This window comes from Edaphocola flava (assembly GCF_004118155.1).
GTDB classification, from domain to species: Bacteria; Bacteroidota; Bacteroidia; order Chitinophagales; family Chitinophagaceae; genus Edaphocola; species Edaphocola flava.
This window is the reverse complement of the sequence record NZ_SAIQ01000005.1, coordinates 57672-115342: the sequence shown is the minus strand read 5'-3', so window position 1 is coordinate 115342 and position 57671 is coordinate 57672. Positions and strand designations below refer to the sequence as shown.

The window sequence follows — 57671 nt, the reverse complement described above, 5'->3', positions numbered from 1 at the left end:
TACCTGGTGTGTTAGTAAATTGCTTATGCGTTGTTTCTTTTGCCTTAACGATAGCTTTTCATCTTTTGTAATATCACTGCACATTCGTAAAAGAAAAGCTTCCATCCGTTGTTTCAGATACTGCATTCTTTCCTCTTCAGCCATATCAGTTTTGCGCAGCAATGCATCCAGTTTTCCATTAACCATCACATATGAGTCTATATAGGACTCTTCTATTTTAGCTGATAAACTTTGTTCATTTAACCGGTTATAATGGTATAAATATTTAGGGATAATAGCTGCTTTCCTAACGTATTGTGCATATTCAAGGTTAAATATAAGGTCTTCTGACATTTTAATATCTGAATGAAACCTGATATTATGTTCCCTGATAATCGACAGTCTAAACAATTTGGCCCAAGGTACACCAGCCGTGCCTTTTAAGAGGGTTTGGGTGAGTACAGAACGATCCTGCAAAGTACCAGCGTGCAGAAAATCATTGACAGGGACATACGTACCGTGTATTGAATGGTCGAAATAACCGCAACAGATCAGATCAGCATCATCTACAAATCCAGCAGAGAGCCCCTGAAAATAACCAGGTTCTAACCAGTCATCAGCATCAACAAATCCGATATAATCTCCGGTTGCATGAAGCAATCCCTGATTTCTGGCAGCCGAGGCCCCTTGATTTTCCTGATCAATTACCGTAAATCGGTCGTCCTGTTCTGCATAAGAAATGGCTATGGCTAAAGAATCATCCGTAGAGCCGTCATTAACCAATAGTATCTCTAAATGGTCATAGGTTTGCTGTAATATACTATCCAGACAAATCTTCAGATATTTGGCCGCATTGTAAACGGGTATGATAACGGATATTTTCTTCATAGATCACTCTGTGTCAATTGTTCAAACAGCGCTTCCCATTTTGGCATGATTTGTTCAGGGAGGTATTGCTTACTTTTCTCCACTGCAGTCCTGCCCATTTGAGCTCTTTTTTCTTCTGATGCTATTAATTGCATAACGTATTCTGTCATCTGATTGATATCACCCGGCGGTACAAGCCAGCCATCCTTTCCATTATCAATGATTTCAGATGGTCCGCATGGGGTATTATAACTGATGCAGGGAACCCCGGCAGACATAGCTTCTATAAGCACCATACCAAAACCCTCTGCCAAAGAAGTAAACAGCATTAAGGACGCATTGCTATATACTGAAGCGATGTCAGTGCTGACCCCTTCAAGAAATACATGTTTTGCGAGTCCATTATCAACAATGTACTGCTCTAATAGCGCACGTTCCGGCCCTTCTCCATAAATGTGCAGTGTCCAGTCGGAATATGTCTTTATGACCTCTCTCCAGACTTTCAATTGATCTATATGATTTTTCAACCTGTCCAGCCGGCCTACAGTTATCACTTTTTTGGAGTGCAGTTGGCTTTTCACATCATTTGGCTGTAATAAAGTATTGGGAATGACCGCTACCTGGGTGCGATAATGAGCTTGCTTACGGTCCTGCTCCGTCAATAAAACGATACAATCGAAATTATTGAACTGGCGATAGCTGTTGTTATTCACAGCACGCGTTTGTAAGCGTGCTTTCCAGTCTTTCTTTTCCGAGATCATCATCTCTACTGCTTTATGAGACGAATGAAACTCCCGTATTATTTTCGCAGAGGTCTGCAATTTCGGGATCACTTCATCATCATATCCCAGTTCGTTCACTATAATGATATCAGGCTTGACCTGGTCTATAATTGCCTGATAGTGTAGTACAATTTTAGGGAGGACCTGTTTTCTTGTCCATAACGGTATAATCCTTTTAGGCAGCAGCTGATGAATGGCTGCATCTATAAAATGAATTTTAGGATTTAAGGGAAAACAGAATGGCTGATCACATTGATCGGCAGTGATGATCCACACTTCATTACCAGGACGATCGGCCAGGTAATTCGCTTTACTGATCAAAACTCTTTCTGCGCCTCCCATCTTATATAATGCGCCCGTGCAATACACTATTTTCATAGTAAAATCTTTCTATTAAAATAAACCAACCACTGATTTCGCAAAGCTAAGATTTTAATGATGATAAAAGTAATCAGATCTCCTTAATGCTACAGTGTCAATTTTATCAGCAGATTAGCCTTATAGACTAATGCAAGATCATTATATTTATTTTTTTCAACTTCATCAGGTAATTTCTTTAATATTGCAGCCAGAATACAACAATCTATGCTGTTCAATTCATGGAATTTTTTCATATTCCTTATTATTATCTATATCATCTATTGGTCCATTTCCAATAAACGCCTAAAAGCCCAAAACAGTCTTCTATTAATTGCCAGCTATTTTTTCTATGCCTGCTGGGATTGGCGATTCCTGTTTTTGTTAGTTTTTTCTACTTTCCTGGATTATATAACCGGATTAAAAATCGAGCAGAGTACTCAAAAAAGCAGTAAAAAAATCTGGTTTTGGCTAAGTATAGGGATCAATCTCGGCTTTCTTGGTATTTTTAAGTACTATAATTTCTTTGCAGAAAATTTCGCTCAGTTACTTACCTCAGTTGGGTTAAAAGTAAATGTACATTTGCTCAACATTGTTTTACCAGTAGGTATTTCGTTCTATACCTTTCATGGATTATCATATGTAATAGATATATATAAAGAAAAGATTAAAGCGGAAAAGAATGTCGTTAACTATGCTTTATTCGTCAGCTTTTTCCCTCTCCTTGTTGCCGGTCCTATTGAAAGGGCTACGCATCTGTTGCCACAAATTAAGGCGCCACGCCAATTTGATTATGCAAAAATGGTTGATGGTCTGAGACAGATTCTATGGGGCTTGTTTAAGAAAATCGTAATTGCAGATAATTGTGCAGAAGTCGCGAATCAAATATTTACAAATCCGGGGCAATATAATGGAAGTACACTCTTGCTCGGTGCAATCTTTTTTACATTCCAGATATATGGCGATTTTTCCGGGTATTCAGATATTGCTTTGGGAACGGCCCGTTTGTTTGGTATTGAATTATTAAAAAACTTCAACTTCCCTTATTTTTCAAGAGATATCGCTGAATTCTGGCGCAGATGGCACATATCTCTTTCCAGTTGGTTTAAAGATTACCTCTACATACCTTTGGGAGGCTCTTCTGGTGGTACGTGGATGAGAATACGCAATACTTTTATCATTTTTCTGGTCAGTGGCTTCTGGCATGGCGCCAACTGGACATTCATTATTTGGGGTGGCCTCAACGCACTGTTCATCATACCATCTGTTATCACTAAAAGTAACAGAAAAAATATGGGCATAGTGGCAGAGCACCGCTTATTCCCTAATATAAAAGAGACAATACAGTTAATATCTACATTTTTGCTCACCGTGTTTTGCTGGATATTTTTCAGGGCAGAAAGCTTGTCTCATGCTATAATGTACATCAAAAACATGCTGAACAGGTCGTTATTCTCATCCCCTAGTATATTACCCATTCCCCTGATTATGCTATTATGCATTTTTGTAGGTATTGAGTGGCTGGGACGTCGCGGAAATTACGCAATCGAAAGAATAGATATCATCCGCCCACGATTTGCACGCTGGAGCTTTTACTATTTTATACTACTGATCGTGTTCCTTTTTGTTTCCAAAGGAGAGACCTTTATATATTTTCAATTTTAATTATGAAAAAGCTTTTTAAACAGCTTGCCCTGTTTATTGTACCTATATTAATCTTTCTTTGGGGTTTAGATTATCTGGTATACAGGTATTTAAAAAATACAGGAGACATTTTTGGCAATGTTGCTCCTCAATATGACCTTTATGAAGGACGTATACATGAACCTATTGTAATTTTAGGTTCGTCAAGGGCCGAAGTACATATAGATCCTAATGTTATAAAAAAGGGAACCGGATTGGATTGCTATAACCTTGGATGGAGTGGTGCTGAATCAGACCTTCTGATGTACCGCTTTAGGGAATATTGTAAATATAACCCTCTGCCGCGGCTACTTGTCATTAATCTTGATATGACAACATTTAGTGCCCATCAGGTTGCAAGGATTATAAGGGATGAGCAGCTACCATTCAATTTATACAATTTCGAAGCGTATCATTTCTATGATAAAAATATCCTCTATTACCTGATTCCTGGTATAAGATATTCAGAAAAGAGATACCTTATATACCAAACATTGCTCGTATATATGAAGCACCAACAACTGGAAAGTAAAAGATATCATGGCTTTATCAGCTCAAATTCTCCTTGGGACGATACTGAATTGAGAAAAGTGTTGCAATCAGGGCCTAACAATGTAATTATAGATAGCAGTGCGGTAAAAAGTTTTTATAATAATTTGAAGTCTTTACAAGAAAAGAATGTGCAAGTTATGTTGTATTATGCTCCTGAACATAAATCTGGCTTTCCGGTTTATAAAAACAGGGAAGAAGTTTTAGCCCTTTATCAGCAAATTGCGGGACAATTGCAGATACCTTTCATTAATTATGCTCAGGGAGACATTACTTTACATGAAAAATATTATTATAATGTCAATCACCTGAACAAAACCGGTGCAGATATATTCAGCCACATGATACTGACTGACATATTGCGCTTATTCAAAGACAAACTGCCGTTCCGGAAATAGACCAATTGAAGCTATTGCCAGAATGGAGGTACTTTCTCGGAAGACTGTTGCACCTGCTCTTCCTGTAGCGCAACTTCAAAATGGCTGCGTAGCGCGGTATCGGTAATAATACGGGTCATTTTTTCCAATTTATCCGCATCCTCAAAGGAGGTAATCAGACCGGTTTTCATATCCTGCAGTTCTTCCCGCGCTCCGGAAAAGTCGGTGCACACGATTGCCTTGTGCAAATATTTTGCCTCCAGTATAGTTACACAATGTCCTTCATATCTTGATGGCTGCAAATAAATATCTGCCTGTTTCATATACGGATAAGGATTCATCTGTTTTCCTAAAAGGAATACATGAGACTCCAGCTCCAGCTCTTGTATTTTAGCTTCCAGCCCCTGTCTGCAGTTCCCATCTCCTACTATATACCATACAAAATCCAGACCGGCATCTTTGAGCTTACGAAACGTAGACAGAAAGCCCATATGGCCTTTTTCTTCAGTCAACCGGCCAACGGTAACAATCTTATTATTTCTGCTCAGGTCCATTTCAGCGGCCGATTCATTAGATAGTGCATCTATAGTTTGATACGGAATGACATTATATCGGACTGCTGTTTTTGCAGCCAGCTCCGGTATTTTCTTTAGCAGGTGCTCTTGAACATCTTCTGAAACACAAACTATTTTATCAAACTGGTGAAACAGGTTACGGTTTATGGATACATCAAAGTAGATCTTATTAACATCAAAATGTACCCATTGGATTTTTTGTTTTGCACTTACCTTATCTAATACATAATTAGAGATAAATGTATTGGGTCCGGCATAGGCAACAGCAACATCGTATACCTCCTGCTGTTGAGGCAATGAATGCTTCATAAACTTGTAATAAAGATCAGTTCCTTTCTGCATCTTACTGCGCATATAGTATAGCATAGCCCTGAATGCGCTCAGCAAGCGGCCTTTACCCAATTGCTCCTTAGCCAGCGTCACGAAGTTAGATTCAACAGCATGACATACATCTTCAGAATGATCAATTACCTGTATACGAACATGTGCCGGGATAGCGGACAACAGTTCTCCATGCTCCCGCATCATCATTATCGTAATATCTGTGCTTTCTGGCAAGGTATCAATTAAATTGAGCAGAGACTTCTCTGTACCTCCCAGGTTCATATCGATAAGGAAGAAAAATATACGGTATAATCTCTCTGGCATGCTGTATTATTGTAAGGTTTATGGTTTATAGATTAGGTTTTTATCTTACTTTTACAGGCCGAAGTTACGTATATTGCTACAAATATGCATTCATATTGCAATGCAAACAACTAGTTACACATGCACCTGCTACTAATAACCAATACACCTCTACATCCCAATACCGGCGGTTTGGAAAGAACGACGCTCAATCTTTTTGATTACCTAATGAGTCATTCCGACATCAAGTGCTTTGTCTCTTGTCCGGAGTCTACACTTACTGATAATCGTATCACAATCATCAAAAAAATAATCACAAATGCTGAGGACATCAGGTCAGTAATAGATAACTATAAAATAGACTGCATTTTACTGCCCTATGGTCCTTGGTATACAATACTAGCACATGAAGCGGTACAGGGTAGAAACTGCAGGATTATTTCAGCACTGCACGCACGTCCGGGCAGTGGGGATAAGGCTAAGCTTTCTGATACATTTTTTGAATATAAAATCAGTAAAGGAAAGCATAAGCTATTACGTTTAAAGGAATTGACAAAACAGTTGTTGCTCAACAAAAAATACATCAATTCCAGTAAAAAGTTCTACAATCTTGCGTATGCATATTCGGATTATTATGTGTTGTTATCAGAAAGTTACATCTCTGAATTCCGCGATTATGCAGGCCTTTCTGAGATAAGCAAGCTGAAGGCGATTCCAAACGCACTTTCATTTTCCTCATTTGCAGATCAATTACTTATTCAGAAAAAAGAAAAAAGTATCCTGGTCGTTGCACGTTTATTTGAACCTAATAAGAGAGTCAGTTATGCATTACGTATCTGGCAAAAAATACAGAATCAATACCCAGATTGGCGTCTGGACATTATCGGTGCTGGACCTCATAGAGAATATTATGAATCAATGATCCTGGAATTGTCCCTGGAGCGCGCAAACTTGTTAGGTCAACAGGACTCAGAGCCATTTTACGAGCGTTCTTCAATACTGCTTATGGCCTCTACTTATGAAGGGTTTCCTATGACATTGATAGAAGCTACGCAAAAAGGTACTGTCCCTATTGCTATGGATACTTTTGGAGCGATTCATGACATTATTAAGAATGGAATCAATGGGTATATTGTTGATGACAATAACTTGGATGCGATGCAGGAACGTTTGGAGCTATTGATCAAAGACGAAGCATTGAGGCTCCGTCTGGCGGCAAATGCAGTTAAGGATAGCCACAGGTTTTCTATGGATATTATTGGCAAAGAATGGCTTAAATTATTTTATACAATAATATAGCTCCTTAATTTCTACCGCCTCTACTAATCCATATTTTCAGTATTTGTCGCAACACCTGGTACTTGCTTGCTGCTAGTATTAAATGATCTTTTACCGACAATTGATCTATGTCTTGAATACGTTTAGATATTTGCAAAGCTGTATCTCTCTGTTTATTTATGGCTGCATAAAATAAAGAGGCCCTCAATGAATTGATCAATTGGGGCATAATTGCCTCATATCCATTTCTTTTAGCAAACAATATTTTCACTTCTATTGTCGCCCAATGAAAACGGACTTGCCTAGATATACTTTTGGTGTTAGATATACTTTCTTCCATTTTGCGCCATACTGCAGTATTATCTGACAAAAAGCCCACTTTGCTTCGCTCAGAAATATAAAGCCAAACAGGATAATCTTCCATTGGAAAATCAGAAGATAAAATATCCTCATTTATTGCCTCTTGAACATAAATGGTGCGATACATTGCTGTTAGTGCAGCTACAAAGTTGCCCGATAATAATTGTCCTAAAACAATGCCCTCCGGCACCTTTTTTGAGACAATTTCTGTTTTCCCTGTTTCATCGAACAGAATGGTATAATTAGTATGAACCATCCCATAATCCGGATGCTTATCGAGAAAATCAGCTTGTTTTTGAAGCTTAAGAGGATCGATCCAGTAATCATCTCCAGCACAACATGATATATAATTACCTTTAGCCAATAATACCAGTCGCTTATAATTTTCCAAGAGTCCTACGTTTGGCGCTACCGGATGCAGGCACACTAGATCAGGATAGGCTTCTACATAGGACAAACAGATTGCTCTTGTTTGATCGGAAGAACTATCATCGCCAATAAGAATCTCTATATTAAAATCCGTTTTCTGACCAATCAGAGACTCTAATGTCTGTCTAATGGTTTCTTCCTGATTGTAACAAAGAACTAAAACACTGACCTTAGGTATATTAGGCGTCATTCCAATTATTTATTATATCTATAACGGTACTCACTTCTACATCTGTCATTACCGGACTTATTGGCAAACTTAATACTTCTTTATGTATCTGTTCAGAAATTACAAAAGATAAGTCATTCATATTCTTATAAGCTTGCTGTTTATGAGGTGGTATTGGATAATGTATTAATGTATGTATACCATTTTCGGAAAGGTATTGCTGTAATGTATTACGCGCAGCAGTTCTGATAACAAATAGATGCCACACATGTTCCAGCTCATTCCCTGGTATTTTTGGTAATACAATTGCAGGATTTGTTATTTCTTCAGTGTACCTCTTTGCAATTTCTCTACGCCGAGTATTCTCCTGATCGATATAACCCAATTTTACATCCAATACAGCTGCTTGTATTTCATCCAGCCGTGAATTGAGTCCCTGGTAGATATTAACATATTTTTGATTAGATCCATAATTAGCAATTGCTCTGATCGTATTAGCTAATACTTCATCATTACAAGTAATCGCACCAGCATCTCCTAAAGCACCCAAATTCTTGCCAGGATAAAAACTAAATCCGGCTGCATCACCAAGATTACCAGCTTTGACACCTCGATATTCCGCTCCAATGGCCTGTGCGTTATCCTCAATTACTTTTAAGTTATATTTTTGAGCTAACAGCTGCAAATCATTATTAAAAACTAGTCGACCATATAAATGTACAATAAGAATACCTTTTGTTTTAGCAGTTATTGCGGCTTCTATCTTGGAAGTATCTATGTTATAAGTATTAATATCTGGTTCAACAAGAACTGGAACTAGTCCATTATCAGAAATAGCCAATATAGAGGCTATATAAGTATTGGAAGGAACAATAATCTCGTCTCCTTTTTCCATCACACCCAATTCTATATAAGCACGTAAGATCAGGCGCAAAGCATCTAATCCATTAGCCACACCGATAGCATGTCTGCTTCCAATATATTTCTGTAAATTTTGCTCAAATATCTTCACTTCGTTTCCTAACAGATACCATCCCGAACGGAATACGTTCAAAAGTCTTGCTTCAATAGCTTCCTGATGGAGCATATTAACTTTCTGTAAATCTAGAAATTTAATCATGTGTGATTTTATTAATTTATATATTGTGAACTTGCCCACTTTTATCTTTGTAATCCATATCCAGAAGGATACCATCATTTGTAATATATCCTCGATGCACAGCTGGATTACCAAAAAAAACGAAATTATCAGGAACATCTTTAGTAACAACACTACCTGCCCCTATAAACGCATAAGCTCCGATAGTATTACCTGCAATGATAGTTGCATTTGCTCCAATTGAGGCACCTTTTCTTAAAAACGTACGTGAAAATATTTCAGGATATTGCTTAGATCTTGGTATTAAGTCATTGGTGAAGGTAACATTCGGCCCAACAAACACGTTATCTTCAATCGTAACACCATCCCAAATTTGTACCCCTGGCTTTATTGTCACATTATCTCCGATCACAACATCATTTTCTATAAAAACATTACAATTAACATTACAATTTTTACCGATTACAGCTTCTGATAATACAACACAGAATTGCCAAATCATCGTTCCGGCTCCAATATGTGTCGACTGTACGTCTGCTAATGAATGAATTTTATAATTTTCGCTCATAATATTATATTAAGCAGGTTTATATAATTATATATTCTAAATGTAGTATAAAACCTCAAAAGCAAACTAAACTAGTTATTCCGCAATTACTTCATTTAAAATAATAGTATTTCCTGCTAATCTCAGTTTTTTAACGGATCGAAGAATTTAAAAAAATATCATAATCTCTTATATAATCTGCCTCATTATAAGTATGAGAAGCCAATACCAAACAAACTGACCCTGATGAAAAATTAACTTCTGAAGCCCAAATCCCAGGTGGAATATGCAATCCGATATCTGGTCTGTTCAATAAGACCTGTCGTTTAACCTTACCATCATCTAATAAAACTTCATAAGAACCACTTGCCGCAATAAGGAATTGATGGCATTCTTTATGAGCATGTGCCCCTCTGCTTTCTCCGCCAGGAATGTCATATAAATAAAACACCCGCTTAACATCAAACGGTATATCATCTCCATTTTCTACAGCCGTAATATTACCCGAACGGTTTTTTATCTTCCGTAACTGGATCAGGTCGCAATTGTATACTGACTTCTTCATTATTGGTTGGTTTGTAAATGCAAAAATTCCTCAAAATCTCTTACATAATCATTTTCATCGTACTTCATATCTGAAGCAATAAATGCTAATGCATTAGTAGAAAAGTTCTCAATTTTCCGCCATACTTTATTGGGAACATACAATCCGTAATAAGATCGGTTCAGGGAGAAGCACATTTCTCTTGTCCCGTCATGCAGTATTACATCAAAAGATCCGGATAGTGCGATAATAAATTCCTGCTGAATTTTGAATGCATGACTTCCCCGCATCTCACCACCAGGCACGTCATAAATCCAGTACGTGCGTTTAATTTCAAATGGAATTTGCTTAAGATTTTCGAAGAAAGAGAGGTTTCCCCTAGGATCTACAATTTTAGGCAATTCTATTAACATTGGCTCATTCATAAGCTATGGTTTTAATAATCTTTGCAGGATTACCTGCAATAATCACGTTTTCAGGGAATGATTTTGTAACAACAGACGCACTGGCTACGACCGAGTTTTTGCCTATATGTACCCCTTTAAGAATAGTTACATTATTCCCGATAAAAACATTGTCGTCAATATTTACAGGAGCACAGGCATGATTTCCGCCCTGTCTCGAATCCGGATGAATTTCATGAAAATCAGAGTCTATGATGCTTACCCCAATTCCAATCAGCACATTTCTCCCAATATTTATTTCCGTACGGTCACATATAATGGAAGCAGCGTTATTAATAATAACATTATCTCCAATATTGATCCTAGCATCAGCATTTCGCACTTCTATATATGCAATGGTATCGTAAAATTTAGGAGAAGGATTGTATCCGATGATTACATTGTTACCGAAATATATTTCCCCAGCACCATTCATAATCAGTGGTTGATTTTGTGTAACAATTCCATTGATTTTGGTTGCAGTACTAAGTCTTTTAAATATAAAAATCCTTAGACTTTGGTAATATCGTCTTAATATCTTACTCAACAACATAGGAAATATTTGGTCTTACAATACCAGGCATCCTGCGTAAAAATTTTCCAGTACCAATATAATTCTCTTCAACATTGAACCTGATCACCCGATCAAGATCCATAACTACCATCGTCTGATCCTCTCCAAATAAAATACTTCCAAAATATTCTCCAGAATTAAGCATATACCCAGGTATACTAATTTTTACAGTATAACTCTTTACTTCACTATTACTTTCATTTGCAAACGGTACAAAAGCTTCAAACATATGAATATCTTCATCATTGAATATATTTATACTCAATGCTAGTGATTTATTAGCAATTTTACAATCGAAGGTTAAAGAAATAACGAAGTCATCATCTATATCAATTTCATATTTATCATCCTTCGGTGTAATGTCAATCTGACGTATCAAAAAATATCCATTTTCTAAAGGAGCATTTGCGGAAGAATGGATTAGACGCGTATCATTTTTATAACGCATCAATACGCTTTCTGTATCACCCTGCATCTGTAGCGTACCATTTTTTAAATAAACAGAACTCTTACATAGTTGTTTAATTGAAGGCAGATTATGGCTAACGAATAATACAGTTCTCCCTTCTCCACGTGCTACATCTCCCATCTTACCTAAGCACTTCTTTTGAAATTCTGCATCTCCTACAGCTAATACTTCATCAACGATTAATATCTCAGATTCTAAATGTGCTGCAACAGCAAATGCCAATCGAACATACATACCTGATGAGTAGCGCTTTACAGGAGTATCCACGTAACGTTCAACTCCTGAAAAATCTAGTATTTCATCAAATTTACGAGAGATTTCCTTTTTTGTCATTCCAAGAATCGCACCGTTCAAATAAATATTTTCACGGCCGGTCATTTCAGGATGGAAGCCTGTACCTACTTCAAGCAATGAAGCAATACGCCCATTTAGCTTGATGTTACCTGTCGTAGGTTTAGTCACTTTACTCAATATTTTCAAAAGTGTCGATTTCCCAGCACCGTTACGACCGATTATCCCAACAGTATCTCCCTGCCTGATATCTAAATTAATATCTTTTAATGCCCAAACATAGTCAGATCCTCCTTTCTTTGTCCGGTCATTGGCCTCTCCTACTTTCAGATAAGGATCATCCTTCCCTCTTACCTTATGCCACCACCTGTTCAAATCATGTGATATAGTACCGGTCCCAACTTGTCCTAAACGGTATTGTTTAGATAAGTTATCAATAGATAATGCGATATTATTGTTGCTTGACATTTTTCTTTTAATTAAACGGTATCCATAAAACCTTTCTCAACCTTATTAAAAACTAACGTTCCTATGATAAGGGTTATAACAATCACAACAGTGGAGTAAGCTAACATGCCCCAAGAAATATGACCAGCACCCAAATAACCATACTTAAAACATTCAAATATAGCAGTCAGGGGGTTTAATTCAACTAGGGGTCTTAAATTCTCAGGCATTACAGACACAGGAAAAATAACTGGGGTTGCATACATGTATAATGTTACACCAAAGGTAAGCAACATACTGAGGTCCTTATACTTAGTAGTAAGGCTGGAAAATATCATCCCTAAACCTAAAGAATAAGCAACCATTAATGCAATCAGGAATGGTGTCGCTAGTATCCACCAATTTGGCTCAATCGTACCTTTAAAAACATAATAGATTACTACCAAAATAAACAATCCAAATTGAATTGCAAACTGCATCAGATTTGAAACAACTATAGATAATGGCATGATTAAACGAGGAAAGTAAACCTTCCCAAGCATCGCTGCATTATTTTTAAAAACTGAAGAAGTGGCAGTTAAGGCGGATGAAAAATAGTTCCATAATGTCACACCACAAAGATAGAATGCAACCTGAGGTACCCCGTCAGTTGAAATTTTAGCAATATTCCCAAATACGAATGTGAAAATAATAGTAGTAAAGATCGGACTGACAAAAAACCATATTGGACCTAGTATTGTTTGTTTAAAAAAAGTAACAAAATCTCTATGTACCAACAAAAAAAGCAGGTCACGATAGCGCCAGACTTCTTTTAGATTTATATTTAGCAAACTCGTAGATGGTTCAATCACCTCCGTCCATTGTTTGTCACTATTTTGTTCATGATATGCCATCATTATATATATTAGAATTATTTTTACAGAGCCCCATCAACCGGAAAAGGTAAAAAGGACTTTACATCATAAATTACGCATTGATCATTCCTTAATTGCTTATAGTCAATAGTCAGAAAATCACTATGGGCTACTCCCAATACTATTGCATCGTATGTAGTTGTTGGTAAAGTGGTCATCAACTCCAGCCCATAGGCTTTGTGTACAAGGTTTGCATCTGCCCAGGGATCAAATATATCTACAATTATTCCGTAAGACTTCAGTTCCTGTATGACATCCACAATCTTGGTATTACGCACATCCGGACAATTCTCCTTAAATGTGATACCCATCATAAGCAAGCGGGCATTTTTAACAGCGATATCGTTCCGAATCATGCACTTTACTACTTCAGAAGCAATATACTCAGACATGCTTTCATTCATTCTCCGTGCTGCCAGGATCAAACCAGGATAGTATCCCGCTTCTTTTGCCTTTAAGGCAAGGTAATAAGGATCTACACCGATGCAGTGACCACCTGCCAGACCGGGTTTATAAGCATGGAAGTTCCATTTTGTACCCGCAGCTTCCAGTACCTCATGGGTAGGAATATTCAGTCTGTTACAAATTTTAGCCAGCTCATTCACAAAGGCTATATTAATATCCCTTTGTGCATTTTCAATGACCTTTGCAGCTTCTGCTACTTTAATCGAAGATGCCTTAAAGGTACCTGCTGTTATGATGGAACTATATAGATTATCAACAAACGTTGCGGCTTCCGGAGTGCTTCCTGAGGTCAACTTTAATATATCAGTTACTGTACGTGTTTTATCTCCGGGATTCATTCGCTCAGGAGAATAGCCTACATAAAAATCTGTATTAAAAGATTTCCCACTGCCCTCTTCCAGTAATGGTACACATACCTCTTCTGTTAAGCCAGGATAGACGGTCGATTCATAAATAACAACATCTCCATCCTTTAAATATCGCGCGACCGTCTGACTGGCCAGAATGACTGGCGACAAGTCAGGTTGATTATGATGATCTACTGGAGTAGGTACTGTTACGATATAGACGGTTGCATCCTTAATATCGGATTCCAATGCCGAAACATACAAGCCTTTTTCACCTTTGCTGGTTTGTAGAATACGCTTCAACTGATCTTTTTCTACCTCTAGCGTATCATCCGTTCCCAAACGCAATGCTTCTACCCGCTCCGTGTTGATATCGAAACCGATCACTGTATAATGCTGTGCCAATGCACAGGCCAATGGCAAGCCTACATAACCAAGTCCGATTACCGCAATTTTATGAGCTTCAATTGGAAGCATCAGGGAGTTTGTGTGTACTGTTGTCATTAAAAATTCTACGCTATACAAATACTAAAATCATCTGCTGTTATTCTTTACCCATTCTTCGCTTGAATCTGGCAAGCAGTGAATTTCTGTCCTGGTGACCGCTTTTGCGATCCTCTCCATAACCGTAACCATAACCATAACCATAACCATAACCTTGCGTATTCGCAACATTGGCATCATTCATCGCTACTACGAGATTATTTAATTTCTTATTGACACTGATATCCTTCAGGATATGCATTTGTTCTTTATAAGTATAATTATAGCGTACTACATATATAGTCGTATCTACAATATCATTCAGATTGAAGGCATCTGCTACCTGTCCGATAGGAGAAGAGTCTAATAGTACATAATCGAACTCTTGTTTCAGCATAGCCATCATCGAACGCAATTTCGGACTAAGCATCAGCTCTGAAGGGTTAGGAGGTATTGGCCCGGCCCCCATTACATACAGGTTCTTAAAATTAGGAACAGGATGAATGATCTCTCCCAGGGAGATACTATCATCAATCAGGTAATTGGTAATACCATATTGCGCTTTCATACCTATACCTAATAACATTTTCGGTCTTCTGATATCAAACTCAAGGAGGATTACTTTCTTTCCAGTCAATGCAAGACTTGCTCCAAGATTGGTTGTGAATGAGGTTTTACCTTCACCACTCATACTTGAAGTAACCAGAATAGCCTTATGATCCTGGCTTTTATGAAGAAATCGGAGGTTGGTTCGTACAAGACGGAATAACTCTGATACCGCATCACGGCTACCTTCTTTTACAACCAGCATTTGTTCATGCTCATGGTGACTGATTTCACCAATGATCGGTACATCTACAATGCTCTTCACATCATTAACGCTGGTAATCTTATTATTGAGCATTTCTTTCAGGAATACAACCCCAAGTGGTAAGAGTAATCCCAATAATATACCTCCTAAATAAATTATCTTATTTTTTGGTGATACCGGCTCCCAGTTAATCGAAGCAGGGTCTACTACTTTGGAATTCGGAGCAGTAGCTGCCGCAAGAATCAGAGTTTCCTCCTGCTTTTGTAACAGATAGCTGTATATCGCAGATTTAATACCTTGCTCCCGTTTAATACTCAGCAGCTGACGTTCGATATTAGGAGAAGCCTTTACTTTACTTTCAAAGCTAGTAGAGCTTTGGCTAAGATTACCTTTCGTGATCTCCAGGCCCCTTCTGACATTATTAATGTTCTCATTAATATTGCCTCTCATGGTACTGATTTCTGCATCAAGATTCTTCACTTGTATACTTGTCGGCTCTACTGTTGCCAGCAATTGCTTCCTTTGTGCTTGCAGTTCATTATATTTGGATGTAAGTCCTTGCAAGGTAGGATCATTGATACCTAATGTGCTCGGCACTAGAGAATAATTGTCTCTGGAGTTCATATAATTTTTCAGAGAAGCAAGGATACTTAACTGTATATTATATTGTTCTACCTGCTTTGCATAATCTGTCGCCTGATTCATGTACATTTCGGCATTATTATCCTCCACAAGTGAGTACTGGCTACGATAATTAGCTACATCACGCTCTACATCACCCAGCTCCGAAACCAGGCTACGCAACCTTCCTTCAATGAATGTGATAGTATTGTCATTTTCAATATTCTTGTCTTTTATTACCTCTACAGAATACACATCCATCAGCTTGTTCAGAACATCTACAGACTTCTGAGGTACGGCATCTACGAGATTTAACATCAGTACATTGGTATTATCCACTGAACTAACATTTAATTTACTGCTATAAACAGAAGCAATAACGGAAGGGTCATTGATTACTACTTCAAAAGTACCACTCCTGGTCTTGATCTTATTATTCAGCAAGAAGACACCACGTGCAGTTTTAAACTTTGTACCGAAAGTTGCAATGTATTTCTTCTCGTTTTCAATCCAGTAAAAGCTGTTGACATCTTTAACCTCTATCAAAGTGGCTAATCCATAAGCCGTTTTATTGTAATCAGAAACTTGTAATTCTAAAGGGAACTCATCTTTATAGAGTTCCATCTTTTTTACTTTACCTTCTACATAGTAAGTGATATTCATCTGCAGTTCCTCTATCACTTTCTGCATAATAGAGTGACTTTTCAGATACATTATTTCACTTTGTATATCCACGCCAGACATACCATTGCCACCGCCCATCATATCAGCGACCTTGGCTTGCTTATTTTCTTTCTTAACCATTAAGGTAGCAGAGGATACATACTGCTTGGTTGCATAACGTAAGTAAACAAAAGAAAGAGATGCCGCAATAATCATGCAAAGCAAAAACCATGGCCAGTGTCTAATTATCTTAAATAACCAATCTTTAATATTAAAACCTCCAGTAGATTGTATATTCTGGCTATTAGGAGTAGTTGCAGCATTACTAGGTATCAAAGGTTCCATTAATTATTTTCTTAAATTTAAGATTATACTATATACATTCAATAAAGTAGAGACAGAAGCTAACGAAAGCGTAGTGATTGCTAATCCATCTGGCTGCCCCTCTGCAGCCCGCTCCTGGCGTTTAGTAGGCTCTACAACAATCACATCATTTTGCTGCAGATAATAATATGGAGAAGATATTGCATCTGCACTATTCAAATTCAATCGTATCATCTCTCTTTGTGTACCACTTTCCCTGATTAATAATATATTGTCTTTTCGGCCTGATGATTTCACATCACCCACTTTCCCTAACGCTTCCAATATACTCGTTTTACGTTCAGAAATGTTTACAATGCCCGGAGTACCAACCTCTCCTAATACAGTTACCTGTGCATTAAGCAAACGTACATTCACAATCGGATCTTTCACCTGCCCACTGATCTTTTGCGCAACTAAGTCCCTGGCTTCTTCAAGGGTTTTGTCTGCAATATGTATCTTTCCCAGAACAGGAAAGTTTATATCTCCGTTTTTATCAACTTTATATCCTTCGCTAAGTGATGATGAAGTAATTCCAGATTTGGTAGAAGCACTTGCCAGTACCCCTTCATTAAATAATGTATTAGATTCTGCATTTAATGTGCTGACCTTAATAGAAACAACATCATCAACTTTAATCCTTTGTTCGGTTTTATTATCCAGTTTAATGGTTGTATAGGTTGAATCAGAAAGATCTTTGAAATAAGTCATGCGGTACTTGGGAGTACAGGAATGCAGGCCTAATAACAATAATGCAGAGATATATATTTTTCTTTTCATAACTGGATTTTGCGCGAAGTTAATGTTAAAATATGATTTTAGTTCCCGTTTAAGTGCAAATATAAAGCTGTTAACATATTACATGTAATTATTTCCCATCTGATACATCTGTTCAATTATTTCCACTACAGCCACCCCATCTTGCACCGGTGTGGTAATTGCAGCTTTGCCATGTAACACGTCTATTACATTCTGAATTACATATATATGATTCGCCGCAGAGCCTTTGTAATGGCCATAATCGTTTCCAGGCAAGGTATCCTGTAATGCAGGCATTGTATAATCCTGGATATGACAGTAACAAACCTTGTCCATATACTGTCCGCCCACCTGGATACTGCCTTTTTCTGCGATAATGGTCATAGAACTTTCTAAGTTCTTGTCCCAGACAGCAGTAGAAAAATTCAGATTTCCCATACCGCCCCGTTCCAGCTCAAACAACACATTACCACTATCTTCAAATGCAGTCAGCTCCTGATGGTTGAAATCATAAAACCGACTTTGCACATTCTTTATTCCTCCGAAAAGCCAATACAAGATATCTATAAAATGGGAGAATTGTGTAAACAGGGTTCCTCCATCCAGAGACTTGCTTCCGTGCCAGCTATCGGGTGTGTAATAGCGCTCATCCCGATTCCAGAAGCAATTCATCTGTACCATATGTATTTGTCCCAATACTCCGGAATCCACCACTTCTTTTAACCATACAGAAGGTGGCGAATAGCGGTTTTGCATGACTACAAATACCTTTTTGTCCACTTCTTCTGCTCTTAAAATGACTTTTTGTGCATCGATTTTAGACAATGCCAAAGGCTTTTCGATTACAACATGCTTTCTATCGTTAAGTACCTCCAGTGCTATCGGAACATGCAAGCCATTGGGTACGGCAATATTAGCAACATCAAAATCAAGTCCGGCTTTACGGAAGGCTTCATAGGAATCAAAGAACGGGATATCCGTATAAGCATCCAGCTTTAACAGAGATTTATTCTTGACATCTATCAACGCCACTAATTCTGCCTCCTCGTTGCTCCAGATCATTGCAGCATGTCGCTTACCGATATGACCGCAACCTATAACTATAAATTTTATCTTATTATTCAACTCTTATTACTTCGTTATTAATTAAAGAATAGCGCTCACCACTCTCAGTACACAAAGCTGTACCCTGCTCATCAAAAACCAGTCTTTGTCCGTAAGCACTCATCCAGCCAATTTGCTTCGCCGGATTTCCGACAACCAATGCATAAGCCGGCACATCATGCGCCACTACAGCACCTGCTCCGATAAAAGCATATGATCCAATATTATGACCGCAAATAATGGTTGCATTGGCTCCTATAGAGGCTCCTGTACCAATATGTGTTTTACGGTACTGATCTTTACGGTTTACTGCGCTTCTTGGGTTCAACACATTGGTAAATACGACTGATGGTCCTATGAATACATCATCGGCACAGTCGACACCCTCATAAATGGATACATTATTCTGCACCTTAACATTGCGCCCTAATGTAACGCCATTGGCAATAAAACAATTTTGTCCGATATTACACTCCGGCCCTAATACAGCTCCGGGCATGATATGACAAAAATGCCAGATGCGAGTGCCCGATCCTATCGAGGCTCCCGCATCTACAACTGCCGTTTCATGTACATAAAAATCTGTACCCATATATATAAATTACTTCACTAATCTTTCCAGGTATGCACCATAACCACTCTTTTTAAGCGGCGCTGCAATGTCCAGTAATTGCTCTTTTGTAATAAAACCCATTCGGTAAGCCACTTCTTCCGGACAACCCACTTTAAGCCCCTGGCGGTTTTCCAGAATTTGCACAAACTGGCTTGCCTCCATCATAGAATCAAATGTTCCTGTATCCAACCAGGCTGTACCACGGTTCAGCACGCTTACTTTCAATCGCCCATCTTTCAGATATATTTTATTAATATCTGTTATTTCGTATTCTCCTCGGGCAGAGGGTTGCAGATTTTTAGCTATTTCTACAACATCATTATCATAAAAATAAAGTCCGGGAACAGCGTAGTTTGATTTAGGGACAACTGGCTTTTCCTCTATAGAGAGGGCATTAAAGTCCTGGTCAAACTCTACTACTCCATAACGTTCCGGATCATGTACCTGGTATGCGTATACTACTCCGCCTTCTACCTCAATATTACTTTGCAGTAATGTACCCATCCCTGCACCATAGAAAATATTATCTCCCAGAACCAGTGCCACCTTCTCTTTGCCGATAAATGATTCTCCAAGTACGAATGCCTGTGCCAGACCATTAGGAACTTCCTGAATCACATATTCAAAAGTACATCCCCATTGACGGCCATCGCCCAGCAAACGCTTAAAACCAGCCTGATCTTCAGGTGTGGTAATAATAAGGATTTCCTTAATACCCGCCATCATTAATACAGAAAGCGGATAATAAATCATCGGTTTATCATAAATCGGCATCAGTTGTTTACTGATCCCTCTGGTAATCGGGTATAATCGGGTTCCGGAACCTCCGGCAAGTACAATTCCTTTCATATCAAGGGGTGTATTATAGTGCTTAGTGTTTTAAAAAAGGAAGATCGACATCCTTTTCTGAAAGCAACATCGCAGATGCTGGTATTTTCCAGTCAATATTTAAAATAGGATCATTATACCGGATACCAGCTTCGGCATCCTTATTATAAAACTGATCACATTTGTATACAAAAACAGCCGTCTCACTCAATACAGAGTATCCATGGGCAAATCCTTTAGGAATATATAATTGCTTATTATTCTCTCCACTCAGCTCTACCGCAATCCATTGCAGGTATGTCTCAGATCCAGGCCTAAGGTCTACAGCAATGTCAAGTACCGTACCTTCCATAACTCGTACCAGTTTGGCCTGAGCGGCATCTCCCTGCTGAAAATGCAATCCTCTTACGGTACCATAGGTCGAAAAAGACTGATTATCCTGTACAAAATCTCCGCTTGCGCCGGTCAATTGCTCAAACTTAGCGCGGTTAAAACTTTCAAAGAAGTACCCTCTCGAATCCCGGAATACCTGCGGACTCAGGATGAAGCAGCCTTTTAGTGTTGTTTCTTCTGCGATCATGAATTAACTGTATTGTTGCTCATAATATTTCTGATACGCACCGCTTGTAACCTGTTCCAACCATGCTTCATTTTCCAAATACCAGTCAACAGTTCTTTCCAGACCTTCTTCAAACTGAAGGCTAGGCTCCCAGCCTAACTCTTCTTTAAGCCTGGTTGCATCAATCGCATAACGCAGATCATGCCCGGCCCTGTCGGTAACAAAAGTAATGAGCTGTGCAGATGCACCCGGCTCACGGTTCAGTTTTCTATCCATTATGGCACATAACAAACGGATCAGATCAATATTTTTCCACTCATTATGGCCACCTATATTATAAGTGGTACCGGTTGCGGCCTTATGAAAAATGTCATCGATAGCACGGGCATGATCTTCTACCCATAGCCAGTCTCTTACATTTTCGCCTTTCCCGTAAATAGGGATCGGTTTATTATTTTTGATATTATTTATAGATAAAGGAATCAGCTTTTCCGGAAAGTGATGTGAACCATAGTTATTAGAACAATTAGAGATCACACAATCCATCCCGTAAGTGTCGTGATAGGCGCGCACGAAATGGTCAGAGCTTGCTTTTGATGCAGAATAAGGGCTGTGCGGATCATAAGCGGTTGTTTCGGTAAACATACCGTCTTCGCCCAAAGCACCATATACTTCATCAGTCGATACATGATAAAAACGATGACTGTCATAAGCACCTTCCCAGGCTTCGCGTGCAACATTTAATAAGGTAACTGTACCCACCACATTTGTCATTACAAAATCGAGCGGATTGGTAATGCTGCGATCTACATGGCTTTCTGCAGCCAGGTGTATTACAGCATCAGGATTATATTTTTGAAAAAGCGCTTTTACAAATGAAGTATCACAGATATCTCCTTTCTCAAATATATAATTCGGTTTTTTTTCTATATCGCTTAAGTTAGCCAGGTTACCGGCATAAGTCAGTTTATCCAGGTTCACAATAGTGTACTGCGGATATTTATTGACCAAGCGTCTAACAACATGGGAGCCGATAAAACCGGCTCCACCTGTAATGATAATCGTTTTTTGAGACATTAATTCAAGTATAGGAATCCCTAAAATAGCGGTTAACGATGAGCCGGCTCATGCAGGATGTCCAGCAGCTCATTTGCAGAAGTTTCAATTTTATTAACGCCTCTGTTGATGAGCGCATTCAGATAATTGTATCCTACAAAAGAAACCAGGCCAATGATCAGACCGGTTGCTGAAGTGACCAGTTTGGTATAAATACCTCCGGCAACGCTATTGATAGAAAAAGCCGGATCGTGCTGAATATTGTAGAACATGATAATCATACCTACAATTGTACCCAGGAAACCGAAAATTGGTGCAATACCTGCAATGGTAGATAAAATACCAACATTTTTTTCCATAGCATATACCTCCAGCTTACCGGAGTTCTCCATAGATTTTTCGATATGATCTATTGGCTTGCCAATACGGCTGATCCCTTTGGATACCACACGTGGCACAGAACCATCATAATTTTTACATAAAGACTGAGCACCATTAAGGTTACCCTCAACGATCTTCTCTTTTACCCGCTGCATAAAGTCTGTCGGGGCACTCATCGCTTTCCTTATGGCCAGGAAGCGTTCAAAAAACACATAAATAGCGATCAGACTACAGATCAGCAGTGGAATCATTAACACACCACCTTCTTTCAACAGGTACCATAAAGACAATTGCTCCTGTACTGCCGGTTTCGTAACCGGAGCAGCTGCAGCAGCCATCTGTGCAGTATCGGCAACTACCTGTAATAAAACGGGACTAAAGCTCATTTGCAAAATTTAAGGTCAAACACAAAAGTAAAAAAAATGGGCAAAAATGTAGAAACTTTCGCCCAAATCAAAATGCTGTTATAGCGTATCTTACAGAATTTCTACCAGTTCGATATCAAAAACTAAGTCTTTGCCTGCCAGAACGTGGTTAGCATCCAGTATTACTGATTCTTCTTTCACTTCAGCAACTACAACAGGGAATACATTACCCATATTGTCGCTCAGGTGCATTTGCATACCAATTTGTGGTTCTGCACCTTCAGGGAAATCGGATTTAGGAAATTCAACAAAATTTTCAGGACTTGCAGCACCATATGCCTCTTCAACAGGGATATTCACGGTTTTTTTATCACCTACCTGCATATCGATCAGCGCATTGTCAAATCCTTTAATAACCTGACCTTGACCTACAACAAATTGCAACGGCTCACGTCCTTCTGAACTATCAAAAGTTGTTCCGTCTGTTAATTTACCATGATAATGCACTTTTACGGTGTCTCCTGTTTTTACTTGTGCCATAATGCTTAATTAAAATATATGTTTTATGTAATTGAGTGCAATATATTCTTTAATTATATACCGGCAAATTTAATTTGCCTCAAATATTAGTTAATTTCTTGTTTGAAATATTAGTAAACAATCTTATAACTATGGTGAATATTCTTATTCCTGAAATCCTCAGGAATCGTCTTTGGGCTTATCTCTACAGCGTCGCTCACCTTCAGACGACTAAAGTCCGGAACAAAATTTCGGAAGTTATTGGAGAAGTAAATCACGCCCCCTTTTTTCACGTGTTTCAACAGTAAATGTAACATCGTTGTATGGTCGCGCTGGGTATCCCAGGTTCCCTTCATCCGCTTACTGTTACTGAAGCTTGGCGGGTCTACAATCACCAGATCATACAAGGTTGTTGGCTCCAGTTTTAGAAAGTCCATTACATCGCTTTGTATAAACCGCTTTTCTTCTACCGGAAAACCGTTAAGGACAAAGTTATCTTTAGCCCAATTCAGGTATGTATGCGATAGATCAACTGTAGTCACGGATGCCGCACCAGCAGCCTGCGCATATACCGAAAATGATCCGGTGTAGGCAAACAGATTCAGGACATGCTTGCCCTTCGCCTCTGTCAGGAAAATCTGGCGCAAAGGACGATGATCCAGGAATAAGCCTGTATCGAGGTAGTCCGTAAGATTCACCCAAAACTTAAGCCCGCTCTCCTGTACCACGATCTTTTTTTGCGCCATCGCCACTTTCTCATACTGCTCTGTACGACGGGAAAGTACCTTACGCTCTTTCAGAAAGATATGATCTTCCGGCACATTCAGTTGCTGAGCCACTGTAGCCACAGCATCTTTAAGCCATTCTTCATGTTCCTCTTCACTCATCTTATGCCGGTATACATATTCTGATATATGCATATAATCTTCATAAATATCTACACAAAAAGGAAACTCCGGTATATCATGGTCGTAAATGCGATAACAGGTAATACCCTGTCTTTTCGCCCATTTTGCAATATGCCGGGTATTTTTCTGCAGCCGGTTGGCAAATGCTTCCATTCGCCTTACTTATCTAAGAACATGGTGAATGAATCTCCTCTTAAACCGATACGCATTGCTTCCAGAGGAATCACTTCATTTGGAGCAATATTACCCAGGTTTACATTACAGCCCAGCAGTTGCAGGAAGTATACCTGTTGTGCTTTCTGTGGAGCTTCCCATAATATTCTCTCGGCAGGAATTTTGGTCAGGATCTCCTGTACCAGCCCTTCTCTTACCTCTCCCGAACCACGATAAATACCGATGTTACCGGCTTCACGGGCCTCTGCGATTACGCGGGAAGAACCTGCTTTCAGCTCAGCATCCATCTGCTCAATCCATTTGTATGGCGGCATTACATTAGATGCATCTTTACTGCCGACTTCAGAAAAAACAGTGAACCCTTCTCCGGCCAGGCGGGAGATATATGCACATTTTTCTTCATGTGGTATAGATACCGATCCGTCAGAAACCTCAACATATTGTACTCCGTAATCTTTCAGTGCTTTAATATAATCATCCACCTGGTTGCGCACCAGAAAGGCTTCAAATAAAGTACCTCCGAAGTAAACGGGAATATTATGCTGACTATATACTTGTAATTTCTCTTTCAGATTAGGAGTTACTACTGCCGTGCCAAATCCCAGTTTCACAACATCCACATGCGGTTTCGCAATAGAGAGGAAGTGCTCTACTTCCGGGATGCTCAGGCCTTTATCCATGACCATGGTAATACCGTTTTGTCTTGGGGCAACTGTACGCTCCGGAAGCTGGGTTAAATTAAAGTTGATCATTCGCTGTTGTTTATTCGTGCAAAAATACACATCTTTTACAAAAACAGTCACAAGCGCTTACCTTTCACGTTTTTATAACGCGAAGTGATTAATCCCCTATTTTTGCAATTATGCTAAACAGAACAATTCCCCCCGCTATACATGATGCCATCAGCTTTAATTTTGAATTAAAGCCTTGCCAGCTTACCCGCTGCCTTAACCAGATCCCGGTGTACTGGCTTCAGGGTGGTACGCAGGAAGTTGTTGAGGTGTCCTGGGTATTTAAAGCCGGTATCTGGCAGGAGCCACAAACCGCTGTGGCACAGGCTACAGCTGCATTATTAAAAAATGGCACTGCTCATAAGTCCGCATTCCGGTTAAACGAAGCTATTGAGTATTATGGTGCTTCTCTGAAGACCTCTGCCAATAATGATTTTGCTTCCGTAACCTTGCATGCACTCAGCAAACACCTGCCCATGCTCCTTCCGGTCGTAAGAGAGATCATTGCAGAAGCTATTTTCCCGGAAGAAGAAGTAAATATATATAAGCAGAATGCATTGCAGCGACTGGCCGTAAATCTGCGCCAATGTGATTTTGTAGCCAATCGTCATATAGATGCGTTTGTATTCGGCAGACAGCACCCTTACGGGCGCTTTACCGAACAGGAAAATGTTGAGGCCTTAAGTTCTGCAGTACTGAACGATTTTCACAAACGCTTTTACACTGCGGCAAACTGTACCATATTCATGTCCGGCAATTTCGATGAAAGTAACCTGGAGCTGCTAAAGGACAATTTCGGGAAAGACCAGTGGAATGTGCAAGCCGGTGCTGAAGTAAGCATTCCTTTATACACAAAAATGCCCGATCCGCAGCTGAAATACCGCATCAATAATGACCCTAACGGCGTACAGGGCGCAGTGCGCATTGCCCGTCCGTTTATCCATCGCACCGATCCTAAGTTTGCAGAAGCGCTGGTGATGAATACCGTATTCGGTGGTTATTTCGGTTCGCACCTGATGGCTAATATCCGCGAGGACAAAGGATTTACCTATGGTATTTACAGCAGCCTGATCAGCTATCAGCAGGAAGCAATGATGATGATTGCCACAGAAGCGGGCAAAGACGTATGTGAACAGACTGTTGCGGAAGTGTACAAAGAGATGAAGATAATGCAGGAGCAGCCGATCGATTCAGAAGAATTGCTGCTGATCAAGAATTACCTGCTGGGCGGCATTCTTGGCGATCTGGAAGGGCCATTCTCCATTATGCAGCGCTGGAAAAACCTGATCCTGAACGATCAGACAATAGACGATTTCCATAGAAACATCAGCATATATAAAGGTATTACAGTTGAACGCATACAGGAACTGGCTACAGAATACCTCAACCCGGAGCAATTTTACGAGCTGATTGTCGTATAACTTTATTTATAACCTATTACTAAAAGCCTCTACCACAGAGGCTTTTAGTATTTTAAAGAGGCGAAAACAAAAGTTTTTTCAGAAAAAATTAATCTTAACTTTTGGTAGATTAAAAAACTTATGTACCTTTGCAATCCAATCAAGGAGCCCAGGTGGCGAAATTGGTAGACGCACCGTCTTCAGGTGGCGGCGCCGTAAGGTGTGATGGTTCGAATCCATTCCTGGGCACAAAAGGCTGATCAATCGATCAGCCTTTTCCTTTTTTAATCCATTCCTGATTTCCAGGACCACATTATCTCTTCAGCCTCCAGATAGCCCCGTTCTTAATAGCAGATTTCTCTAAATGCCCTGAAGCAACAAGATCGTCCAGCACTTGCTCACTCTTATTTCTTGGCGTTCCAGACAATTCTGCAAACTCTTTTGCGGTAAGGCTATGGTATACTGAAAAAAGTGCTTGCCAGTTTTTATGATAATCACTTTTCATTACTTTCGGAAGTAGTTTGTGGATGGTCGTTTCATAAACAGCATAGGGCTTTGTGCCGTACACCATTTCTTTATTGCCCAGGCTATCCGCAAAAAATATAGTCGGAAAACCCCTTACACCATATTGTCTGGCCAACTGCAGGTCTTCTTCAAACAGCGTAACAGCTCCGTTTTCAAAATCAGTTTTTAGCTGTGTTACATTTAGACCCACCTTTTGGGCAGCAGCAGCAATATGTTCCCATTTCGCAATATTCTTTTTCTGCAGGAATACCATCTCTCTTATCTCACGTAAAAACAGAATGGCCTTTTGTTTGTCCTGCATCTGGGCCGCCTTGAATGCGATAGATGGAGGATAAGAAGAAGCCAAAGGATCTTCAATCCATACATCTCCATCTATAGGCATATCGTAGTATACGCTTACTTCATCCCAGTGTCCCGCCACGTCAGAAGGCTTGCTTATACCTCCGCTATTGTAGCTCCAGTCGGGCAATAAGCCTCCCATCCGGTATTCTATTTCCAGTTGCGCCCCATATTCCAGTTTTAATTTTCTCAACTGTGGCTCTATACCCCAGCAGGAAGAACAAATAGGATCGGTAAAATAGATCACCTTAAGCGGCTTGTCTTTTGACAGAAGATTATTCCCGGCTGAATCTACAGAACCGGAAAGGGGTATTTCACAAATCCCGGTTTGAGGATCGCATAAAAGTGGATTTACACTCTTTGTTTCGTTTATCATACGTTTATCGTTTTTTTGTCCTGCACAACTGGAGAAGCTCCCCAGCAGTACAATTGTGATGCTTAAAATCTGTCTACTGATCATGTAGCGTTCATTTTTAAATGATGCCACAAAATTAGATCCTTACCAATATACAAACACTATTCATTACCCTTAAGAAACTGGTTACCCATTGGTAACTATATACCTTAATAATGTAATTTTGCTCACTGATTGATTCCGTATAAACATGAAGAAGCAAGCGCAATGTAATATTACTACACAATGCCAGACCAGGATTCTCGCTATAAAAGATGCTATGGAGATTTTATCCGGCAAGTGGAAGTTCCATATTCTGGGCACATTATTGCTTAATGAAAAATTGCGGTTTATGGATCTTCTGAGAGAGGTTGAAGGCATTGCCCCTAAAATGCTGTCAAAAGAATTGCAGGACATGGAAATGAATCAATTGATTACCCGTACGATTGTCCATACAAAGCCTATTACAGTAGAATATGCGCTGACAGAAGCCGGCAAAACAGTGGGGCCACTGATTGATGAACTGGCCAGCTGGGGCACGGCGTACAGAAATGCACTTTTTCATCAATAGCCCTAAGTCCTGCTGCTGCACATACCCTAAACGCGAAAATAAGTATCATTAAACTCAGGCCGACCATTTAATACCACAACATGCATCGTTTACTACCCTTACTGTTTATTCTCTTTTCCGGCAACATCTTTGGTCAATCTGCACTCAAACAGTTTGATGGTATCTGGTACTGCAAAGCGGAAAGCCGCTACATGGAAATATTTCCCGATGCTACAGACAGCAGCCGGGTGACCATAAATGAATGGAGCGGCGTGCCGCAACGTAAAGTTGCCATGAATGTAGATGCCTATACTGCATTGCTCCGGGGCCAGAAACTCATTATCCCGGCAGATGACAAGGAACATCGCGCACCTTATTGTGAGCTCAGCATCAAAGACGGTCAGCTGATATATACCTGCAATGGAGGAATGAACGTTACAGACCAGTTCCTGAACGGAGACCAGTACAGCACAAGACTTATTTTCACCAAGAGAACCGGCAAGAAAAAGCAGGACTGATTCTTGTAACATTCCCCCCATTTCTTTTTTAACAATATTTTCGCCCATTACGCTGCTGCTCTTTTTCTAACTTTAGTGCCTGTCCATAACAGGTGTTGTGTACAGCATCCCAACCTTTTCATCGTTCTGCATTATTGTATCATTTTATGAAGCAACTACTCTTTCTTTGTTGTTATTGCTTAGGCTGCCTGTCCGGTTTCGGGCAGCAGGCAGGTGCATGGCAGAGCTTCTGGAATAATGATACGACCCTATTCGGTTTTAAAGATGCGCAAGGCAAGGTAATTATTCAACCCAGCTATAGCAGCATGTTCTTTGTTCGTAAGCTGGATCATATTGCAGCCTTAGCAGAACAGAAAGGCGAGCAATGGGATAGTTATTATGTAACGCGATCTGGCAAACAGGTGGCCAGGGACAGCCTGTATATATTTGACAATGCTTCCGATTGCGAAAGCGAAGGTTTTATCCGCTTCAGGGACCCGAAAACAGGCAAAGCAGGTATGCTTAACCGTGATGGCCAGGTAGTCATACCCGCTGTGTATAATGACCTGAGCCCGGTACATAATGGTATGGTTGTTGTCCTGCGCAACGCACATAAGCAGCACTGGGATACTGCACAGCATTCCGGTTGCGATCACTTTAGCTGGGTAGGTGGTCAAGAGCTATTGATCGATACGGCAAACCGTGTCCTTATAGACTCCTTTCCTTATAACCAGGAACTGGATTTTTCATCTGTACACATTACTTCTAAACCAGCGCAACAGCAAGGCAGGATTAGCTTTAAGGGTACTGATGGCCGATATTATTCCTTTATCGATATGGATAAGGAATTTGAGCACTGGTTGCAACAGAAATTATTGCATCAGCTTTCAGTGCAAACAATGATCAGACATGCATTCCCGACAGTGTGCACCTGGAGTGAAGAGGAAGGCTGGATTTTCCAAAAAGCCGCATCTGTTCTGTCCCGCAATGAAGCACTCCTCAAAGCAAAACTCAAATGTGTGCAGGATAAAACCTGTGACTATGCTATTGTTAGTGGCACCCTCAACCAGTTTATCTATACTTCCGATGATTTCAATATCTATTTTAATAATTGCGGCAATGCTGAAAGCTGGCGTTATCCGACCAAAAGCATCATAATAGATCATAGAAACGGAACAGATTTCAAACAGGATCATTTTGAATTTTTACGCACCCCGCAAGGCTATAAGCTAATCTGCATCAGCCTGGGCAAAGACACCCTTAAATAATCATGTTACACCTGGAGCATATACATCATATCGCCATTATCTGTAGTGATTATAACCGATCCCGGCATTTCTATACCGAAATTCTGGGGCTGAAAGTGATTCAGGAAGTGCACCGTGCAGACAGGGATTCCTACAAACTGGACCTTGCTCTGAACGGGCAATATGCAATTGAACTGTTTTCATTTCCCGATCCGCCCAAACGAACAAACAATCCGGAGGCAAGGGGTTTGCGCCACCTGGCATTTGCAGTTAAAGACATCCAAGCATCGGTACAACAACTGGTGCTTCGGGGCATACCATGCGAACCTATACGTACCGATCCTCACACACAAAAACAATTTACTTTTTTTCAAGACCCGGACCAGTTGCCGATAGAACTGTACGAAATATGATTAATATCCAGGATTACATCTCCCGTTTTAAAGAACAATATCCGCAGGCACCGGAGCCATTAAATCTATTGCCGCAATTGAGCGATTTTGTACAACACGAAATCACACAACTGGACGCCGTTTATGAGGTAAAGGATAATATAGCCATTCATCCTACAGCAGTCATAGAACACAATGTGACCATTAAGGCACCGGCTATTATAGGCCCCGGTTGCTTTATCGGTGCGAATGCTTATTTACGTCAGGGTGTAATCCTTACAGAGCAGGTCAGTATCGGCACCGGCTGCGAGATCAAGTCCAGCATTATTGGCAGCCGTACAGCCATTGCCCATTTCAATTTTATCGGAGACAGCCTCATTGGCGCGCAAGTTAATTTTGAAGCAGGATCGCATACAGCCAATCATTTTAATGAGCGCTCAGACAAGCGCATATTCATCAATATCAATGGCGATATAAATGATAGCGGTTTGCTGAAATTCGGCGCTATCGTGGGCGACCATTGCCGCATTGGTGCCAATGCAGTTTTATCACCAGGTACCATTCTGGCTCCGAGGACTATTGTAAAACGACTGGAACTGGTAGAGCAGGTGAGCGAAGATACCCTGATCAACAATAAGCATTACCATAAGAGCCGGGCACAGATGATCCGTAATTACGTAGAAGGATATAACCAGTATGACATAGACCAGATGATGACTGACTTCGATCCCAACATCGTATTTGAAAACATTCAGAACGGAGAGCGGAAAATGAGGCTGGTAGGCCTTCATACCTTCCGCGTACAGGCAGAGGAGGCGAAGCAATATTTTAAAGAGAGAAAGCAGACCATTGTTTCGTTCAAAGATTCGGGCAATGAAACCGAAATAGAAATAGACTACTACGCCATCATTGGTGCAGATCTGCCCAATGGTATGAAAAGTGGCCAGGAGCTGCGTCTTAAGGGCTGGTCTGTATTTACATTTGAAGGAGAGAAAATTACCCGTCTGGTAGATATCAGTTAGGCAGCTAAAAATATTCACAAAACCTTTACGCTGATTGCGACAATATTCATAAATGTTTTTGTAATATTAATTACCATTTTATCCACCTTTTAAACTCAGAGAGATGAAACGTAAAGCAACCGCCGTATGGAACGGAACCGGCAAAGAAGGCAGCGGACACCTGTCTACGCAAAGTACCGTTCTGAATAAAACACAATATTCCTTCAACAGCCGCTTTGCAGAAGGTGTTGGCACAAACCCTGAAGAGTTGCTGGCCGCAGCACATGCAGGATGTTTCACCATGAAGCTCAGCTTTGACCTGGCAGAAGCAGGGTTCATACCGGATACGCTGGAGACCGAATCTGCCATTACCTTTGAAGATGGTAAGATCACCCGGTCGGAACTGACACTGAAAGCAAAAGTTCCCGGCATAACAGACGAACAGTTCCAGCAGATTGCTAAAGGCGCAGAACAAAACTGCCCGGTAAGCAATGCCTTCAGTTTTGACATTACCCTGAAGGCTACTTTAGAGTAGTAACTTTTACCAAAAACGTATTTAAAAAGAGCCGTATTGATTACGGCTCTTTTTTCATGAGACCCTGTTTGCGTTATAAAAATGATAAAAGAATCTTAACCGCTTCTTGCCGGAAAGGATAATGCGTATCTTAAAGGCACTCAATTTTTATTAATTAAACTCTGCCATTTATGATACTGTTATCAGACTTTAGCTGGAAAGAATTTTTGCTGGGCAATGAGGAATGGAGCTTTCTCGGAGACGTCATACTGCGTACAGCGGTTATGTTCCTTATGATAATCTTAAGCCTGAAGATATTGGGCAAAAGAGGTGTAAAGCAATTGTCCATATTCGAACTGGTGGTCATTATAGGGTTCGGCTCTGCGGCCGGCGACCCGATGATCTATAAAGATGTGGGCATCATTCCCTCTATTATTTCTTTCCTGGTGATCATTACGGTCTATCGTATCCTAACCCATTTTGTCGGTAAGTATAAAAAATTTGAAACCTTTGTAGAGGGCCGGCCATTGTGCCTGATACGAGAAGGTGCTTTTGCTGAAAATTTTCTGGAAGAGGCGCTGGGTGTACAGGAATTATTATCGGAACTACGGCTCAAAGGCGTATCCCAGCTGGGACAGGTACAAACCGCTCTGGAAGAGATATCGGGAGAGATTAGTGTATTCTTTTATCCAGATGAAGAAGTGAAATACGGATTACCGATTATGCCTGAAGAGCTGGCACATCCCCTCACCGATATTGAGACGGCAGGTCACTATTCCTGTAGTAACTGCGGTCATACCGAATATAAATTCAATGGGCCTGCAGGAAAATGTACTACCTGTAAAGAGGATGAGTGGATCTCTTCAACCGACCGCAGAAGGATCTCCTGATTATTAACGCTGTATTAATGAAAAATATATGCTTACTCCCGCGAAGTTTTATAGTTTTATGGAAACAATAGATTTTATGGGAAAATTCACTATCACTAAAAGAACTAACGGAGAATATCAGTTCTCTTTAAAAGCTGGCAATGGCCAGATTATCCTTTCCAGCGAAGGTTATAACAATAAGGCCGGTTGCGAAAACGGAATTGAGTCTGTAAAAAAGAATGCGCCGGATGACAATCGCTACGAACGCAAAACAGCCTCTAACGGCAAATTCCACTTCAACCTGAAGGCGGGTAACGGACAGATCATCGGCAGCAGCCAGATGTACGAATCCGAAGCCAGCCGTGATAATGGCATCGAATCGGTAAAGAATAATGCACCGGATGCTACCATAGAAGATGAGGCGTAAATATATTTTTTGAGCAGAAGAGCAGGCTTTATGCCTGCTCTTCTGCTTTATGTGTCTTCAATATATTTTCCTATTTTCATACCCAAACTGAAATAGCATGAAAAACCTGATACTCCTGCATGGCGCTCTGGGACACAGCGATCTATTCGCACCTTATAAGGACATCTTATCACCGTATTTTAATATCCATACACCTTTGTTCTCCGGGCACGGCCAGACAAGCCTTCCTGAAGGAGGTATTACAATGGAACAATATACTCTGGAATTAGCGGCTTATTGCGATCGGGAAGAACTGCAGGAAGTGCATCTCTTCGGGCACAGCATGGGCGGTTATATGGCACTGTGTTATGCCCTGCAACAGCCAGACAGGGTAAAATCAGTGATGACACTGGGCACCAAATTTAACTGGACAGAAGAACAGGCAACCAAAGAAAGTAAAATGCTGGACCCGGAAACCATACTGGCCAAAATACCTAAATACGCCGCACAACTGGAAGCGCAGCATGGAGCGCAATGGAAACAATTGTTGCCCGAAATTGCCGGTATGATGATAGCCTTGGGCAAAAAACCGATTTTACAGTCAGAAAATCTATCTACCCTTAGTCTTCCTGTACAGATCATGCTTGGAGATAAAGACAATATGGTCAGCCTCGAGGAAAGTACACAGGTCTATCGCAGCATACCCGAAGCAAGGTTTGCAGTACTGCCGGACACCAAACATCCTATGGATCGTGTACGTCCGCAACTGGTCGTGGACCTGATGAAGGACTTCTGGGGATTATAGCTGATTTATACATAAAAAGAGCAAGCATGATGCTTGCTCTTTTTATGTATATGCCCCGAACAGGAAACAATACTACTATGATTTATATTTCTTGAAGATGGAAGTTGCAATGTGTCCGCCGAAACCAAAAGTATTGCTCATGGCATAATTTACAGACTTCTGCTGAGCAGTGTGCAGGGTAAAATTAAAGTCATCTTTATACTCCGGCTCTATATCAACAGCATTAATCGTCGGGGGTACGATATCATGCATCACAGCCTTAATACAAGCAATCGCTTCTACAGCACCAGCTGCACCCAGAAGGTGGCCTGTCATCGATTTCGTAGCGCTGATATTTAATCCAGTACCTCTGCCAAAAACACGCTCTATAGCTTTTAATTCACTGAGGTCGCCCTGAGGTGTTGAGGTCGCATGTGCATTCAGATAATCGATGTCTGCTGCCTTAATCTCCGCATCTTCCAGAGCAGCCAGCATACCCAGGTAAGCGCCCTCCCCTTCAGGATGCGTTCCGGTCAGGTGGTATGCGTCGGCAGCCATTCCACCACCCACAATTTCAGCAAGGATGGGAGCATTACGTTTTATGGCATGCTCATAAGACTCCAGGATAAGGGCACCTGCTCCCTCACCCATCACAAACCCATCTCTGTTGATATCGAAAGGACGGGAGGCTATAGCCGGTTGGTCATTAAGAGTAGACAATGCTTTTGAGGCATTAAAACCACCCACAGAACTTTCATTAATGGGTGCCTCTGATCCTCCGGTAATGATCATATCAGCCTTACCCCAGCGGATATAATTAAAGGCATCAATGATTGCGGTATTGGAGGTCGCACAGGCAGACACCGTTGTATAGTTAATGCCCCTTAATCCATACTTGATAGAGATCACACCGGATGCAATATCAACAATCATTTTAGGAATAAAGAAGGGACTGAAACGAGGTGTACCGTCACCTTTGGCATATTCCATAACTTGCTCCTGAAATGTACCGATTCCTCCGTTACCGGAACCCCAGATCACTCCGATGCGGTTTTTATTCAGGTCCTCAAAATTGATATTGCTATCCTTAACGGCCTCCTCTACCGCTGCCAGTGCATACTGCGTAAACAGATCATACTTGCGGGCAGCAGCCTTTTCCATATGATCTAAGGGATCAAAATGCTTCAGTTCACAGGCAAATTTGGTTTTGAATCTATCGGTATCAAATTTGGTAATGGGTGCCGCGCCACTCATTCCATTGGTAAGTGATTGCCAGAAATCACTTACGTTGTTCCCCAGGGGAGTGAGGGCCCCAAGCCCTGTAATGACTACTCTGTTCATAATTACTATTTGTGTTTTAAACCATAGAAACCATTAATATACCGATTGGTATATTAATGGTGAAAAAATTTTATTTCAGTAATTCCTGCACCACAATCAGCTTGATTCTGTCTGCTGCGAGCTGGAAATATTTAGTATCATTCATAATCTTTGCCAGGAGCATACTGCCTTCCATAATACTGAAAATTGTGGCAGCATATGTAGCCGCATCGGCTTTAGATTTAAACTCTTTTTTGGTTTGCCCCTGCTCAATGACTTCCCGGATCAGCCGCAGAAACTGCTTCATACTTTTACGAACTATATTGCGCATAAAATGCAGGTGATCGTCTGCCTCCACCGCTGCGTTCATTAACGGACAACCCCCTTTCCCGAAAACGATCTGTCCGTTACGGACATAAAAATCAGGATAGGCCAGCAGGGCCTCTTTTGCAGAAGTAGCCTTTCCGATCCAGTCTTTTAAAGCATTAATGATGAGGGAGCTGTTATATTCATAGGCTGCAATTGCCAGCTCATTCTTATCTGCAAAGTTTCCGTAGATAGCGCCTTTAGTCAGTTTCGTCGCTTTCTGAATATCAGACAAAGACGTATTCTCGTATCCTTTTACGTTAAATACGACGGCTGATTGCTCTATAATAAACTGTCTTGTCTGCTCTGCTTTTGTCATGTGCGATAAGCATAAAATAATTGCTGGCCCACAAAGCTACACAATATCAGACAAAATATACCAATAGGTATATTATTTATTCCCGGGATATTAATAAGAAGTAATAACAATTTTACGTTCAATAATGTACATTTTCAGCCTGTATTCTTTTTGTTGTTATTCGGCCCCTGCAATTGCCTTCCTTTATACTAATACTCAAATCTCTCCGTTATAACTTAAACATTTAATTAACACACCTGTCAATTAATATTTAATATTCCATGAAAGCTATTATTGTATCCCTATCTATGGTAGGGGCCTTCGCCGCAACGAGCCCGGCCCTTGCCCAGGCGAAGCTTACCCTGAGCGGGTTTGTAAAGGAAAGCAACTCGCAGGAAACACTTCCTGGAGCTGTTATTAAGGTTAAGGGCACTGAAACATTTGTTACCACAAATGAGTACGGTTTTTACTCCCTGAGTCTTCCGCAGGGCAGTTATGAGCTGGAGGTCTATTTTCCCGGCTATGTCAGCAACAAGACATTTACCATCGACCTGAACAGCAGTCAGAAACTGGACATGGATATTGCGCCCCAGAGTACGCTGGAAGAAGTTACCGTTACGGCACAATCCGGACAGGTAGCCAACCTGCGCATGGGTACGCATCAGCTGGAAATAGACCAGATCAAAAATGTACCGGCATTACTGGGTGAGAAAGATGTATTTAAAGTCATCAAGCTCTTGCCTGGCGTGCAAAAGGGACAGGAAGGCAGCAGCGGATTCAATGTGCGGGGCGGTGGTGTGGATCAGAACCTGATCATCCTTGACGATGCGGTGGTTTATAATGCCAGTCACCTGTTTGGCTTCTTCTCAGTATTTAATGGTGATGCGCTGAAAGGCGTAGAACTCATCAAAGGGGGATATCCTGCCAAATACGGAGAGCGCCTGTCCTCTGTTCTGAATATGACCATGAAGGAAGGTGATAAAGAAAAATTTAAGGGAGAATACGGCATTGGCCTGTTATCATCCCGGGTTACCATCGAAGGACCTATTGTAAAAAACAAGGCCTCTTTCCTGCTCTCTGGCCGCAGAACATATGCCGATGTACTGGCACAGCCTATTTTGAAAGCTTTCGGGGAAAGTCCGGCTGGTTACTACTTTTATGACATGAATGCGAAGGTAAACTACCAGATCAATGATCGTAACAGCATTTACCTCAGCGGATATTTCGGCAGGGATAAGTTCTATATCAATTTTAAAGATCGCGATTTGGAGAGCAGTGCCAAGAACAATTTCAGCTGGGGAAATGCTACGGGCACCTTCCGCTGGAACATGGTACTTAATCCTAAACTCTTTGCTAACCTCACGTTCAACTACAGCAATTATAACATGTCGGTATACATGAAGGAAAAGTACGGATCAGATACGTACATCATGCAATACCTTTCTTCTATAGATGATATCGGTGCCAAATATGACCTGAGTTATTATGCCAGCGATCGTCATACCATAAAGGCCGGGTATAAGATCACGAGGCATCTGTTCAAACCGAGTGTGTACACGACGATTGAAAACCAGAACAAGAAGATCTCCCAGGCAGATGATTATATCAGCTGGGAAAATAACCTGTACATTGATGACGAATGGAAGATTACCAAATCACTGGCGGCCAACCTGGGCTTAAGGGGTTCTTCTTTCACCACCAACTCCAAGACATATTTCAACCTGGAGCCCCGTGCTTCTGTGCGTTACCTGTTGAATGATCTGACTTCTGTAAAAGCAAGCTATACAGTGATGAACCAGTATATGCACCTGGTGAGTTCGACAGGCATCAATATGCCTACAGACCTGTGGATACCGGCCACGGCACGTGTGGCTCCGCAAAGAGCGAAACAGTATAGTGCGGGCTTGTTCCGTGACCTGCAGATCGGCAAACAGATGTTCAACCTGAGCCTGGAGGGTTATTACAAAGACATGAGCAACATTGTTTCGTACAAAGAGGGCGCTTCTTTTATGTCTATAAATGACCCAACGGATAATGGTAAGCCGATAACGTTTGAAGATAATGTGACCTCGGGTACCGGCAAGAGTTATGGCGCAGAATTGATGTTTCAGAAACAAAAAGGCCGTTTTACGGGCTGGCTTTCTTACACGCTCTCCTGGACGAAATACCATTTTGCAGATATCAATAACGGAGAATGGTTTTACCCACGACATGACCGGAGGCATGATGTAAACCTAGTGGGCTTTTATGAGATCAATAAAAAGATACGCCTGAATGCACTCTTTACTTTTGCAACAGGCAACCCGGTAATGTTACCGAGATATGAAGCTGATATTATAGGCAACATACCTGTAGATGGGAACCTCAGCGGCAGTAACGGTTATAACGGATACCACCTGTATACCGACAGGAATACGTATCGCACAGAAGCCTATCACCGTATGGATCTAGGCATCCAGTTTATGAAGCAGAAAAAGAATGGGGTACGCACCTGGGAGCTGAGCTTCTACAATGTATACAATCGCCAGAATCCGTTCTTTTATAATATGGAAAGCAGTACTAACATGAGTGAGCAGAAGCTGTATAAATACACCATTTTCCCATTCATTCCGTCCATTACTTATTCGTTCAAATTTAATTAAACCATAACCATGAAGTACACTGTGTATAAACTGATAGCACTCCTGTCATTAGCAATCAGCATGGGTAGCTGCCGTAAAGAAGTAAAGAACATTCCACTGGCACAGGCCGATGATATAGCCATATTACAGGGATACCTAAATCCAGATCTGGATACGATCACTATCGCATTATCGGTAGCATCCGGAATTACTAAAAATAAAAAAACCATTACACAAGCAGATCTTGAACAAGCGCAGGTAACCATCGAATCTAACGGGATCGTAAAGCCCCTGCAGTTCCTGGCCAACAATTCCGGCACAGTGGTATTTTACCTGAAAAACGCGGAGTTGCCCATACTTTCTGGAAGTACATATACGGTACGTGCCAAAAACGGAGACAAGTTTTCTATGGAAGCTATGACCACGGTGCCCGCACCTGGCTTTGATTTCAGCTTTGAGACAACGGGGCCTTTTAATTTCCCCTCCAGCGGCGATATCTACCGGGTAAAAACCAAGGTAGCAGACATCCGCGGGCAAGAGAATTATTACAGGATCAACGTTTATGCCGAGATGCGGTGGAGTAACAGTAATGTGTCTATTTATTATGCTACGGATGATCATGATGCTACAGCAGAAATCAATACTACATTAGAGATAAGTACATATGCACGGGACTCCGGGACCTGTATCCTATCTGTATCCAATATCAGTGAGGAATATTACAAATTTGCCGAATCATTGAATACACTGGGCAATACAGATGGCAATCCCTTTGCCGAACCCACCAGGCTATATACCAATGTGCAAGGCGGCATCGGCATACTGGGATCAATGAGGGTGAAGTATAAGGATCTGTAAGCATTTCTGAAAAGAGAATAAATAACAAGCGCCGGGAATCCCGGCGCTTGTTATTTATTCTCTTAAAACAATTGACTACCATTTATATGGTTTACCCAGATACATTCTCTGGTTTTTGAGCAGTTTCCTTAATTTTTTGGGAATGCAATTTTCATCATAGCGACTAAGGTATTTCTTGGGCTCGTTTTTGAAAATGATGCCATACCAATTAATGATGTAACAATTATCGGCATCAATAATTTCATATTCATCTGAGCCATCTTTCGATTTAAACACGCGGGTTCTTACCCCACCACTTTTACGATCGCTTACCGGAACCAGTTCAATGGTAAGGCTATCCTCCTTGTCTCCAAGCTTAAGACTAGTTCCTGTTAAAGTATAATCGTTATTCAGAAAATAAATACTACCACTTTCCTGAATAACCGTATTGGTATGAATTTTCTCCTGACCGAAGGCATTCAGGCTAATGATTGTAATGAATGAGCATAATAATTTTTTCATATTTTTTATGTTTAACGGGTGAAAAGCATCAGAATTATTAAAAAAACTAAGAGCACCCTATGCTTAAGTTATTATACTATAGCCAGGCATTCATTGATAGAACCCAAAATACATATTAAATATTCCACATACAAGTGCCTGGTAAAACAAAAAACGGATCAGCCGGCTATCCACTCACCCTCCCTCTACTCCGGCAAAACTTATGTATATTTGAGTGCTAAAAACCAGCCTTACAAGGACAAATACATATGAATATTACTGAACTAAATAACAGAACCGATCTTTCAGGCGATAATAAACTACAGCGGATCTATGAACAGCTGGGTATGCTGATAAAGGCAATAAACAATAAAGCATTACCAGTTGATACGGAGCGCAGCATTAGTCAGCATGTAGCAGTAGTAAATGCTTCTGCATTTGATGGAGCCGCATTGGCCAAGCTGGTAAAACAACAACAAACTGCAATCCTGAAACAGCTGGAAAAAGAGCATAAAATTGTTGCTAAAAACCATTACCGGAACATGTGGATGCTTTTAGGTTTCACTGTATTCGGATTACCGATCGGATCGGCATTCGGCTTGAGCATAGGCAATATTGGACTCATTGGTGTAGGCCTACCCATTGGTATGGCTATTGGTGCAGCCGTTGGTTCATCAATGGATAAGAAAGCCTTTAAAGAAGGACGGCAGCTCGATATTGAGATCAAACTTTAAATGCCATATTTAAAAACGTACCAAAACCCGCTATCCTGGCGGGTTTTAGTATATACATAAGAGAACAGGTATTACAATTTCGGATTATGGCTGCAGTACTCCGGTGCCGGAAAACCTTAATAATGACCATAAAAATACACAACAATAGGAAATATTATGTACATTTACTGTAGTGAATGAGCGAGGTAAATTATTCCTATCTACATTGAACGTTAAGGCATTATAGACTGGCAAAGGGGAAACGTTTTTGGACACGGCAGTTATTTATTGCCGGAAAGATGGAGATTTCATGTGAAGATGTTTTTATACTTAACCCATAGTATTCAACACACACTTTATGTTTTCTGCCCTTATATTAGATGATGAAGCTCCGGCGCGTAAATGCCTGCATGGATTATTAACAGAGCACTGTCCTCAGCTCAGTACCATTTTGCTGGCAGAAGATATAGCTGTCGCCACCAGATTACTGCACGAAAACAAAATTGACATTGTATTTCTTGACGTGAACCTGGGTACTGAGACCGGTTTTGATTTATTACAAAAAGTGCAGGACAGAATTCAGGCCCTGATCTTTGTAACCGCTCATGATACCTTCAGCCTGAAAGCCATTAAAGCACAGGCTATAGACTATCTTTTGAAACCGATAGACATTGACGAACTGCTGATCGCAGTGGACAAGGCAACAGCATTCCTGCAAAGAAAAGCGCCTGTATTACCCGTGTTGAAGCCATCCGTATCAGATCTGCAACAGCAGCAGGTCATCGTCAATCACGACAATGGTTTTGAACTATTTGACCGGGCGCAGATTCTTTTTGCCGAAGCTGCCGGCAGCTATACCGCATTTTACCTGGAAGGTTCCCGTAAGATTACGGCTTCCCGCCAGTTGGGATCTTATGAAACCTTATTAACGAACCCAACATTTTTCCGTTCCCACAAATCATTTATCATTAATCTCCAGCACCTGAAAGGTTATTCTTCCAAGAATGGCTATACAGCCTTGCTCGCCGGAGGATATGAGATCCCTGTCAGCAGGAGAAAGCTGCCTTTGTTTCTTGAGCTGTCCAAAAAACTGGGCTCTTGAAACGATTATCTTTAATCATCCTATGTTACCTGTTCTTTAGCAGAACTGCGTTTACACAGCCCGGCACCTATATCCGCTACAGTACAGCAGAAGGACTGAGCGGCAACTATATGTATGATATTGCCCAGGACAGGGAGGGCTTTCTCTGGATCAGTTCCAACACCGGCGTATATCGCTTTGATGGTACTCACTTCAGGCAATTTGGCACCAAGGACGGACTGCCGGACAATGAAGTACTGGAGATCAGCGTCGATAAATACGGCAGGATCTGGTTTTGCTGTTTCAATGGCAGGATAGGCTATTATGAAAAAGGCCGTTTCTATCATCCGGCGAATACACCTGTGCTTGCCGGAATACGACTTATGAATTACGCTCCTCACTTCTATGAAGGAAGGGACAACATCAATCATATCTCGGGCATTGGCGGTGATTACACGCAATTAATCGCTAATGCTGACAGTATCCTCAGCGGCAATATGATGCCCTACAAGGTGAATATTTACTGGGAGGATGGAAGTGATAGCTATTATTTGTTCAATAACTTTATTCATAAGAACAGGCAGCAAATCTATAAACTTAAAGGGATTACCAATAGTGGAACGGTTGTTGCAAACGGCAATACGCTTTATTACCTGATGTCTGACAAATTATTTCGTTTCCGCAAGGGTAAAGAAGAGTTGCTGTATTGCTGGACCGAAGCACTGGAGCCCTGGAAGCTTGAAGTTCAGTCATCAGGGCACATCTTCATCACCTGCAGCAATGGACGGGTAATAGAACTGCAGGAGCAGAACGGAGCATTTAGCATTTCCCGGACCTTCACAGATATTTATTCGCCCGGACGCGCATGGTCTGATAAAAAGGGAGGCGTCTGGATCACTTCACTTGCCGACGGTTTATATTACTACCCGGATAATAAAAGAGATGCAAGGGCAGCGGCTTTTACGAAAGAATGGCCGGGAAAAATCATTACTGATATGGAGGTCTGCGGCACACAGATCGTAACCGGATTTGAGAACGGCAGTGTAGCTTGCTTCAACAGGGAACTGAAGCTGGATAAAGTTCTGCTCCGATCGGTCAATACAGCGATGATGATTAAAAATGTGCACTATGACCAGTATTCAGGAAAAGTGATTATCTCCGGTGGTCTGATTTGGATATGGCAGACAGATGGCCTCAACAGGTTCAAATCATTAAACGTACGGTATGCTCAGCAGCCGGTTATAGTGCCGATGAAAGATGCTGAAATAACCGCTTCGGGAAAATTGTACCTGAATGGTATACGCCACTTATTTTCACTGGATATCCGCGGCGCCCAGCTGGTTCTCGATTCTGTATTCTGGAGTGCAAACCGTAAATATGCCATCTGTCCGGATATCGCTCCCGGTAAGATTTGGTACAGCGACATGGACGGATTACATTTCCTGAAGGAAGGAAAGAACTATCAGTTGAACCTTCCTGAACCTCTGGCCAATCAACGTATCACAGACATCAAGATGCCCGCCCCTGATCTCCTGGTACTGAGCACAGAAAGTAATGGAATTATGATTGCCGATACACAGGGCAGAATCAGGCAACTAATCCTGCCTGAAGCATTGCATGGAGGCTCTGTCGGTAAAATAAAAATGTACGGGGATCAGTTATGGCTGGCGGGGGATGCAGGAATCGGCATGTTCCGGCTGGAACACAATACGTTCAAACCAGCATTATGGGTAAATAAAAGCAATGGCCTCCTATCGGATAATGTTCTGGCCTTTTGTCGTGACGAGGACTTTCTATATACGGTGACCGCAGAAGGATTACAAAAAATGGCCCTGGGCTCGTTGACCCAGGCTCCTGAAAGACCGCGACTGTTCATCCACTCCATCCAGAATAAAGCACAGGTCTGGATTAACCCCGCAGGAACCATACACCTGCCCGAAAAAAGCAAGGAAATAAAGCTGGAGTGCAGTGCTGTAGCCTTTGGCAATACTGCCCCGGTAGTCTTCTCCTATCGTTTTGACGGAGCTGATAATTTTATTGAAACCACTGGTCCGTTTTTTTCCATTCCCCTCGGTTTCGAAGGCAAGAAGAAGCTATACCTGCGCTGCCGCAAAGGAAATAGTGCCTGGTCGGAAGAAAAGACCGTTTTGCTGCAAATACCTGTACCATTTTTTCAGCGCTGGCCCGTGGGTCTTGCACTCTTCCTGTCAGGGTTGATTGTGGTATTACTGGTGAGCAATTATCTTGCGGGAAAGTTGCGCAAAAGGCAACGGCAGGACCAGGATCTGAAGCTACAGGTCGCCCTGCTGAAGCTGAGTGCGCTGCAAGCTATGATGAATCCACATTTTGTATTCAATGCGCTGAATGCGATCCAGGGTTATATCAATGACCACGACCGGTACCAGGCCAATAAATACCTGGCCAAATTTTCAAAACTGATTCGCGGAAGCCTTAACAGCAGCCGGGAAACGAAGATCCTACTCTCCAAAGAACTGGAATATATAAGCCATTACCTGGACCTGGAGCAATTGCGCTTTGAAGACAGATTGAGCTATGCTATCGAGCTTGGGCCGGGTGTAGATCCAGAAAAGATTACAGTACCGGTAATGCTCCTGCAACCCCTGGCGGAAAATGCCGTTATTCATGGAGTGATGAAGAGTAAAAAACCGGTTTTAATTACCATATCCTGCAGGATAAGTCCGGATAGTTTATGGATCTGTGTACAGGATAACGGACCCGGAACAGCCAACACACATACTACAGAGAAAACACATAAAAGCCTCGGACTGGATATGATCCGCAGCAGGTTGCAACTGCTTTCAGAAACGCAGGGTAAGACCTACAGCTTCCAGCTTAAAGACAACCCGGCAACACCCGGTGCTATAGCCATTTTACAACTGGCCAGGGAATGCCCGTCCTGACCGTTTATCAACTATACACTACCGTTCCTGCATCCTATATTACCGTTCATCAATTCAGCAAAAAGACAGGAATATTCCATGTTAGTTTTACGATACACCAATCAATTAAAAACACATGGCTATTCCAAATTTCTACAATGCGAAACGGGGCATGCAACGCATCATGGCGGCAACACTGTTATCCTCCGCTGCATTCAATGCATCCGCACAATCTTATGACTGGGTTATACCTCCGGCAACCCGTATTCAGTTTAACGGAACTTCCGCCGGTGTACCCTTATCCATGACCAGTATCGGCTGCAACGGAACGGCCACCGCACAGGTAATCTCTACCGCTCCTGGTAGTAACCCCTTTGCATTTGTGCCCAATTGCGGTACCTATAATCTTTCCGGCACCAATGTAGCTGCCAAAGGTTATAGAAACGTATTTCCGGTAACGGGCCTGTGTAAACAATTCTATTCTGTAGAATGGGCACTGAGCCATTATCCGGCCAACAGTAAACTGATGCTGCGTAAGCTCAATGGTAGTAATCCCGCATCACTGGTCCAAACGGACAGCGTAGAACTGTTTTCGGAACAATCTGATGATCAGTCCTCTCATACTGTAGCTGTGGCTCCGGTGAGAAATGATGGCTCCAGAATGGTTTATTTCTATGATGCCAAGAACAATGCACTGAAGGCCTTCAGTGTCTCCTTAAACGGGACAATAGGCGCGGTGCAACATCTCCGCAATATATCTATAGGCGTAAGCACTTTTGAGACGTACAACCAGATGGAGGTAAGTCCGAGTGGGCGCTACTTACTGTTCAGCGACCGCAACTTCGCTAAGGTATGGTGTGTCGATTTATTCACTACAGGTTATCCGGTTACCGAACTCACTGCAAATTTCCCTACTACTACAGGCAGACATATTCACGGGTATGAGTATGTACCTATGCCGGGCGGCGATGACCGTGTCTACATCAGCTGGCACGGAAGTGGTCCTACTGCCGGTAATGTATGCTATGTAAAATTATCTGATCTATCCTATACCAATATCTTTCCAACAGTTGGCCTGCCATCCACCACTTCAGAGTTAAGCTGGGGCTATACCGAGATAGAGCTGGGCAGAGACGGACAGTTATATATGGCCACCAATCCCAATACAGGTCTGGGAGATAATACAATGACCGCAGGAGCCTTGTATACTCTGAACATTACCAACAGTACCCTTACGCCCGTAAAAATAAACGGTACGACACAGGTATACATCAATACCTATTCTAATGGTGGATTTGGCTATAAAATTCAGTCACAGATAGATGGGGAAACGTTTAAAGGCTATACCTTGTCTCCAAGCTATAACCTGAATGGTATATCACAAAATAACCTCCCGGTAATCCCTGATGTAATCCTGTGCGACAATGCACCGATGATCATCAATTTCGATGCCGGTGGTTATATTACTACAGCAGGCATTACGCTGCAAAAAGGAACGGTATCGGGTAATACGTTTACAGCCGTAGGATTCCCTATTGCAACAACCGGCAATCCGCTGGGCGCTCCGCAGACTCCGGGAAGTGTTAATGTAGGATCGCTGTTCGGTCTGGGTAGCTATACAGGCGGCGTACGATTTACACTGACGTTCAACAATGGTTGTACGACTTCGACCATCACCCAAACATTCAACATTCGCAGAGCCGGACTGGTAGCCGATTTCAAAATGCAAGGACCATCCAGCTGTACCGCTCAGAACCGAGTGGTTACCGCCAGTCAGCTGGCCTCTTCTAGTCCTTTCACACAGCCGGCAGCAGCTGTATTCTGTAAAGATGGCTGGTTAGGAGCGCTTACTGCAGGCATTCAGCAGTCAACGTTTACTCCTTCTGGAGATCTTACTATTCAGAATTATACTTTGAAGGTACAGCAGGTCGACAATACAGGAAATCCGGTTGCAGGAGGTATGTCTTTTGACTCTACTCAATTAACTCCTTTTAATAATTTCAACTTCAATACACTTGTACCTAATGGCTGGTTTTTAGCTAACTATAATGCGATTAAGAACAATACTTATTTTAAAGTCACCCTAGGCGTTAATACAACACCTTGCGGCCTTATTGAGCGCTATTCTTATTTCAGAATTATCGATGGCGGATTCCCCGGTAATTACTGGAACTCTGGTGTAACACTTCTTGACCGTGAAATGGATGCTGTGCAGGTGTTCCCTAATCCGGCACAGAACAAGATCAACTTTACCTGGTCAGCAGGTAATAATCCTGAAAGTGCAGCAAGGTTACAGATCAGTAATACATTAGGCAAAAGCGTATTACAGCAATCATTTATGCAGCAAAATGGTAAGAATGAGGCTAGTCTTGACGTTTCCGAATTAGCACCAGGTATCTATTACTATCAAATGGAAGCAAACGGTACAATCCATAAAGGAAAGATTACGGTATTGTAAATCCGGTAGGCAATTTTGCATACAGGAAATATAATGATATCAATATAACAAAACCCGCTCATGGAGCGGGTTTTGTTATATTGATTCAAAAGGGTTTGTCCGCACTCTTCTAGCGGATTAAAGTAACTTCTCCCGTAAATTTCTTCACCGTGCCATCTAAAAATATAATGGAAATACTGTACCAGTACACCCCCTGCTCCATTGGCTTTCCGTTTACATTTGAGGTACCATCCCAGCCACTGTTCATATTGGCAGTGGAGTGAACGACTTGTCCGTACCGGTTATACACCCTGAATTCGGAAGTGCTGTACGCACGATCCAGCCTCAGTTTCGGCACAAATACATCATTTCGTCCATCGCCATTTGGGGTAAATGCATTCGGCACTATTACCTCTTTGCTATAGGCTCTTAACTTAACCGGAATAAGCACACTATCATCACAGCCAGCCAGTGAGCGCGCCAGAACTTTTATCTCCTGGTCTTCGTTCAACGATAAAGATTGCTGCTTTGCAAAGGATGACACAAACAGGTCTTCGGGATACCAGCCAAGCACTTCAAAATCGCCCTCAAATGCATCAGTGACTTTGATCAGAAAAGGTTCGCCCTCGTAAGGTTCTTCTGGCTCCAAAGTATACTGTATATTGAACCTGTTCACGGTTATATTATATTGCTGATACAAACTATCGCAACCTAAAATATTATAAAAAGTATCGGTCACAATAGCCGAAGCTGTATATCGTATACCCTTTACCCAGACTGCATCACAGCCAGCGGTATCAATCTGAACCAGGGTTGCATCATTATTATGAATAACAATTCGCGTTTCCTGATAAATACTATCACAGCCCAATACGGAGTGTAAGGTATCATACAGTACAGTACTTTGTGTATACACCTGATTGTTGTAGGTAAGCTGTTTGCAGGCTTCTAAGTTAACCACCAAAGGCTGTGCCTGATTGAGCACCGTCAGGTTTAAGGTAACGATGCTGTCGCAACCACCGGTTCCGGGAAACGTATCTGTGGCTGTGTTGTTGCTTGTAGTATACGTAACACCGTTAAAGGTATACGACTGGCCATAGCAGATCGTGGCGGTTTCTGTTCCGGTCAGAGCAGGACTGATCTGTATCGTCATAGATTGTCCTCCGATCGCACACTGTCCGGCTGCAGGCGTGAAGGTATAAGTGGTGGTTGCGGTATTATTAATAGCCGGACTCCAGACACCATTAATACCGTTAGAAGAAGTTGCAGGTAAGGTAATAGCAGAACCACTGCAATATGGCCCCAGTTGGCTAAACAAAGGGGTATCTATAGGATGCGGTGTGATAAAGATCTCCTGTATGATATTCACCGCGCAGCAAGGATTTTTAAAGGCACTGATGATCTTTACAGTGGAATCTCCGGTAACATTATGCAGTGTTATAGCAGCATTACCGGAACTGTTGGTGACCACTGTATCCAGTATCAATTGACCAAGTATGTTCTGGTTGTTAACATTGTACACGATTGAGGTGCCCGGTGCAGTGGCTAAGGAAATCACGGCATCCTCACCGATACAAACGGTAACCGGTGGATTGATTACAACACTCTGCACATTGCAGGAGGCATTGGTGGTACCGGAAACAGAAGTACCGTTCACCACCCTGAAAGTACCTCCGGTACTGGTTGCACCGCCCATCACCAACCTGATCTCCACACTATCATTCGCCGGGATACAATAATTGGCAGGGAAAGTAACCGTTTCATTATTGGTGCTGTTGAGATAACCCACCCCCATCAGGCTGAGTACACCTGTGGTCGGGAAGTAGCAATATGCCCTGAAATAGGTAGGTCCGGTCGTGCTCCTTCGGGCAACGATTGAGACCTGGGTAAGGTTTAAAGATGTATTTGCATCTGTTTTGATATAGGCGGCTATATACCCCACCGGGTTGCCGTTAAGGTTCTCTGAATTGTACCCGTCTGTGGCACTCTGATACGTGCTGTTATTATACCTCCTCCACTGAGAAAACACGACTCCCGAACCGGTGGGTACAGTAGTAAAATTACCATGCGGGTAGGCATCGGCATAACCGCTCCAGGTATTACTGGCCAGTGGTATCTGTGCCTGAATTACTGTTTCCAGGCAGCAAAAAAACAGGCAAAAGGCAATCATTATATATCTCATAAAATTTATTATAAAAAATCAACAATGTTTTGCCCGCTAAAGTAGCCGTCCTGTATTAACCGAATATGTTATTTATATTATGTTTTATTAAATCACTTTTATAAGTATTATTATTTCTGCTTTTATACATAATGCTGATTCGTTCAATAAATGCACTCTTTTCAGCTTCATAAATCCATCAACAGAAATAACACAAAAGTCAATACCAGTAAAGTTTTCAGGAACTATAAAAGATCATTTATACTTGATAGGAAACTCTTGTGTAAAGCCGCAAAATGAAAATTCAACAAAAATGCATCGTCCTTCCTCTAAAAAATTTATAACCTTACCAGCACTGCATTTTAATTCATAAATCATTGAGTTAATTTTTAGTTCACCTGATATTAACGAGCACGTAACATATATAGTTAATTTTTGCAATACCTAAAACATTTCCCAAAATGATGAACTCAAACACGGGATTGATTGCAAAATCTCCCTCAGTGTCCTCAAAAAACACTGCCGAAACCCGAACGATAGGTGCACGCCTGTCCAAACTGAAAGTTATTGCCGGAGCAGCATTTATGATGCTGACTTCTGCCCTGACGGCCTCAGCGACGCTCATCAACAGTACAGTAAGCTGTACACAGACTACCACTGCCACCACCTCTTGCGTAAATGGTTTTTTTGCAAGCGGCTGGACCTCCAACAACGGATACTGGACGTACTCGCTGAACACAACCGGATTCACCGGCATCACTATGAATTTTAACACCACTTCATCAGGCACCGGACCTACTAAAGGTTATGTTTATTACAACATTGGCGCGAGCGATGTTTTGGTAGATAGTTACACTGTAAATACAAGCTGTGCATTAAAAACTTTTACACTTCCTTCAGCCTGTGATAACAAGGCTACCCTGCAGATCAAACTGAAAATGGCCAACGCATCTGCCGCTGGCGGTACGAACCGCGTGCCTTCCAATGGGGTATTCGACGGTACCAACACAACTGGTTGTTCCGGTACACCTGTAGCCGGTACAGCAAGCAGCAACAAGACCGCTGTTTGTGGTGCAGATTCTGTATTATTTACCCTGTCCGGCGGAGCAAGCGGTACCAGCATCAGCTACCAATGGCAATCTTCTCCTAATGGTACCAGCTGGACCAACATCTCTGGTGCTACTGGTCTTACCTACAAAGGCTATGTATCTGCCACCGGTTATTATCGCATGGTGACCACCTGTGCAGGTTCTGGCTTATCGGCCAATTCAAATGCGCAACTGGTAACCGTTAATGCACTGCCTTCAGTTAACCCGATTTCAGGTGGCAGCAGCACTCCACTGTTAATCGGCCAGACAACTTCTTTATCGAATACCACTCCTGGTGGTGTATGGAGCAGCAGCAACACGTCTGTAGCTACGGTAAATGCATCTGGTCTGGTGACTGCCGTTAGTGGTGGTACAGCTGTAATCAAGTACACTGTTGAGGCTTCTGGTTGTGAAAACGCCGCTACCACTAATGTGAATGTAGTATGGCCTAATACCCTGGCACTGTATGCTGGTTACAACGGCAGCAATACCAATGTAATCACCATTGCAGGTGAAACCGCCGGTGCTTTAACCGCACATAACTTCACAACATTAGATACACCGTCCACGCCTTGTGCTTCAGGTGGCTTAAGCGGACTGAACATCCTGCCTTCTGTAACGGCGTATAACAGCGCTACAGGTCCGTACATTTCTTATGTGCTGACACCTGATGCCGGTAAAGCATTAAACATTACCCGCATTTCTGCTAAAACCCGCGAGTCTGATTCTTCTGCACAAAAAGCACGTATTGCTTACCGTGTAAACGGTGGTCCATGGATCGATGAAAACCGTGATGTGGTACAAAGCAGAGGCGGTAGTTGTGGTGCAAACTCTAATGTATGGGATTTCACACTGAATGGTGCAAACCCAACAGTGAATGGCATCACCGGCACTTTAGAAGTAGCCGTGTTCCCGTATAATACTGCTACCAAATATGGAACATTCCAGCTGAATAGCCTGGAGGTATATGGTACAATCACTACTTCCACTCCTTGTGCGGGTACACCTGCTGCAGGATCTGTTACTCCTTCTGTGGTGAACATCTGTGATACCGGTTCTCGTTGGTTAAACTTTGCTGGTGTTGCTGGTGTTGGTATTTCTTACCAATGGCAGAAGTCTACCGACAACGTTAACTTCACTGATATCTCCGGTGCTACAAATGCTACCTACAACACGGGTACCCTCGTTGCCGGTGTCGCTCCTGCAATCAACTACTACCGTGTAAAAACTATCTGTTCTGCTTCTGGTTTATCTGCCTTCTCTCCTGCAGATACAGTGAACGTAAACAGCACAGGTAGCCTGGGTTCATTCTCTGCTCCTGACTTCCTGTATATCGGTACACCGGTTACGATCACGGCACCGGTTAGCGGTGGCAGATGGAGCAGCAACGATACCAGCGTAGCCTCTATCGACAGCATCAGCGGTGCTGCAACCCCACACATCCCTGGTGATGCCGTATTTACTTACAGCAAAACAACTAACGGATGTACTGCACGCAGCAGAGATACGATCAATGTGGTTTACCCTAATACCATTGCTGCGTACATCGGTAAAAAAGGTAACAGCACTACCGTAAACGCAGCAAGCGGTTATACTGTTACTCCATTAGCCAATGTAGGTTTCGATACTGCTCAGAAGTGTACCAACGGTGGTTTAAGCGGTCTGAAAAAAGACGGCCTGATGACGTACTCTGACTTAGGGCCTCACGTATCATTCATGTTAAACATCGGAAGCGCAACTCCTATCGACATCACTGGTTTCTACGCTACACTGCGTCGTTCTAACTCTGGTATCTCCAAAGCCCGTCTGGCTTATAACTTAGATGGTAGCTTCTGGTACGATGGTGGTGAGTTAAGCGTACAGGCCGATGATTGTGGTTACAGTTCAACTGTATTATCACACCCTGACATGTCTTTCCTGACTGGTCTGGTGAATACAAACCAGGTTGAATTTGCGATCTACGGTTACGGCCCGATTGCGAATGGTGGTACCTTACAGGTTAATGCTATTGACATCACAGCTACCGGTTCTGCTGCTTATCTGTCTAAGAAGGTAATGATCCCGGTAAACAATGAGATCAATGTGTATCCTAATCCGGCGACCAATGTACTGAACATTGTAGCTCAGGAAGCAGTAAACGTAAACATCTTCAGCATCGAAGGCAAGCAACTGATCAATGCGGCGAATATTACATCGGTTGATGTAAGCCGTCTGGCTGCCGGAACCTATATGGCTCAGGTGCGCAGCGCTGCGAACAATACTTTGATCAAAACAGTAAAATTCACTAAGCAATAAGTTACTCCGAAACCATATTGTTTTAACGGATTACACAACCTCTTTTTCAGAGGTTGTGTAATCTTTTTATATAAAAATATCCCTTTACATTTTTATCTGTTGAGCGTATTTAAGTACAGTAATTTCTAAACAATAAAACAATGTTCAAATACTATAAATTTTTACTCTTCATATTAATCAGTGCAAGCCCTTACCTGGCCAAGGCCCAGACCGATACGCTTGCATTCTGGACTTTTGAAAGCCGTTCGGGACAGCAATTAATCAGCCCACCTAATGTATATGGTCCCATCACCCCGGAACAAGGTAATGGTAACCTGACCAGCTTGCACCAAAACGGAGCCTACGCGGCTACCTATGCCAATGCGGGCAATGGTACGGGCAAATCGCTAAACCTTAACCGCTGGACCACCGTCGGAGATTACATACAATTCCAGGTAAGCACTGTGGGCAAATCCAGCATCCAGATTGGCTTTGAACAAGGCAGCGCCAGTGGAAACGGGCCGCTCGACTTTAAAGTATCTTATAGTACGGATGGCATTAATTTCACCGATCTGCCTGCAGGAAGCTTCCAGCAAACAGCTTCTGTAAACGGCGACTGGACGGCTGCAACCTATCTGCCGGGCTTTCATAAAACCTTTACCCTGCCAGCAGCGTTAAACAATGTAGCGACTGCATACATCAGAATATCTACGACCTCACTGAACAGCGTATCACCAGGCACTCAGGTAGCCCCTGCCGGTAATTCCCGTTTCGACAATATCCTCATCACCGGTACCACAATTGCCCCTACTACACAAATCACCAATGTGGCGACCAGCGATTCTACGTTCTGTAATGCAGGTGCGAATACATTCCAGGTATCTTTCAATACCAATGCGGCAACGACCACTACATATACTGTTGAGCGTTCCAATGCATCAGGTAGTTTTGCTAATCCTGTGGTTATAGGCAGTGGTACAGCATCGCCCATCAACGCTACGATTCCTGCAGGAACTACAGCGGGTGGTAATTACCAGATCCGTGTAGTGTCTGCAGGTTCAGTGAGCCTGAATGCTGCGGGTCCCATTGTGATTGATCCTGCTATAACCGTATCACTACAGCCCGCAGGCTTTACGGTATGTGAGGGTGCTATTGTGAATTTAGAAATGCTGAGTCCCAATGCGCAAAGCTACCAGTGGCTGCATAACGGAAGCCCGGTGGCGAATAATTCCTTCAGCAACTCTTTTACGCTTTCTGCAGCTACATTAAGCGAGGCCGGGTCTTATCGTGTGGCACTGACCCACGGCGCTTGTGCAGACACGAGTAACAGTGCAGTTATAGTGGTAAATCCAGGTACGATACCAACCAATACCACGGCAAGCGGTTCCCGCTTTTTCGGTGCCGGAAGCAACTTTCCGGTGATCGCCAATAACGGCAGCTGTGGAAGACTGGCAACGATCAAATCCTTGAGCAATATCCTGGGCAATACTACAGTTAGCCTTACCGCAGGGGCTCCGCAACAGGCAGGCACCAATGGACCATGGCATGTGGGCAGGAGCTTTACGCTGAACGCTGCTACGGCGCCAACAGGCAATGTAGCCCTGAGCTTTTATTTCAGTCCTGCGGACTGGGTCGCTTACAATGTAGCCGCCCCGGCAGCACAGCAAATCGCGGTGAACCCATCTGCGCAGACATTAGGTAATTTATATTTCTCCAAACTGACCAGTCTCAGTGGCCTGGGTAGCAGTTCCGCAGTACTGACTCCGGACTCTGTAAGCTTCCAGAATGGATACTGGAAAGTGAGTATTACGGTGAACAGCTTTAACAGCCTTTCTACTTTCTATGCACATGGCAGCAACTTTCAAGCCTGCCCGACACCAACGATCAGCATTACAGAGAGCGCTAATAATATTTGCTCCGGCAGCAGTGTAAGTTATATGGCGACAATAAGTAACCAGGGCGCCAATCCTGTTTATCAATGGCAGGTGAATGGTACGAATATGGCTACAGGAGCCACTTACAGCTATACTCCGGCAGACGGAGATACGGTAACCTGTATCCTGACCAATAGCGATTGTTTTAATCCGACTGCAGATACCAGCAATGCCATTATCATGCACGTAACACCAACCGTTACACCAGCTGTGGTTATTGCAAGCAACAATCCTACTTCCTGTGCCGGTATGCAGGTAACCTTTACAGCGACCCCAACCAATGGCGGAACAGCTCCGGTATACCAGTGGAAGGTAAATGGTAATAATACGGGTAGCGGCGGTGTAACTTTTGATTATACGCCTAATGATGGCGATATCATTACTTGCGAACTGACCAGCAATGCTCCTTGTCTGAGCACAACAAGCCCGGTACTCAGCAATGCGATTACCGCAGATGTAGAAGCCCTTATTACGGCTGCTATTAGTGTTACCGCTAGCCCTGCAAGCAATGCACCTCAGGGTTCGCCGGTTGTATATACTGCTGCGGTATCCGGAACAAGTGTGTATAGTTTAGACTGGTATGTAAACAATCAATTATTGCTGCAACAGCAAAGCCCGAACAATACCTATACCCGAACGGCTACAGCTGTTCCTGATACAGTATATGCTGTACTGCATGTAGAGGGTTGTTTCACTGCTCCGACTTATCAGTCTAACCAGGTGATCGTCACCTCAACGAATAGCATCCCGAAAGTCGCTATGGATTTAGGCTTGACCTTCTACCCTAATCCTGTACAGAACAGCCTGACTATTGAAGTACATAAAGGTGATGTAAAAGAAGTACAGCTGATGAACATGCTCGGCCAGGTACTACAAAATGAAAAAACTGCAAGCAGCAAAAAACAGGTGGTAAACTTTGCTCATCTTGCTTCGGGCGTTTACTATATAAAAGTCCGCGTGCAATACGCCGGTGAAGATTACGTGATCGTGGAAAAGGTGATTAAGGAATAAACAAATTTCGGATTGATACTGCCAATTATAATAAAAAGGCCCGCTCTGTAAGCGGGCCTTTTTATATTGTTATGCTGTCTATGTTTTTGCTGTGTTTAATTATATGTTTCCGTTATTTGTTGGATCAAACTCCACCATCCACTCAATGCCATATTTATCTCTGAACATACCGAAATAGGTACCCCAGGGACTATCTTCAATAGGCATTTCTATTGCTCCGCCTGCAGAAAGTCCGTTAAATATATGATCAGCCTCTTCCTTACTTTCCGCACTTACAGCAATTTTACTTCTGTGCTCATTTTCATTCACCTTTCCCATAAATTCCGGAACATCATTTCCCATCAGCATATTGGTTTTACCGATGGGCAAAGCAATATGCATGATTTTATCTTCATCTTTTTCTGCTACGGGGAATTCAGCGCTTGATATATCTTTTAGGCGTATAACCTTTGCGAATGCTCCCCCAAATACGGATTGGTAAAAGGTAAATGCTTCTTCTGCATTTCCATTGAAGTTAATGTGCGGATTGATAAGGGGCATAATGTATATTTTTATTGCAGTTTAAAGATACCACTTAAATACATATCGCGTACGTTCAAAAAATCGAAGAAACATCTGTCTATTCCTGTATTTTTTTAATAATTCCAATCACCTCTTCTCTGCTTTTGAGCAGCCTCGATCCTATCCTATCCAGTAATTCGTCCTCCTTTCCGGATTCAAATTGAAGATCTTCATTTGTCAGTTGTGAAAATTTCTTTTGTAACTTTTCAGACTGTTTACGCCAATCTTCTTTTATCTTAATGGAATCATTTGGATTTTTGTTCATCGTTTTGCAATTTATTTTTGAAAATGAATTATTACTTCCATTTAATGTAGTGGCTGATTACTTTACTTTTTTCTTTCCCTTTCGAATATCCATAATTGTTTTTTGAGTGTAGCAAGATATTTCCTAAGGTCAGCAACATGTATGGATTTCCTATCCTCTGAAAAGAACAGTGGTGTTTCACTCAACAGCAGGTAGAGCTCAGGGAATTTTTCCTGGATCTTTTGTGTGACCTCAAAGATGCGTATCGTGATTTTTCGTACATCAACTGCATTATTCATATCCGCTTTTAATTACTGTCTGAATCATTTTGAATCGGACGTTTGCTTTTACCAGATTGGATTTATGTGCGGGGATGATGATAGACTCACCGGTTTGCAGTAAGAAAGATTTACCATCTATGATGATTTCTGCATTCCCTTCAATGATTTGTGCATAGGTATCGAAAGGTGATGTTTTTTCCGTCAACTCTTCTCCATCGTCAAAAGACATTAGGACTATATTACCGGTAGTTTTCTTTAAAATCGTTTTACTCACTACGGAATTAGGGATATATTCAATGATCTCAACCGTAATGTGTGTTTTTGATTTTTCGAGTTCGTTGGTATCCATTTAATTATCGTTTTAAATGTAAAAAAAAGGCAGAATTATAAATTCTGCCTTTGTCTGCTGTTTGCTTCAAACAGTAGACATTTTAATTCAAAGGCAATAGAATTCAAAGATCTACTGAACTTTTTTGATGATATTGATCACCTCATCGCGCTTTTTATTCAGCCTGTTTTCTACCCTGGTAAGTAAGGCATCTTCCTTGCCAGATTCAAATTTCAGATCAGCATCAGTAAGTTGTGAATACTTTTCTTTAAGCTGTTTTGATTGTTCATCCCAGTTGCCTGTAATCGTAAAAGGAGTATTCCCTTGCTTTTGATTGATATCCATAATTGCTTTCTTTATTTCGCAACGGAATTGTTACTATGCAAAGATGAGAAACCTATGACAGCTATTATTACATATGGAATGTAAATACTTACATATACCACAGGTTTTGAGAAATTCTTTTGCGTTTCCAACTTACCTCACAGAGGCACAAATGCCCCCGGATTATGTATGACGTGTGAATCATGTAAGTTTTACCATAAAGAGTGTAAGATTTTAAATACATAATGGTATAACCTTTGCATTATGGTCACAAATACACTTCCTGTAAACAATTCGGGGCATGAAAAAGAATAAAGCATTACAAAACAATGCCCGGTATATCATTGCAAGAAGTAGACTTAT

The 57671-nt window shown here is 41.7% G+C and carries 53 protein-coding genes and 1 tRNA gene (1 of these 54 only partly in view); 22 read left to right on the top strand and 32 right to left on the bottom strand.

Annotated elements, in window-relative coordinates; genetic code table 11:
* Together EMP01_RS14265 and EMP01_RS14260 are read right to left on the bottom strand one after the other, a co-directional pair.
* Positions 1-867 carry the 5' portion of a glycosyltransferase gene (locus EMP01_RS14265; RefSeq protein ID WP_129022231.1) on the bottom strand. Its footprint begins 105 nt before the window's first position, so the window shows 867 of its 972 coding nt (coding positions 1-867); it begins with the start codon at positions 865-867; the stop codon falls past the left edge of the window.
* Complete coding sequence (locus EMP01_RS14260) at positions 864-2006, bottom strand: glycosyltransferase family 4 protein (RefSeq protein ID WP_129022230.1); 1143 nt, start codon at positions 2004-2006, stop codon at positions 864-866. Before EMP01_RS14260 ends, EMP01_RS14265 begins: the two co-directional genes overlap by 4 nt.
* 207 nt (positions 2007-2213) lie before the next feature.
* Between EMP01_RS14260 and EMP01_RS14255 the strand changes: the two genes are divergently transcribed.
* The gene (locus EMP01_RS14255; protein ID WP_129022229.1) at positions 2214-3650 is read left to right on the top strand and encodes an MBOAT family O-acyltransferase; all 1437 of its coding nucleotides are present in this window, start codon (positions 2214-2216) and stop codon (positions 3648-3650) included.
* Positions 3651-3652: 2 nt separating this feature from the next.
* Positions 3653-4615 (top strand): hypothetical protein, encoded by a 963-nt coding sequence (locus EMP01_RS14250; protein ID WP_129022228.1) that lies wholly within the window; start codon positions 3653-3655, stop codon positions 4613-4615.
* Between the two features lie 11 nt (positions 4616-4626).
* On the opposite strand, the gene EMP01_RS14245 is transcribed toward EMP01_RS14250, so the two are convergent.
* The gene (locus tag EMP01_RS14245; protein WP_129022227.1) at positions 4627-5817 is read right to left on the bottom strand and encodes a glycosyltransferase; all 1191 of its coding nucleotides are present in this window, start codon (positions 5815-5817) and stop codon (positions 4627-4629) included.
* Positions 5818-5937: 120 nt separating this feature from the next.
* On the opposite strand from EMP01_RS14245, the gene EMP01_RS14240 reads away from it, so the two are divergent.
* Positions 5938-7095 (top strand): glycosyltransferase, encoded by a 1158-nt coding sequence (locus EMP01_RS14240; protein WP_129022226.1) that lies wholly within the window; start codon positions 5938-5940, stop codon positions 7093-7095.
* Positions 7096-7099: 4 nt separating this feature from the next.
* Here the strand turns inward: EMP01_RS14240 and EMP01_RS14235 are convergent, their stop codons facing one another.
* From EMP01_RS14235 to EMP01_RS14140, 20 genes are all read right to left on the bottom strand, one after another.
* A complete protein-coding gene (locus EMP01_RS14235; RefSeq protein WP_129022225.1) occupies positions 7100-8053 on the bottom strand; it encodes a glycosyltransferase in 954 nt (317 codons plus the stop codon).
* Positions 8043-9152, bottom strand: coding sequence for a DegT/DnrJ/EryC1/StrS family aminotransferase (locus EMP01_RS14230; RefSeq protein ID WP_129022224.1), 1110 nt, complete (start codon positions 9150-9152; stop codon positions 8043-8045). Before EMP01_RS14230 ends, EMP01_RS14235 begins: the two co-directional genes overlap by 11 nt.
* Before the next feature lie 16 nt (positions 9153-9168).
* Positions 9169-9699, bottom strand: a complete 531-nt coding sequence (locus EMP01_RS14225; RefSeq protein WP_129022223.1) for an acyltransferase — start codon at positions 9697-9699, stop codon at positions 9169-9171.
* Positions 9700-9829: 130 nt separating this feature from the next.
* Positions 9830-10243: a sugar 3,4-ketoisomerase gene (locus EMP01_RS14220; RefSeq protein WP_129022222.1), complete on the bottom strand. Its 414-nt coding sequence runs from the start codon at positions 10241-10243 to the stop codon at positions 9830-9832.
* Positions 10243-10647, bottom strand: coding sequence for a sugar 3,4-ketoisomerase (locus EMP01_RS14215; protein WP_129022221.1), 405 nt, complete (start codon positions 10645-10647; stop codon positions 10243-10245). The genes EMP01_RS14220 and EMP01_RS14215 overlap by 1 nt, the downstream gene beginning before the upstream one ends.
* Positions 10640-11212 (bottom strand): DapH/DapD/GlmU-related protein, encoded by a 573-nt coding sequence (locus EMP01_RS14210; protein ID WP_202616089.1) that lies wholly within the window; start codon positions 11210-11212, stop codon positions 10640-10642. Before EMP01_RS14210 ends, EMP01_RS14215 begins: the two co-directional genes overlap by 8 nt.
* A complete protein-coding gene (locus EMP01_RS14205) occupies positions 11205-12467 on the bottom strand; it encodes an ABC transporter ATP-binding protein (RefSeq protein WP_129022220.1) in 1263 nt (420 codons plus the stop codon). The genes EMP01_RS14210 and EMP01_RS14205 overlap by 8 nt, the downstream gene beginning before the upstream one ends.
* A gap of 11 nt (positions 12468-12478) precedes the next feature.
* Positions 12479-13342, bottom strand: a complete 864-nt coding sequence (locus EMP01_RS14200) for an ABC transporter permease (protein ID WP_129022219.1) — start codon at positions 13340-13342, stop codon at positions 12479-12481.
* A gap of 20 nt (positions 13343-13362) precedes the next feature.
* A complete protein-coding gene (locus tag EMP01_RS14195; RefSeq protein ID WP_129022218.1) occupies positions 13363-14649 on the bottom strand; it encodes a nucleotide sugar dehydrogenase in 1287 nt (428 codons plus the stop codon).
* Between the two features lie 67 nt (positions 14650-14716).
* Positions 14717-17095 (bottom strand): GumC family protein, encoded by a 2379-nt coding sequence (locus EMP01_RS14190; protein WP_129022217.1) that lies wholly within the window; start codon positions 17093-17095, stop codon positions 14717-14719.
* Positions 17096-17098: 3 nt separating this feature from the next.
* A complete protein-coding gene (locus tag EMP01_RS14185) occupies positions 17099-17893 on the bottom strand; it encodes a polysaccharide biosynthesis/export family protein (protein WP_129022216.1) in 795 nt (264 codons plus the stop codon).
* A 78-nt stretch (positions 17894-17971) separates the two neighbouring features.
* Positions 17972-18997: a Gfo/Idh/MocA family protein gene (locus EMP01_RS14180; protein ID WP_129022215.1), complete on the bottom strand. Its 1026-nt coding sequence runs from the start codon at positions 18995-18997 to the stop codon at positions 17972-17974.
* Complete coding sequence (locus tag EMP01_RS14175) at positions 18990-19568, bottom strand: acyltransferase (RefSeq protein WP_129022214.1); 579 nt, start codon at positions 19566-19568, stop codon at positions 18990-18992. Before EMP01_RS14175 ends, EMP01_RS14180 begins: the two co-directional genes overlap by 8 nt.
* A 9-nt stretch (positions 19569-19577) precedes the next feature.
* Positions 19578-20438, bottom strand: coding sequence for a glucose-1-phosphate thymidylyltransferase RfbA (gene rfbA, locus EMP01_RS14170; protein ID WP_129022213.1), 861 nt, complete (start codon positions 20436-20438; stop codon positions 19578-19580).
* Positions 20439-20460: 22 nt separating this feature from the next.
* A complete protein-coding gene (gene rfbC, locus EMP01_RS14165; RefSeq protein ID WP_129022212.1) occupies positions 20461-20997 on the bottom strand; it encodes a dTDP-4-dehydrorhamnose 3,5-epimerase in 537 nt (178 codons plus the stop codon).
* 3 nt (positions 20998-21000) lie between these two features.
* Positions 21001-22053, bottom strand: coding sequence for a dTDP-glucose 4,6-dehydratase (gene rfbB, locus EMP01_RS14160; RefSeq protein ID WP_129022211.1), 1053 nt, complete (start codon positions 22051-22053; stop codon positions 21001-21003).
* Between the two features lie 32 nt (positions 22054-22085).
* A complete protein-coding gene (locus tag EMP01_RS14155; protein WP_129022210.1) occupies positions 22086-22799 on the bottom strand; it encodes a MotA/TolQ/ExbB proton channel family protein in 714 nt (237 codons plus the stop codon).
* A gap of 90 nt (positions 22800-22889) precedes the next feature.
* Entirely contained in the window at positions 22890-23318 is a 429-nt protein-coding gene (locus tag EMP01_RS14150; RefSeq protein WP_129022209.1) for an FKBP-type peptidyl-prolyl cis-trans isomerase, read from the bottom strand.
* Between the two features lie 110 nt (positions 23319-23428).
* Positions 23429-24358: a class I SAM-dependent methyltransferase gene (locus EMP01_RS14145; protein ID WP_129022208.1), complete on the bottom strand. Its 930-nt coding sequence runs from the start codon at positions 24356-24358 to the stop codon at positions 23429-23431.
* Between the two features lie 5 nt (positions 24359-24363).
* A complete protein-coding gene (locus EMP01_RS14140) occupies positions 24364-25131 on the bottom strand; it encodes a phosphosulfolactate synthase (protein WP_246625325.1) in 768 nt (255 codons plus the stop codon).
* A gap of 110 nt (positions 25132-25241) precedes the next feature.
* On the opposite strand from EMP01_RS14140, the gene EMP01_RS14135 reads away from it, so the two are divergent.
* Positions 25242-26531 carry a M16 family metallopeptidase gene (locus EMP01_RS14135; protein WP_129022207.1) on the top strand — a complete coding sequence of 430 codons (1290 nt, stop codon included), beginning with the start codon at positions 25242-25244 and terminating at the stop codon, positions 26529-26531.
* Positions 26532-26677: 146 nt separating this feature from the next.
* Positions 26678-26759, top strand: a tRNA-Leu gene (locus EMP01_RS14130).
* A 64-nt stretch (positions 26760-26823) separates the two neighbouring features.
* On the opposite strand, the gene EMP01_RS14125 is transcribed toward EMP01_RS14130, so the two are convergent.
* Positions 26824-27834, bottom strand: a complete 1011-nt coding sequence (locus EMP01_RS14125; RefSeq protein WP_202616088.1) for a ClpXP adapter SpxH family protein — start codon at positions 27832-27834, stop codon at positions 26824-26826.
* 145 nt (positions 27835-27979) lie between these two features.
* On the opposite strand from EMP01_RS14125, the gene EMP01_RS14120 reads away from it, so the two are divergent.
* The 9 genes from EMP01_RS14120 (at position 27980) to EMP01_RS14075 (ending at position 34049) form a co-directional block, all read left to right on the top strand.
* Positions 27980-28339: a winged helix-turn-helix transcriptional regulator gene (locus tag EMP01_RS14120; protein WP_129022206.1), complete on the top strand. Its 360-nt coding sequence runs from the start codon at positions 27980-27982 to the stop codon at positions 28337-28339.
* An 80-nt stretch (positions 28340-28419) separates the two neighbouring features.
* Positions 28420-28836, top strand: a complete 417-nt coding sequence (locus EMP01_RS14115; RefSeq protein ID WP_129022205.1) for a hypothetical protein — start codon at positions 28420-28422, stop codon at positions 28834-28836.
* 146 nt (positions 28837-28982) lie between these two features.
* The gene (locus tag EMP01_RS14110; protein WP_129022204.1) at positions 28983-30083 is read left to right on the top strand and encodes a WG repeat-containing protein; all 1101 of its coding nucleotides are present in this window, start codon (positions 28983-28985) and stop codon (positions 30081-30083) included.
* A 2-nt stretch (positions 30084-30085) separates the two neighbouring features.
* Positions 30086-30475, top strand: coding sequence for an SMU1112c/YaeR family gloxylase I-like metalloprotein (gene gloA2, locus EMP01_RS14105; RefSeq protein ID WP_129022203.1), 390 nt, complete (start codon positions 30086-30088; stop codon positions 30473-30475).
* Complete coding sequence (locus tag EMP01_RS15635) at positions 30472-31476, top strand: DapH/DapD/GlmU-related protein (RefSeq protein ID WP_202616087.1); 1005 nt, start codon at positions 30472-30474, stop codon at positions 31474-31476. Before gloA2 ends, EMP01_RS15635 begins: the two co-directional genes overlap by 4 nt.
* 103 nt (positions 31477-31579) lie before the next feature.
* Positions 31580-31990, top strand: coding sequence for an OsmC family protein (locus tag EMP01_RS14090; protein WP_129022202.1), 411 nt, complete (start codon positions 31580-31582; stop codon positions 31988-31990).
* 170 nt (positions 31991-32160) lie between these two features.
* Positions 32161-32859, top strand: a complete 699-nt coding sequence (locus EMP01_RS14085) for a DUF421 domain-containing protein (protein WP_129022201.1) — start codon at positions 32161-32163, stop codon at positions 32857-32859.
* Between the two features lie 76 nt (positions 32860-32935).
* A complete protein-coding gene (locus EMP01_RS14080; RefSeq protein WP_129022200.1) occupies positions 32936-33265 on the top strand; it encodes a YegP family protein in 330 nt (109 codons plus the stop codon).
* A 97-nt stretch (positions 33266-33362) separates the two neighbouring features.
* On the top strand, positions 33363-34049 hold the full coding sequence (locus EMP01_RS14075; protein WP_129022199.1) for an alpha/beta fold hydrolase: 687 nt from the start codon (positions 33363-33365) through the stop codon (positions 34047-34049).
* A gap of 75 nt (positions 34050-34124) precedes the next feature.
* Here EMP01_RS14075 and fabF read toward each other — a convergent pair whose 3' ends face one another.
* Both fabF and EMP01_RS14065 read right to left on the bottom strand, forming a co-directional pair.
* Positions 34125-35369, bottom strand: coding sequence for a beta-ketoacyl-ACP synthase II (gene fabF / locus EMP01_RS14070; protein WP_129022198.1), 1245 nt, complete (start codon positions 35367-35369; stop codon positions 34125-34127).
* A 70-nt stretch (positions 35370-35439) separates the two neighbouring features.
* Positions 35440-36033, bottom strand: a complete 594-nt coding sequence (locus EMP01_RS14065) for a TetR/AcrR family transcriptional regulator (protein ID WP_129022197.1) — start codon at positions 36031-36033, stop codon at positions 35440-35442.
* 260 nt (positions 36034-36293) lie between these two features.
* On the opposite strand from EMP01_RS14065, the gene EMP01_RS14060 reads away from it, so the two are divergent.
* Together EMP01_RS14060 and EMP01_RS14055 are read left to right on the top strand one after the other, a co-directional pair.
* Complete coding sequence (locus tag EMP01_RS14060) at positions 36294-38654, top strand: TonB-dependent receptor (RefSeq protein WP_202616086.1); 2361 nt, start codon at positions 36294-36296, stop codon at positions 38652-38654.
* Between the two features lie 9 nt (positions 38655-38663).
* Positions 38664-39491: a DUF4249 domain-containing protein gene (locus EMP01_RS14055; RefSeq protein WP_129022196.1), complete on the top strand. Its 828-nt coding sequence runs from the start codon at positions 38664-38666 to the stop codon at positions 39489-39491.
* 75 nt (positions 39492-39566) lie between these two features.
* On the opposite strand, the gene EMP01_RS14050 is transcribed toward EMP01_RS14055, so the two are convergent.
* Positions 39567-39992: a hypothetical protein gene (locus EMP01_RS14050; protein ID WP_129022195.1), complete on the bottom strand. Its 426-nt coding sequence runs from the start codon at positions 39990-39992 to the stop codon at positions 39567-39569.
* A 248-nt stretch (positions 39993-40240) separates the two neighbouring features.
* On the opposite strand from EMP01_RS14050, the gene EMP01_RS14045 reads away from it, so the two are divergent.
* The 4 genes from EMP01_RS14045 to EMP01_RS14030 all read left to right on the top strand — a co-directional run bounded on the left by EMP01_RS14045 (position 40241) and on the right by EMP01_RS14030 (position 47123).
* The gene (locus tag EMP01_RS14045; RefSeq protein WP_129022194.1) at positions 40241-40705 is read left to right on the top strand and encodes a hypothetical protein; all 465 of its coding nucleotides are present in this window, start codon (positions 40241-40243) and stop codon (positions 40703-40705) included.
* 337 nt (positions 40706-41042) lie between these two features.
* On the top strand, positions 41043-41786 hold the full coding sequence (locus tag EMP01_RS14040; protein ID WP_129022193.1) for a LytR/AlgR family response regulator transcription factor: 744 nt from the start codon (positions 41043-41045) through the stop codon (positions 41784-41786).
* Positions 41783-44686 (top strand): sensor histidine kinase, encoded by a 2904-nt coding sequence (locus EMP01_RS14035; protein ID WP_129022192.1) that lies wholly within the window; start codon positions 41783-41785, stop codon positions 44684-44686. Before EMP01_RS14040 ends, EMP01_RS14035 begins: the two co-directional genes overlap by 4 nt.
* 115 nt (positions 44687-44801) lie before the next feature.
* Positions 44802-47123, top strand: coding sequence for a T9SS type A sorting domain-containing protein (locus EMP01_RS14030; RefSeq protein WP_129022191.1), 2322 nt, complete (start codon positions 44802-44804; stop codon positions 47121-47123).
* Between the two features lie 109 nt (positions 47124-47232).
* Here the strand turns inward: EMP01_RS14030 and EMP01_RS14025 are convergent, their stop codons facing one another.
* Complete coding sequence (locus tag EMP01_RS14025; RefSeq protein WP_129022190.1) at positions 47233-49284, bottom strand: T9SS type B sorting domain-containing protein; 2052 nt, start codon at positions 49282-49284, stop codon at positions 47233-47235.
* 440 nt (positions 49285-49724) lie between these two features.
* On the opposite strand from EMP01_RS14025, the gene EMP01_RS14020 reads away from it, so the two are divergent.
* Positions 49725-52646, top strand: a complete 2922-nt coding sequence (locus tag EMP01_RS14020) for a T9SS type A sorting domain-containing protein (protein ID WP_129022189.1) — start codon at positions 49725-49727, stop codon at positions 52644-52646.
* Positions 52647-52786: 140 nt separating this feature from the next.
* Positions 52787-55570 (top strand): T9SS type A sorting domain-containing protein, encoded by a 2784-nt coding sequence (locus tag EMP01_RS14015; protein WP_129022188.1) that lies wholly within the window; start codon positions 52787-52789, stop codon positions 55568-55570.
* Positions 55571-55669: 99 nt separating this feature from the next.
* Here the strand turns inward: EMP01_RS14015 and EMP01_RS14010 are convergent, their stop codons facing one another.
* The 4 genes from EMP01_RS14010 to EMP01_RS13995 all read right to left on the bottom strand — a co-directional run bounded on the left by EMP01_RS14010 (position 55670) and on the right by EMP01_RS13995 (position 57329).
* The gene (locus EMP01_RS14010; RefSeq protein WP_129022187.1) at positions 55670-56110 is read right to left on the bottom strand and encodes a VOC family protein; all 441 of its coding nucleotides are present in this window, start codon (positions 56108-56110) and stop codon (positions 55670-55672) included.
* Positions 56111-56189: 79 nt separating this feature from the next.
* Positions 56190-56396: a hypothetical protein gene (locus EMP01_RS14005; RefSeq protein ID WP_129022186.1), complete on the bottom strand. Its 207-nt coding sequence runs from the start codon at positions 56394-56396 to the stop codon at positions 56190-56192.
* 270 nt (positions 56397-56666) lie between these two features.
* Entirely contained in the window at positions 56667-57005 is a 339-nt protein-coding gene (locus tag EMP01_RS14000; RefSeq protein WP_129022185.1) for a cupin domain-containing protein, read from the bottom strand.
* Between the two features lie 111 nt (positions 57006-57116).
* On the bottom strand, positions 57117-57329 hold the full coding sequence (locus EMP01_RS13995; protein ID WP_129022184.1) for a CsbD family protein: 213 nt from the start codon (positions 57327-57329) through the stop codon (positions 57117-57119).
* Positions 57330-57671: the final 342 nt, after the last annotated feature.

What these genes read in the sequence shown, in the direction of transcription:
- EMP01_RS13995 (WP_129022184.1), bottom strand. Translation starts at nt 57,329, where the DNA reads ATGGATATCAATCAAAAGCAAGGGAATACTCCTTTTACGATTACAGGC.
- EMP01_RS14020 (WP_129022189.1), top strand. Translation starts at nt 49,725, where the DNA reads ATGATGAACTCAAACACGGGATTGATTGCAAAATCTCCCTCAGTGTCC.
- EMP01_RS14175 (WP_129022214.1), bottom strand. Translation starts at nt 19,568, where the DNA reads ATGGGTACAGATTTTTATGTACATGAAACGGCAGTTGTAGATGCGGGA.
- EMP01_RS15635 (WP_202616087.1), top strand. Translation starts at nt 30,472, where the DNA reads ATGATTAATATCCAGGATTACATCTCCCGTTTTAAAGAACAATATCCG.
- EMP01_RS14260 (WP_129022230.1), bottom strand. Translation starts at nt 2,006, where the DNA reads ATGAAAATAGTGTATTGCACGGGCGCATTATATAAGATGGGAGGCGCA.
- EMP01_RS14120 (WP_129022206.1), top strand. Translation starts at nt 27,980, where the DNA reads ATGAAGAAGCAAGCGCAATGTAATATTACTACACAATGCCAGACCAGG.
- gloA2 (WP_129022203.1), top strand. Translation starts at nt 30,086, where the DNA reads ATGTTACACCTGGAGCATATACATCATATCGCCATTATCTGTAGTGAT.
- EMP01_RS14230 (WP_129022224.1), bottom strand. Translation starts at nt 9,152, where the DNA reads ATGATTAAATTTCTAGATTTACAGAAAGTTAATATGCTCCATCAGGAA.
- EMP01_RS14195 (WP_129022218.1), bottom strand. Translation starts at nt 14,649, where the DNA reads ATGCTTCCAATTGAAGCTCATAAAATTGCGGTAATCGGACTTGGTTAT.
- EMP01_RS14240 (WP_129022226.1), top strand. Translation starts at nt 5,938, where the DNA reads ATGCACCTGCTACTAATAACCAATACACCTCTACATCCCAATACCGGC.
- EMP01_RS14190 (WP_129022217.1), bottom strand. Translation starts at nt 17,095, where the DNA reads ATGGAACCTTTGATACCTAGTAATGCTGCAACTACTCCTAATAGCCAG.
- rfbC (WP_129022212.1), bottom strand. Translation starts at nt 20,997, where the DNA reads ATGATCGCAGAAGAAACAACACTAAAAGGCTGCTTCATCCTGAGTCCG.
- EMP01_RS14235 (WP_129022225.1), bottom strand. Translation starts at nt 8,053, where the DNA reads ATGACGCCTAATATACCTAAGGTCAGTGTTTTAGTTCTTTGTTACAAT.
- EMP01_RS14135 (WP_129022207.1), top strand. Translation starts at nt 25,242, where the DNA reads ATGCTAAACAGAACAATTCCCCCCGCTATACATGATGCCATCAGCTTT.
- EMP01_RS14040 (WP_129022193.1), top strand. Translation starts at nt 41,043, where the DNA reads ATGTTTTCTGCCCTTATATTAGATGATGAAGCTCCGGCGCGTAAATGC.
- EMP01_RS14255 (WP_129022229.1), top strand. Translation starts at nt 2,214, where the DNA reads ATGCTGTTCAATTCATGGAATTTTTTCATATTCCTTATTATTATCTAT.
- EMP01_RS14010 (WP_129022187.1), bottom strand. Translation starts at nt 56,110, where the DNA reads ATGCCCCTTATCAATCCGCACATTAACTTCAATGGAAATGCAGAAGAA.
- rfbA (WP_129022213.1), bottom strand. Translation starts at nt 20,438, where the DNA reads ATGAAAGGAATTGTACTTGCCGGAGGTTCCGGAACCCGATTATACCCG.
- EMP01_RS14045 (WP_129022194.1), top strand. Translation starts at nt 40,241, where the DNA reads ATGAATATTACTGAACTAAATAACAGAACCGATCTTTCAGGCGATAAT.
- EMP01_RS14200 (WP_129022219.1), bottom strand. Translation starts at nt 13,342, where the DNA reads ATGATGGCATATCATGAACAAAATAGTGACAAACAATGGACGGAGGTG.
- EMP01_RS14110 (WP_129022204.1), top strand. Translation starts at nt 28,983, where the DNA reads ATGAAGCAACTACTCTTTCTTTGTTGTTATTGCTTAGGCTGCCTGTCC.
- EMP01_RS14090 (WP_129022202.1), top strand. Translation starts at nt 31,580, where the DNA reads ATGAAACGTAAAGCAACCGCCGTATGGAACGGAACCGGCAAAGAAGGC.
- EMP01_RS14025 (WP_129022190.1), bottom strand. Translation starts at nt 49,284, where the DNA reads ATGAGATATATAATGATTGCCTTTTGCCTGTTTTTTTGCTGCCTGGAA.
- EMP01_RS14125 (WP_202616088.1), bottom strand. Translation starts at nt 27,834, where the DNA reads ATGATCAGTAGACAGATTTTAAGCATCACAATTGTACTGCTGGGGAGC.
- rfbB (WP_129022211.1), bottom strand. Translation starts at nt 22,053, where the DNA reads ATGTCTCAAAAAACGATTATCATTACAGGTGGAGCCGGTTTTATCGGC.
- EMP01_RS14145 (WP_129022208.1), bottom strand. Translation starts at nt 24,358, where the DNA reads ATGGAAGCATTTGCCAACCGGCTGCAGAAAAATACCCGGCATATTGCA.
- fabF (WP_129022198.1), bottom strand. Translation starts at nt 35,369, where the DNA reads ATGAACAGAGTAGTCATTACAGGGCTTGGGGCCCTCACTCCCCTGGGG.
- EMP01_RS14060 (WP_202616086.1), top strand. Translation starts at nt 36,294, where the DNA reads ATGAAAGCTATTATTGTATCCCTATCTATGGTAGGGGCCTTCGCCGCA.
- EMP01_RS14115 (WP_129022205.1), top strand. Translation starts at nt 28,420, where the DNA reads ATGCATCGTTTACTACCCTTACTGTTTATTCTCTTTTCCGGCAACATC.
- EMP01_RS14220 (WP_129022222.1), bottom strand. Translation starts at nt 10,243, where the DNA reads ATGAAGAAGTCAGTATACAATTGCGACCTGATCCAGTTACGGAAGATA.
- EMP01_RS14225 (WP_129022223.1), bottom strand. Translation starts at nt 9,699, where the DNA reads ATGAGCGAAAATTATAAAATTCATTCATTAGCAGACGTACAGTCGACA.
- EMP01_RS14065 (WP_129022197.1), bottom strand. Translation starts at nt 36,033, where the DNA reads ATGACAAAAGCAGAGCAGACAAGACAGTTTATTATAGAGCAATCAGCC.
- EMP01_RS14205 (WP_129022220.1), bottom strand. Translation starts at nt 12,467, where the DNA reads ATGTCAAGCAACAATAATATCGCATTATCTATTGATAACTTATCTAAA.
- EMP01_RS14150 (WP_129022209.1), bottom strand. Translation starts at nt 23,318, where the DNA reads ATGGCACAAGTAAAAACAGGAGACACCGTAAAAGTGCATTATCATGGT.
- EMP01_RS14155 (WP_129022210.1), bottom strand. Translation starts at nt 22,799, where the DNA reads ATGAGCTTTAGTCCCGTTTTATTACAGGTAGTTGCCGATACTGCACAG.
- EMP01_RS14005 (WP_129022186.1), bottom strand. Translation starts at nt 56,396, where the DNA reads ATGAACAAAAATCCAAATGATTCCATTAAGATAAAAGAAGATTGGCGT.
- EMP01_RS14030 (WP_129022191.1), top strand. Translation starts at nt 44,802, where the DNA reads ATGGCTATTCCAAATTTCTACAATGCGAAACGGGGCATGCAACGCATC.
- EMP01_RS14080 (WP_129022200.1), top strand. Translation starts at nt 32,936, where the DNA reads ATGGGAAAATTCACTATCACTAAAAGAACTAACGGAGAATATCAGTTC.
- EMP01_RS14085 (WP_129022201.1), top strand. Translation starts at nt 32,161, where the DNA reads ATGATACTGTTATCAGACTTTAGCTGGAAAGAATTTTTGCTGGGCAAT.
- EMP01_RS14245 (WP_129022227.1), bottom strand. Translation starts at nt 5,817, where the DNA reads ATGCCAGAGAGATTATACCGTATATTTTTCTTCCTTATCGATATGAAC.
- EMP01_RS14050 (WP_129022195.1), bottom strand. Translation starts at nt 39,992, where the DNA reads ATGAAAAAATTATTATGCTCATTCATTACAATCATTAGCCTGAATGCC.
- EMP01_RS14185 (WP_129022216.1), bottom strand. Translation starts at nt 17,893, where the DNA reads ATGAAAAGAAAAATATATATCTCTGCATTATTGTTATTAGGCCTGCAT.
- EMP01_RS14000 (WP_129022185.1), bottom strand. Translation starts at nt 57,005, where the DNA reads ATGGATACCAACGAACTCGAAAAATCAAAAACACACATTACGGTTGAG.
- EMP01_RS14215 (WP_129022221.1), bottom strand. Translation starts at nt 10,647, where the DNA reads ATGAATGAGCCAATGTTAATAGAATTGCCTAAAATTGTAGATCCTAGG.
- EMP01_RS14075 (WP_129022199.1), top strand. Translation starts at nt 33,363, where the DNA reads ATGAAAAACCTGATACTCCTGCATGGCGCTCTGGGACACAGCGATCTA.
- EMP01_RS14140 (WP_246625325.1), bottom strand. Translation starts at nt 25,131, where the DNA reads ATGATCAACTTTAATTTAACCCAGCTTCCGGAGCGTACAGTTGCCCCA.
- EMP01_RS14055 (WP_129022196.1), top strand. Translation starts at nt 38,664, where the DNA reads ATGAAGTACACTGTGTATAAACTGATAGCACTCCTGTCATTAGCAATC.
- EMP01_RS14250 (WP_129022228.1), top strand. Translation starts at nt 3,653, where the DNA reads ATGAAAAAGCTTTTTAAACAGCTTGCCCTGTTTATTGTACCTATATTA.
- EMP01_RS14015 (WP_129022188.1), top strand. Translation starts at nt 52,787, where the DNA reads ATGTTCAAATACTATAAATTTTTACTCTTCATATTAATCAGTGCAAGC.